Annotated in this window: 56 protein-coding genes (1 of these 56 running past the window's edge); 27 read left to right on the forward strand and 29 right to left on the reverse strand. The window is 64.3% G+C overall.

All coding sequences use genetic code 11. The features are described from left to right. Nucleotides 1-153 precede the first annotated feature (153 nt). The 4 genes from J5M58_RS08935 to J5M58_RS08950 are packed head-to-tail and all read right to left on the reverse strand — an operon-like array spanning nucleotide 154 to nucleotide 2125. The gene (locus J5M58_RS08935; protein WP_112250156.1) at nucleotides 154-495 is read right to left on the reverse strand and encodes a HopJ type III effector protein; all 342 of its coding nucleotides are present in this window, start codon (nucleotides 493-495) and stop codon (nucleotides 154-156) included. Next, complete coding sequence (locus J5M58_RS08940) at nucleotides 488-784, reverse strand: DUF1244 domain-containing protein (RefSeq protein WP_003260708.1); 297 nt, start codon at nucleotides 782-784, stop codon at nucleotides 488-490. The genes J5M58_RS08935 and J5M58_RS08940 overlap by 8 nt, the downstream gene beginning before the upstream one ends. Nucleotides 785-793: 9 nt before the next feature. Continuing rightward, complete coding sequence (gene folM, locus J5M58_RS08945; protein WP_112250158.1) at nucleotides 794-1531, reverse strand: dihydromonapterin reductase; 738 nt, start codon at nucleotides 1529-1531, stop codon at nucleotides 794-796. Between the two features lie 33 nt (nucleotides 1532-1564). Beyond that, nucleotides 1565-2125, reverse strand: a complete 561-nt coding sequence (locus J5M58_RS08950; protein WP_112250160.1) for an antibiotic biosynthesis monooxygenase — start codon at nucleotides 2123-2125, stop codon at nucleotides 1565-1567. A gap of 219 nt (nucleotides 2126-2344) precedes the next feature. Here J5M58_RS08950 and J5M58_RS08955 point away from each other — a divergent pair, with 219 nt between their 5' ends. Beyond that, nucleotides 2345-3280 (forward strand): MerR family transcriptional regulator, encoded by a 936-nt coding sequence (locus tag J5M58_RS08955; RefSeq protein WP_112250162.1) that lies wholly within the window; start codon nucleotides 2345-2347, stop codon nucleotides 3278-3280. On the opposite strand, the gene J5M58_RS08960 is transcribed toward J5M58_RS08955, so the two are convergent. Beyond that, on the reverse strand, nucleotides 3265-3882 hold the full coding sequence (locus J5M58_RS08960) for a hypothetical protein (RefSeq protein WP_112250164.1): 618 nt from the start codon (nucleotides 3880-3882) through the stop codon (nucleotides 3265-3267). The genes J5M58_RS08955 and J5M58_RS08960 overlap by 16 nt on opposite strands. Nucleotides 3883-3938: 56 nt before the next feature. Beyond that, nucleotides 3939-4367, reverse strand: coding sequence for a PAS domain S-box protein (locus tag J5M58_RS08965; protein ID WP_112250166.1), 429 nt, complete (start codon nucleotides 4365-4367; stop codon nucleotides 3939-3941). A 129-nt stretch (nucleotides 4368-4496) separates the two neighbouring features. Here J5M58_RS08965 and J5M58_RS08970 point away from each other — a divergent pair, with 129 nt between their 5' ends. Further along, nucleotides 4497-4952 carry a flavodoxin gene (locus J5M58_RS08970; protein ID WP_112250168.1) on the forward strand — a complete coding sequence of 152 codons (456 nt, stop codon included), beginning with the start codon at nucleotides 4497-4499 and terminating at the stop codon, nucleotides 4950-4952. A 128-nt stretch (nucleotides 4953-5080) separates the two neighbouring features. Here the strand turns inward: J5M58_RS08970 and J5M58_RS08975 are convergent, their stop codons facing one another. After that, nucleotides 5081-5977 carry a LysR family transcriptional regulator gene (locus tag J5M58_RS08975; RefSeq protein ID WP_112250170.1) on the reverse strand — a complete coding sequence of 299 codons (897 nt, stop codon included), beginning with the start codon at nucleotides 5975-5977 and terminating at the stop codon, nucleotides 5081-5083. 96 nt (nucleotides 5978-6073) lie between these two features. Between J5M58_RS08975 and J5M58_RS08980 the strand changes: the two genes are divergently transcribed. From J5M58_RS08980 to J5M58_RS08995, 4 genes are all read left to right on the forward strand, one after another. After that, nucleotides 6074-6460 (forward strand): CidA/LrgA family protein, encoded by a 387-nt coding sequence (locus tag J5M58_RS08980; RefSeq protein ID WP_112250172.1) that lies wholly within the window; start codon nucleotides 6074-6076, stop codon nucleotides 6458-6460. Then, the gene (locus J5M58_RS08985) at nucleotides 6450-7136 is read left to right on the forward strand and encodes an LrgB family protein (protein WP_024087732.1); all 687 of its coding nucleotides are present in this window, start codon (nucleotides 6450-6452) and stop codon (nucleotides 7134-7136) included. The genes J5M58_RS08980 and J5M58_RS08985 overlap by 11 nt, the downstream gene beginning before the upstream one ends. A 176-nt stretch (nucleotides 7137-7312) precedes the next feature. Then, nucleotides 7313-8218 (forward strand): alpha/beta fold hydrolase, encoded by a 906-nt coding sequence (locus J5M58_RS08990; RefSeq protein ID WP_112250174.1) that lies wholly within the window; start codon nucleotides 7313-7315, stop codon nucleotides 8216-8218. 120 nt (nucleotides 8219-8338) lie between these two features. Next, nucleotides 8339-9253 (forward strand): SDR family oxidoreductase, encoded by a 915-nt coding sequence (locus J5M58_RS08995; protein ID WP_112250175.1) that lies wholly within the window; start codon nucleotides 8339-8341, stop codon nucleotides 9251-9253. Between the two features lie 353 nt (nucleotides 9254-9606). Here the strand turns inward: J5M58_RS08995 and J5M58_RS09000 are convergent, their stop codons facing one another. Then, complete coding sequence (locus J5M58_RS09000) at nucleotides 9607-10389, reverse strand: IclR family transcriptional regulator (protein WP_112250177.1); 783 nt, start codon at nucleotides 10387-10389, stop codon at nucleotides 9607-9609. A 174-nt stretch (nucleotides 10390-10563) separates the two neighbouring features. On the opposite strand from J5M58_RS09000, the gene hmgA reads away from it, so the two are divergent. From hmgA to maiA, 3 genes are read left to right on the forward strand one after another with little or no spacing between them, the layout of a single operon-like run. Then, entirely contained in the window at nucleotides 10564-11865 is a 1302-nt protein-coding gene (gene hmgA, locus J5M58_RS09005; protein WP_112250179.1) for a homogentisate 1,2-dioxygenase, read from the forward strand. A 3-nt stretch (nucleotides 11866-11868) separates the two neighbouring features. Continuing rightward, entirely contained in the window at nucleotides 11869-13161 is a 1293-nt protein-coding gene (gene fahA, locus J5M58_RS09010) for a fumarylacetoacetase (protein ID WP_112250180.1), read from the forward strand. 12 nt (nucleotides 13162-13173) lie between these two features. Next, entirely contained in the window at nucleotides 13174-13806 is a 633-nt protein-coding gene (gene maiA, locus J5M58_RS09015) for a maleylacetoacetate isomerase (RefSeq protein WP_207877920.1), read from the forward strand. Here maiA and J5M58_RS09020 read toward each other — a convergent pair. Continuing rightward, nucleotides 13800-14606 carry a SirB1 family protein gene (locus J5M58_RS09020; RefSeq protein ID WP_207877922.1) on the reverse strand — a complete coding sequence of 269 codons (807 nt, stop codon included), beginning with the start codon at nucleotides 14604-14606 and terminating at the stop codon, nucleotides 13800-13802. The two genes, maiA and J5M58_RS09020, sit on opposite strands and share 7 nt — an antisense overlap. 125 nt (nucleotides 14607-14731) lie before the next feature. On the opposite strand from J5M58_RS09020, the gene J5M58_RS09025 reads away from it, so the two are divergent. Then, on the forward strand, nucleotides 14732-15751 hold the full coding sequence (locus J5M58_RS09025; protein WP_112250187.1) for a Glu/Leu/Phe/Val dehydrogenase dimerization domain-containing protein: 1020 nt from the start codon (nucleotides 14732-14734) through the stop codon (nucleotides 15749-15751). Nucleotides 15752-15875: 124 nt separating this feature from the next. On the opposite strand, the gene J5M58_RS09030 is transcribed toward J5M58_RS09025, so the two are convergent. The 3 genes from J5M58_RS09030 to J5M58_RS09040 all read right to left on the reverse strand — a co-directional run bounded on the left by J5M58_RS09030 (nucleotide 15876) and on the right by J5M58_RS09040 (nucleotide 16913). After that, entirely contained in the window at nucleotides 15876-16139 is a 264-nt protein-coding gene (locus J5M58_RS09030) for a YebG family protein (RefSeq protein WP_112250189.1), read from the reverse strand. 110 nt (nucleotides 16140-16249) lie between these two features. Beyond that, on the reverse strand, nucleotides 16250-16513 hold the full coding sequence (locus J5M58_RS09035) for a DUF3077 domain-containing protein (RefSeq protein ID WP_112250191.1): 264 nt from the start codon (nucleotides 16511-16513) through the stop codon (nucleotides 16250-16252). A 157-nt stretch (nucleotides 16514-16670) separates the two neighbouring features. Beyond that, nucleotides 16671-16913 carry a hypothetical protein gene (locus J5M58_RS09040; RefSeq protein WP_112250193.1) on the reverse strand — a complete coding sequence of 81 codons (243 nt, stop codon included), beginning with the start codon at nucleotides 16911-16913 and terminating at the stop codon, nucleotides 16671-16673. Nucleotides 16914-17361: 448 nt separating this feature from the next. On the opposite strand from J5M58_RS09040, the gene J5M58_RS09045 reads away from it, so the two are divergent. Further along, nucleotides 17362-17832: a phosphate-starvation-inducible protein PsiE gene (locus tag J5M58_RS09045; protein ID WP_112250195.1), complete on the forward strand. Its 471-nt coding sequence runs from the start codon at nucleotides 17362-17364 to the stop codon at nucleotides 17830-17832. A gap of 3 nt (nucleotides 17833-17835) precedes the next feature. Here the strand turns inward: J5M58_RS09045 and J5M58_RS09050 are convergent, their stop codons facing one another. Further along, nucleotides 17836-18126 (reverse strand): DUF3509 domain-containing protein, encoded by a 291-nt coding sequence (locus J5M58_RS09050; RefSeq protein ID WP_112250197.1) that lies wholly within the window; start codon nucleotides 18124-18126, stop codon nucleotides 17836-17838. Between the two features lie 123 nt (nucleotides 18127-18249). After that, nucleotides 18250-18597, reverse strand: a complete 348-nt coding sequence (locus tag J5M58_RS09055; protein ID WP_003260689.1) for an HPF/RaiA family ribosome-associated protein — start codon at nucleotides 18595-18597, stop codon at nucleotides 18250-18252. A 232-nt stretch (nucleotides 18598-18829) separates the two neighbouring features. Here J5M58_RS09055 and J5M58_RS09060 point away from each other — a divergent pair, with 232 nt between their 5' ends. From J5M58_RS09060 to J5M58_RS09085, 6 genes are all read left to right on the forward strand, one after another. Continuing rightward, complete coding sequence (locus J5M58_RS09060) at nucleotides 18830-19135, forward strand: DUF3649 domain-containing protein (protein WP_112250199.1); 306 nt, start codon at nucleotides 18830-18832, stop codon at nucleotides 19133-19135. Next, on the forward strand, nucleotides 19132-20709 hold the full coding sequence (locus J5M58_RS09065) for a PepSY domain-containing protein (protein WP_207877924.1): 1578 nt from the start codon (nucleotides 19132-19134) through the stop codon (nucleotides 20707-20709). The genes J5M58_RS09060 and J5M58_RS09065 overlap by 4 nt, the downstream gene beginning before the upstream one ends. Further along, complete coding sequence (locus J5M58_RS09070; RefSeq protein ID WP_112250203.1) at nucleotides 20709-21035, forward strand: DUF3325 domain-containing protein; 327 nt, start codon at nucleotides 20709-20711, stop codon at nucleotides 21033-21035. The genes J5M58_RS09065 and J5M58_RS09070 overlap by 1 nt, the downstream gene beginning before the upstream one ends. A 4-nt stretch (nucleotides 21036-21039) precedes the next feature. Next, on the forward strand, nucleotides 21040-21615 hold the full coding sequence (locus J5M58_RS09075; protein ID WP_112250205.1) for an RNA polymerase sigma factor: 576 nt from the start codon (nucleotides 21040-21042) through the stop codon (nucleotides 21613-21615). Continuing rightward, the gene (locus tag J5M58_RS09080; RefSeq protein WP_112250207.1) at nucleotides 21612-22595 is read left to right on the forward strand and encodes a FecR domain-containing protein; all 984 of its coding nucleotides are present in this window, start codon (nucleotides 21612-21614) and stop codon (nucleotides 22593-22595) included. Before J5M58_RS09075 ends, J5M58_RS09080 begins: the two co-directional genes overlap by 4 nt. A 218-nt stretch (nucleotides 22596-22813) precedes the next feature. Continuing rightward, nucleotides 22814-25204, forward strand: a complete 2391-nt coding sequence (locus J5M58_RS09085) for a TonB-dependent receptor (RefSeq protein WP_207877926.1) — start codon at nucleotides 22814-22816, stop codon at nucleotides 25202-25204. Between the two features lie 90 nt (nucleotides 25205-25294). On the opposite strand, the gene J5M58_RS09090 is transcribed toward J5M58_RS09085, so the two are convergent. Further along, complete coding sequence (locus J5M58_RS09090) at nucleotides 25295-26170, reverse strand: helix-turn-helix domain-containing protein (RefSeq protein WP_112250211.1); 876 nt, start codon at nucleotides 26168-26170, stop codon at nucleotides 25295-25297. Nucleotides 26171-26434: 264 nt separating this feature from the next. Here J5M58_RS09090 and J5M58_RS09095 point away from each other — a divergent pair, with 264 nt between their 5' ends. Further along, on the forward strand, nucleotides 26435-27337 hold the full coding sequence (locus J5M58_RS09095; protein ID WP_112250213.1) for a DMT family transporter: 903 nt from the start codon (nucleotides 26435-26437) through the stop codon (nucleotides 27335-27337). A 136-nt stretch (nucleotides 27338-27473) separates the two neighbouring features. On the opposite strand, the gene J5M58_RS09100 is transcribed toward J5M58_RS09095, so the two are convergent. Together J5M58_RS09100 and J5M58_RS09105 are read right to left on the reverse strand one after the other, a co-directional pair. Beyond that, nucleotides 27474-28448, reverse strand: coding sequence for a D-glycerate dehydrogenase (locus tag J5M58_RS09100; RefSeq protein WP_207877928.1), 975 nt, complete (start codon nucleotides 28446-28448; stop codon nucleotides 27474-27476). Between the two features lie 179 nt (nucleotides 28449-28627). Beyond that, on the reverse strand, nucleotides 28628-29575 hold the full coding sequence (locus tag J5M58_RS09105; protein ID WP_112250215.1) for a LysR family transcriptional regulator: 948 nt from the start codon (nucleotides 29573-29575) through the stop codon (nucleotides 28628-28630). Nucleotides 29576-29766: 191 nt separating this feature from the next. Here J5M58_RS09105 and J5M58_RS09110 point away from each other — a divergent pair, with 191 nt between their 5' ends. The 4 genes from J5M58_RS09110 to J5M58_RS09125 are packed head-to-tail and all read left to right on the forward strand — an operon-like array spanning nucleotide 29767 to nucleotide 34546. Beyond that, nucleotides 29767-31296 carry an efflux transporter outer membrane subunit gene (locus J5M58_RS09110; RefSeq protein WP_207877930.1) on the forward strand — a complete coding sequence of 510 codons (1530 nt, stop codon included), beginning with the start codon at nucleotides 29767-29769 and terminating at the stop codon, nucleotides 31294-31296. After that, nucleotides 31293-33470: an FUSC family protein gene (locus J5M58_RS09115; protein WP_207877932.1), complete on the forward strand. Its 2178-nt coding sequence runs from the start codon at nucleotides 31293-31295 to the stop codon at nucleotides 33468-33470. Before J5M58_RS09110 ends, J5M58_RS09115 begins: the two co-directional genes overlap by 4 nt. Nucleotides 33471-33474: 4 nt before the next feature. Beyond that, entirely contained in the window at nucleotides 33475-33675 is a 201-nt protein-coding gene (locus tag J5M58_RS09120) for a DUF1656 domain-containing protein (protein WP_008097766.1), read from the forward strand. 10 nt (nucleotides 33676-33685) lie between these two features. After that, a complete protein-coding gene (locus J5M58_RS09125) occupies nucleotides 33686-34546 on the forward strand; it encodes an HlyD family secretion protein (RefSeq protein ID WP_112250220.1) in 861 nt (286 codons plus the stop codon). 85 nt (nucleotides 34547-34631) lie between these two features. Here the strand turns inward: J5M58_RS09125 and J5M58_RS09130 are convergent, their stop codons facing one another. Next, nucleotides 34632-35081 carry a universal stress protein gene (locus J5M58_RS09130; protein ID WP_207877933.1) on the reverse strand — a complete coding sequence of 150 codons (450 nt, stop codon included), beginning with the start codon at nucleotides 35079-35081 and terminating at the stop codon, nucleotides 34632-34634. Nucleotides 35082-35352: 271 nt separating this feature from the next. On the opposite strand from J5M58_RS09130, the gene J5M58_RS09135 reads away from it, so the two are divergent. The 5 genes from J5M58_RS09135 to J5M58_RS09155 all read left to right on the forward strand — a co-directional run bounded on the left by J5M58_RS09135 (nucleotide 35353) and on the right by J5M58_RS09155 (nucleotide 41508). After that, nucleotides 35353-36261: a LysR family transcriptional regulator gene (locus J5M58_RS09135; protein ID WP_112250221.1), complete on the forward strand. Its 909-nt coding sequence runs from the start codon at nucleotides 35353-35355 to the stop codon at nucleotides 36259-36261. Nucleotides 36262-36496: 235 nt separating this feature from the next. Next, nucleotides 36497-38038 carry an MFS transporter gene (locus J5M58_RS09140; protein WP_112250222.1) on the forward strand — a complete coding sequence of 514 codons (1542 nt, stop codon included), beginning with the start codon at nucleotides 36497-36499 and terminating at the stop codon, nucleotides 38036-38038. A 28-nt stretch (nucleotides 38039-38066) separates the two neighbouring features. Continuing rightward, entirely contained in the window at nucleotides 38067-39128 is a 1062-nt protein-coding gene (locus tag J5M58_RS09145; protein WP_112250223.1) for an HlyD family secretion protein, read from the forward strand. Then, entirely contained in the window at nucleotides 39125-40573 is a 1449-nt protein-coding gene (locus tag J5M58_RS09150; RefSeq protein WP_112250224.1) for an efflux transporter outer membrane subunit, read from the forward strand. The genes J5M58_RS09145 and J5M58_RS09150 overlap by 4 nt, the downstream gene beginning before the upstream one ends. Nucleotides 40574-40713: 140 nt before the next feature. Beyond that, a complete protein-coding gene (locus J5M58_RS09155) occupies nucleotides 40714-41508 on the forward strand; it encodes an SDR family NAD(P)-dependent oxidoreductase (RefSeq protein WP_207877934.1) in 795 nt (264 codons plus the stop codon). A gap of 130 nt (nucleotides 41509-41638) precedes the next feature. Here J5M58_RS09155 and J5M58_RS09160 read toward each other — a convergent pair whose 3' ends face one another. From J5M58_RS09160 to algK, 11 genes are all read right to left on the reverse strand, one after another. After that, nucleotides 41639-42451: an SDR family oxidoreductase gene (locus J5M58_RS09160; protein ID WP_207877936.1), complete on the reverse strand. Its 813-nt coding sequence runs from the start codon at nucleotides 42449-42451 to the stop codon at nucleotides 41639-41641. 150 nt (nucleotides 42452-42601) lie between these two features. Beyond that, complete coding sequence (locus J5M58_RS09165) at nucleotides 42602-43066, reverse strand: multidrug transporter (RefSeq protein WP_112250229.1); 465 nt, start codon at nucleotides 43064-43066, stop codon at nucleotides 42602-42604. A gap of 235 nt (nucleotides 43067-43301) precedes the next feature. After that, complete coding sequence (locus J5M58_RS09170) at nucleotides 43302-44756, reverse strand: mannose-1-phosphate guanylyltransferase/mannose-6-phosphate isomerase (protein ID WP_112250231.1); 1455 nt, start codon at nucleotides 44754-44756, stop codon at nucleotides 43302-43304. 35 nt (nucleotides 44757-44791) lie between these two features. Continuing rightward, nucleotides 44792-45439: an alginate O-acetyltransferase AlgF gene (locus J5M58_RS09175; protein ID WP_087500486.1), complete on the reverse strand. Its 648-nt coding sequence runs from the start codon at nucleotides 45437-45439 to the stop codon at nucleotides 44792-44794. A 19-nt stretch (nucleotides 45440-45458) separates the two neighbouring features. Further along, on the reverse strand, nucleotides 45459-46616 hold the full coding sequence (locus J5M58_RS09180; RefSeq protein WP_207877938.1) for an alginate O-acetyltransferase: 1158 nt from the start codon (nucleotides 46614-46616) through the stop codon (nucleotides 45459-45461). 10 nt (nucleotides 46617-46626) lie between these two features. Then, nucleotides 46627-48084 carry an MBOAT family protein gene (locus J5M58_RS09185; protein WP_112250235.1) on the reverse strand — a complete coding sequence of 486 codons (1458 nt, stop codon included), beginning with the start codon at nucleotides 48082-48084 and terminating at the stop codon, nucleotides 46627-46629. A gap of 182 nt (nucleotides 48085-48266) precedes the next feature. Further along, entirely contained in the window at nucleotides 48267-49370 is a 1104-nt protein-coding gene (locus J5M58_RS09190; RefSeq protein WP_112250237.1) for a mannuronate-specific alginate lyase, read from the reverse strand. 7 nt (nucleotides 49371-49377) lie between these two features. Continuing rightward, the gene (locus J5M58_RS09195) at nucleotides 49378-50820 is read right to left on the reverse strand and encodes an alginate O-acetyltransferase (protein WP_112250239.1); all 1443 of its coding nucleotides are present in this window, start codon (nucleotides 50818-50820) and stop codon (nucleotides 49378-49380) included. Nucleotides 50821-50833: 13 nt separating this feature from the next. Continuing rightward, complete coding sequence (gene algG / locus J5M58_RS09200) at nucleotides 50834-52393, reverse strand: mannuronan 5-epimerase AlgG (RefSeq protein WP_207877941.1); 1560 nt, start codon at nucleotides 52391-52393, stop codon at nucleotides 50834-50836. Between the two features lie 22 nt (nucleotides 52394-52415). After that, on the reverse strand, nucleotides 52416-53894 hold the full coding sequence (locus J5M58_RS09205) for an alginate export family protein (protein ID WP_207877943.1): 1479 nt from the start codon (nucleotides 53892-53894) through the stop codon (nucleotides 52416-52418). Then, nucleotides 53891-54410 carry the 3' end of an alginate biosynthesis TPR repeat lipoprotein AlgK gene (gene algK, locus J5M58_RS09210; RefSeq protein WP_207877945.1) on the reverse strand. The gene runs 908 nt beyond the window's last position, so only the last 520 of its 1428 coding nucleotides appear in the window; the start codon falls outside the window, past its right edge; the stop codon is at nucleotides 53891-53893. Before algK ends, J5M58_RS09205 begins: the two co-directional genes overlap by 4 nt.

The following is a 54410-nucleotide window of genomic DNA, read 5'->3' on the forward strand; positions in this document are numbered from 1 at the left end:
TATCTACAATACGGGCTCGATGCCCTTGGAGCGGCTCCGCTTCATGACCCTCCCTCGATGATCAGTCGAGAACTTTCGCCTCTTGTGAGGCGAAAGTCGAGATACAAGGAGCGGCCTTGTGTCGCGATGGGCTGCAAAGCAGCCCCAGCTATCTCACGCCTTGCGCGCAAGCGGCAGCTCGGCGAACTTGACGCCCGCCAGCCCATGCTCGATCAGCGCACGGATATTGCCATGGTCGCTGCCTTCGGGCGTGGCCACCACGTCACGGTAGTGCTCGCCGAAGGCCAGCAGCGCTTCCTGGTCGCTCAGCCCTTCCAGCAGCGCCAGGCCCAGGGTCTTGCACGAACCTTCGTTCTGCCCGGCCGCATTCGCCACGCCGCCATTGTCGAAGGCCTGTGGCTGGTAGCTGTAGTTCTCGGCAATGAACGCCAGGGTATCGGCAAACACGTGTTGGCCGCTGGCCAGGCTGGCGCGCAGGGTGTTCAGGTCAGTCACGGGGTTTTCCTTTTTCGAACGCCGCTTGTTGGTCGGCGCTGGCTTCTTTCTGGTATTGGGCTTTCCACTCGGCGTAGGGCATGCCGTACACCGCTTCGCGGGCGTCATCCAGGCTCAGGTCGAGCTGGCGCTCGTCGGCCGCAGCCTTGTACCACTTGGACAGGCAGTTGCGGCAGAAGCCGGACAGGTTCATCAAGTCGATGTTCTGCACGTCGGTACGCTTCTGCAGGTGTTCGACCAGGCGCCGGAACGCGGCGGCCTCGAGTTCGAGCTGTTGCTGTGGGGTCATGGGCTTCTCTCAGGTCATGCGGTTCTTCAGGTGGCGGCCACCGTTGATGACCACCTGGCTGCCGGTGCTGTACTGGCTGGCGAGCAGGTACTTGACCGTCTCGATCAGCGGGCCGGCGCCGGGTTCGAACTCCAGCAGGGCCTTCTTCAGGGTCTGCTGGCGGTAGGTTTCGTCACCCCCTTCCTTGAGGATCAGCAGCCCCGGCAGGATACCGTTCACATGCACCTTGGGCGCATATTTTTCGGCGAATGACAGCACCATGTTCTGCAACGCGGCCTTGGTCGCGGCGTAGCCGATGTGGCTTTTGCTCCCGCGCGAAGAGGTTTCGTCGCAAATGTGAATGATGTCGGCCTTTTCCACCTTGGCCAGCAGGTCGCCCAGGGCCAGGTTGAGATGGTAGGGCGCTTCGACGTGCAGGCGGAACATGGTCTCGAGGTTGTCGAGGCCATCGTCGAGCCAAAGCGAGGCGTTGTGGATGATCGCGCGCAGGCCGTCGTAATGGTTGTGCAGGTGGTCGATCAAAGCCTGGCGGTCGGCTAGCTGGCACAGGTCGGCCTGGAACTGCACGATGTTCGGGTGGGCCGTCTGTGGCTGAATGCTGCGGCTGGCACTGACCACCTTATGGCCGGCCTGCGCCAGTTCAAGAGCCAGGGCCAGCCCGACGCGCTGGCTGGCTCCGGTAACGAGAATGGGGCTGTTCATGTTCGGGGCGGTCAACTTGTCTGTCCTTTGGTTGCCGCCCAGCATACCCGAACTGTCTTCCGCGTGTACGGCCTGGCCTCAGCGGCTGCGCAGGGCGCCAGCGGGGGCCGCAGATGCATGCAGCCAGCCGGCCAGCAGGCGGGTGGACAGGGGGATGAAGAGGTAGACCATCAACGGCGTCAGGCCCAGGGTGCTGAGCAGTACCCGTGGTACCAGGTCCAGGGTTGCCAGCCAATGGCCGAACACCAGGTTGAATACCAGCGAGACCGGGAAGAAGGCCAGCCAGATGGCCACGGCCTGCTTCCAGCGCGGCGGTTTTTGCACCATATTGGTGCCAAACCAGTCATCGATGCCGCTCACGCGCGCCTCTTTGGGGCGTTCGAACAGGCCGTTGCCGCGTTGCAACCAGGCCCGGCGCGAGGCGGAATGCTCCCAGGCATGCAGGGTCGGCTCGTCGCTGAAACGGAATATGATCTGGAATTCGTCGCTGTCGCGGGGTGGCGCGAGGATGCCCGAGCCAAGGTAGCCGGGGAAGTCGGTTGCCAGCTGTTCGCCTTCATGCAGCCAGGCCAGCAGGTCCTGGTAGCGGCCATGGGCGGCGCGGCGCGACACCATCAAGGTAACGGGTGGGGTAGACATCGTGTATCTCCTGGCAACAGGGCTGGCGGGTAGCCGGCCCCTTTGGCTGTGTGGCCCGGGGTGGTGGGCGACGCAGGCGGGCATGCAAGAATCGGGCGCGGATTATCGCCCATGCGCGATTTTCGGCAACTGTCAGCCGGCAAACGGTTGCCGACCAGCGTCTGGTATTGCCGTAGTAGACTAGGTGTTCAACTTGGGCACACAGGGTACTCCGTGCAGATGAACGAACAGGGACTGAATCCGGTAATCGATGCGGGCCTCGCGCAGCAGGACCTGTTTCCGATCCGTGAGGTTTCCCGCCTGACCGGCGTCAACGCCGTGACCTTGCGCGCCTGGGAGCGCCGCCACGGCCTGATCCAGCCAACCCGCACCGACAGCGGCCACCGCCTGTATTCCCAGGCCGATATCGATGACATCCGCCGCATTCTTGGCTGGCTGGAGCGCGGCGTGGCGGTAAGCAAGGTCGCCAGCATCCTCGCGCGCGACCATGCCCTTGCCGGCCAGGCAGGTGGCGCGGCGGGTGCCTGGGGGCGCTGGCAGCAGCAGATTCGCCAGGCGCTGCAACGTTTTGACCTGGCCAGCCTGGACCGCCTGTTCGACGAGGTGTTTGCCGCCTGCACCCTGGACCAGGTATTTGCTGAAGTGTTCATGCCGGTGTGGCATGACCTGGCGGCCGGGCATGGCGGCTATGGGCAGGCCAGCGAGTGGCTGTTCCTCGATCAGTTCTTGCGTGGCCGGGTGTCTACCCGCTTGCAGCTAGCCCGTGCACCGCGCAGCCGCATGGTGCTGCTGGCGCCGTTGCCGGGGCAGTGTCACGAACTGGAACTGCTGGTGACCAGCCTGACCCTGGGCAGCGATGAAGTTGGCGTAACGCCATTGGCGAGCGGGCAGCCGCTGGAGGAACTGGCACTGGTCTGCGAGCGCCTGACGCCGAATGTCCTGGTGCTGTTTTCCCATCAGCCGCCGACAATGGAGCTCACACGGCGCTTGACGCGCTTGGTGGCAGGGCTGGAATGCCCGTTGTTACTGGCTGGTGAAGCGGCGGAACTGGCACAGGACAGCCTTGCTGGCAGCCCGATTGCCTGCCTGGGCGCGCAGGGTAGCGTGATGCGCCAGCGTTTGCGGCAGTTTCTGGCCGGTCAGCTCGATACCTGAGTGTGAAGCTCGGGGTGGGCCCGGCGATGGGCCTGGAGGATGTAGTCACGCAGGCGTTCGATCTCTTCGGCCGGGCTTTGGCTGAGATCATAGGCGGCAAGGTCCGGGCCGATGCGCCGGCCCAGCACGCCATGCAGTTCGATGGGAGGGATGTTGCCAGGGGCGAAGCGCAGTTCGAAGCGGGCTGGTGCCGCTGGCAGGCCACGGACTTCAAGCAACGTACCCTTGAACGAAATATCGCGAACCCACAGGCCGCTTTCCTGACCATGGGCATCGAGCAGTGCGCTCGGCTGCTCCATCGACAGGCGCCAGGGGCGCAGCATGGGGCCGTCCTCGTAGATTTCCGGCGAGCCCAGTTGCAGGTGCAGGGCGTGGAATTCATCTTCCACCAGTTGCAGCGGGAAGCTGATCTGCTGGTTGTTGAACTGCGCCTGCAGGGTTACCTGTTCGTTGGCCACCAAGCGGGTGAGCAAGCTCTGGATGCGGCGGTCGCCATTGACCAGCAGGCTCGACATGGGGTCGGCCAGGTTCAATTGCGGCGAATGCTGCATGTTCTGTATGAAATCCAGCTCGTCCTGGGTCAGGAGCGCTTCTGCTTGCATGATCGAACTCGATGGCGATTTCTTCAACGGGATTGACCGTGCGTGGCGTACTTGGTTCAGGTGCGTTCGTCGGGTTTCGGACGAACGCGCAGTTGCGCAAGTTCGCGCTCCAGTTCGACCTGGCGAGTGACGTCTTTCTGAATGCCGATGAAGTAGGTGCGCTGTTCGACGTCGTGCCTTACCGGGGTGATCGACAGTTCGTTCCAGAAAGCGCTGCCATCCTTGCGGTAGTTGCGCAGTACTTCGCGGCACGGTCGACCTTCGGCCAGGGCCTTGCGGATGCGGGCGCGGCCAAGCTGGTCGCGGTCGTCTGCCTGCAGGAAGCGGCAGTCCTGATAGAGAATTTCGTCACGGCTGTAGCCGGTCAGGCGTTCGAAGGCCGCGTTCACGTAGATGAGGATGGTGTCGTCGCCTTCCTGTTCGGCGACCACGATGCCGTCATTGGACGCATCGACCATGGATTGCAGCAGTTGCGCGTTGATCATGTTCGGGCCGTTGAGTAAACAAGGGTGCGAAGCAGGGCTGGGGGATGGTGACTTTGGTAGAGGCGGCCTTTTGCCAGCGCCGGATGCTAGTATCCTACGTTTTCACTCAGTTTCGGAATCCTCTACCCGATGAAAGTCGCCATTATTTCCGGATCGGTCTACGGCACCGCCGAAGAAGTCGCCCGTCATGCTGAATCGCTGCTCAAGGCTGCGGGCCTGGAGGCCTGGCACGCGGCACGCGCCACCTTGCAGGACCTTGAAGGTTTTGCCCCCGATGCCTTGCTGGCCGTGACCTCGACCACTGGCATGGGCGAACTGCCGGACAGCCTCATGCCGTTGTACAGCAGTATTCGCGATACCCTGCCTGCGGCCTGGCGTGGCCTGCCTGGTGCGGTGATTGCGTTGGGTGACAGCAGTTATGGCGATACCTATTGCGGTGGTGGCGAGCAGATGCGCGAACTGTTTGCCGAACTGGGCGTGCGGGAAGTGCAGCCTATGCTGCGCCTGGATGCCAGCGAGACGGTGACCCCTGAGGCGGATGCAGAGCCTTGGTTGGCTGAGTTGGCAGCAGCATTGAAAGCCTGACAGGTCTTTTTTTGCCTGTACCGGCCTCTTCGCGGGTAAACCCGCTCCCACAGGGGAACCTCAGCTTCTGAAGCCTGTGTAGTACCTGTGGGAGCGGGTTTACCCGCGAAAAGGCCAGCAAGGGCAGCTCATTCCTTGCTGTCGAGCACCGGCCACTCGTTCACCAACGCCAACCACGCCTGCGCCGCCCGTGACAGATACGCCCCACGCCGCCAGATGAACGCGATATCCCACCGCAAATCCCCTGGCGAGCGCAGCGGCAAACGCACCACCCCGGGGCGCTCCAGCGCTTTCGCCACCACACGGGGCAGCAGCACCACGCCCTGGCCCGCCGCCACAAGCGCCGCGAGGAAGTCCGCCTGGCCACTGCGTCCGCCTTCCCTCGGGGTAAAACCCTCCTGCTGGCACGCCTTCAGTAGCCGATCGTTCAGCACGAAACTGCGCTGGTAAAGCAGGAACGGCGTATCGGCCAACTGCCGCAAGTCCACTCCGCCCTGGCCCGCAAGCTTGTGGCCGGCAGGCAAAACGGCATCCAGCGGTTCGTTGCAGAACGGCTGGTAGTCAAACGCCTCGTCACTGGGCGTCAGGCTGCCACCCAGTTCCAGCTCGCCACTCCTGACCGCCTGTTCGATGCTGCGGCTGCCGCCTTCGAGCAACTGGATCGCAATGTTCGGGTGACGCCGCCGATACTCGGCGAACAACCCGGCGAACAGCGCGTCGCTGCCCAGCATCGGCAAGCCCAGGCGCAGTTCACCGCGGCCCATCTGGCTGAGGTCGTCCAGTTCGCTGAGCAATGCCTGACGCTGGCGCAGCAAGGCTTCGCCGCGCTCCAGCACAATGCGCCCGGCAGCGGTCAGGTGCAGCTGCGAAGCCTGGCGTTCCAGCAGCGGCTGGCCCACATCTTGCTCCAGCTGGGCCACCTGTTTGCTCACCGCCGACTGGCTGATGTGCAGGGTCTGCGCCGCCTGGGTAAAACCGCCGCGGTGGACCACTTCGATAAAGCTGCGCAGCTGTTTGAATTCCATGATCGCAATTCCATTCTGGAATGGCATTCAGTCTAACAATTCGCTTTTGGCCTAGGTAGCCAAATCTTAAAATGAGGGCCTGTCGAGGAACCCCCCATGAAACCCGCGTTGTTGAAAAAAGCCCTGCGCCTGCTCGTCGAGCTGGCGATCCTCTGCGCACTGTTCCTGCTCGGTGGCCAGCTTGCCACTTGGCTGGGCTGGCCGATTCCTGGCGGCGTGATGGGCCTGGCATTGCTGCTGTTGCTGTTTGCCTCGGGTGTGCTCAAGCCGGCCATGCTGCAACTGGGTGCCGGCTGGCTGATGGCTGAGATGCTGTTGTTCTTCATCCCGGCGCTGATGAGCCTGCTCGATTACGGCGCCCTGATCCGTGACGAGGGCTGGCGTATTTTGCTGGTGATTGCCGTGAGCACCTTGATGGTAATGGTGGTGACCGCGTTGACCGTGGAACTGGTGTGCCGCTGGAGGTTGCGCCGTGAGCCTTGAACCCATGCCGCTGTTCTGGCTGGCCCTGACCTTGCTCGCGTACCTGGGCAGCCGCTGGTTGTACCGGCGCAGCGGGCGCTACCTGCTGTCGCCGCTGATCCTGGTGCCGGTTCTGTTGCTGGCGGTGGCCGTGCCGCTGCACACTGCCTATGCCGAATACGCCCGCAACACCCATTGGCTGATGAGCGTGCTTGGCCCGGTGACCGTGGCATTCGCGGTGCCGATCTGGCAGCAACGGGCCATGCTGGCGCGCCATTGGCCAGCTTTGATGGTGGGCATGGTCGCAGGCAGCAGCGCTTCGATTGCCAGTTCCTGGGGGTTGGCTCATATGTTGGCGCTCGACAGCGCGACCAGCCTGTCGCTGGTGCCGCGTTCGATCACCACGCCTTTTGCCATGCCATTGGCCCATGACCTGGGTGGCGTACCGGAGCTCACGGCGGTATTCGTGATGTTCACCGGCGTGCTGGGCGCCATGTTCGGCGGCGTGCTGCTGCGCTGGTTGCCGTTGCGCACGCCGCTGGCGCGGGGTGCGCTGTTCGGCGTCGGCGCCCATGGTGCCGGTGTCAGCCGGGCGCAGGAGGTAGGCCGCGAGGAAGGCTCGGTGGCTGGCCTGGTCATGGTCCTGACCGGGTTGTTGAACCTGTTCGCGGCACCGCTGCTGGCCATGCTGCTCTGACCGTTCGTGCCACTGACTCGCCAAGTCATCAAGCTGGCTGGAAACGCAAGTTCCAGTGCGTGGGCTGCTGGCTAGACTCAGCCTCGACATAGAGAGCACATGTAAGTGCCGAGGTGACATGCAATGACCGCAGCCTTGCTCTATTCCGCCGACACCACTTCACCGGGACCGTTCTGATGCCTATGGCCGAAATTCCATTGTGCGTCTGGCGTACCCGGGGACAGAGTTTCACTTTCCGGGGCCAGAGCATCCGCTACTGGACCGCAGGGCAAGGAGAGCCCCTGCTTCTGTTGCACGGCTTCCCCACTGCCAGCTGGGATTGGCACTACCTGTGGGGGCCTTTGGCCCAGCGCTTCAGGGTGATCGCCTGCGACATGCTCGGCTTTGGCGATTCGGCCAAACCGGTCGATCACGTGTACAGCTTGATGGAGCAAGCCGACCTGCAGCAGGCCTTGCTCGCCGAGCTGAAGGTCGACCAGCCGGTGCACCTGCTGGCTCATGACTACGGCGGCAGTGTGGCCCAGGAAATGCTGGCGCGGCATCATGAACAGCGCGCCAATATCGCCAGCTGCGTATTCCTCAATAGCGGGCTGTTCCCCGAAAGCTGTCGCATGTTGCTGATCCAGAAGCTGCTGCTCAGTCGCCTGGGCTGGCTGGTAGGGCGTTCGTTCGGGCGCGACGATCTGGTGCGCAACGTGACGCAGGTCTACGGCCCGTGCACCCACCCCAGTGAAAGCGCGCTGGATGACTTCTGGAGCCTGATCGCTGCCAACGGTGGCACGCGTATCCTGCACAAGCTGGTGGGTTACATGCCGGAGCGCAGGTTGCACCGCGACCGCTGGGTTGGTGCGATGCAGCACGAAGGCGTGCCGCTGCGCTTCATCAATGGCGTGGTCGACCCGCTGTCCGGCGCGCACATGGTGGAGCGCTACCGGCAACTGGTGCCCGAGCCGGACATAGTGCAGTTGCAGGGCGTCGGCCATTACCCGCATACCGAAGCGCCGGTGCAGGTGCTGCGCCATTACCTGACCTTTCGTGAACAACCTGTGAGCTATTTCCAGCAGAAAGTGGCGTGGTCCTGACAGGGCCCCACAACCATCGCGCTGCGTTATTGCCAGGCATTCAGCCTGCGTGAGCTTGATTGTTCGCCCGCCGCTGGCGGCGGACACTCGGCTGACCTGAACCTGCCTGGAGCCATGAGCATGAGCGAGCCTGTCCGTCTGCAAGATCGCGTGGTGATCGTCACCGGAGCCGGGGGCGGCCTGGGCCGTGCCCATGCGCTGCTGTTCGCCGCGCGTGGCGCCCGGGTGGTGGTCAATGACCTCGGCGGCTCCACCCACGGAGAAGGTGCCAGCGCCTCCGCCGCCGACCGGGTTGTAGAGGAGATCCGCGCCGCTGGTGGCAGTGCCATTGCCAACCATGACTCGGTCAGCCACGGCGCGCGTATTGTCGAGCAGGCCCTGGACAGCTTCGGCCGGGTCGATGTGCTGGTGAACAACGCCGGCATCCTGCGTGACAAGACCTTCCACAAGATGGAAGACAGCGACTGGGAGCAGGTGTATCAGGTGCATGTCGAGGGGGCTTACAAGGTCACCCGCGCCGCCTGGCCGCACCTGCGCGAGCAGAACTGGGGGCGGGTGATCTTCACCGCTTCCACGTCCGGCATCTACGGCAACTTCGGTCAGGCCAACTATGGCATGGCCAAGCTGGGCCTGTATGGGTTGACTCGTACCCTGGCAATCGAAGGGCGCAAGCACGGCATCCTGGTCAACGCCATCGCCCCCACGGGTGGCACCCGCATGACCGAAGGGCTGATCCCGCCCCAGGTGTTCGAGCGGCTCAAGCCTGAGCTGGTCAGCCCACTGGTGGTGTACCTGGGCAGCGAGCAGTGCCAGGGCAGCGGTGAGCTGTTCGAAGTGGGCGGCGGCTGGGTGGGCAAGGTGCGGTGGGAGCGCAGCCTGGGGGTAGGCTTCGATCCTCGCGAAGGCTTTACCCCGGAACAGGTGGCGGAGAACTGGGCACGGATTGGCGACTTCGACGGGGCAGTGCACCCACAGGACAGCTTGCAGGCGTTGCAGCAGATGATGGCGAACTTGCAAAAGTATCCGCTGGGCTGAAATTTTTATGCCTGTGCCGGCCTCTTCGCGGGTAAACCCGCTCCCACAGGTACACCACAAGCCTCTGGGGGAGTGATATCTCTGTGGGAGCGGGTTTACCCGCGAAGAGGCCAGCACAGGCGACGGAAATTTTTCAGGGCAAATAAAAAAGGCCGCTGCAAGCCGCAGCGGCCAATCGAGACGTCAGATCAAGGAGCTTCAAAATCTACGTCGGTGAACCTCGCAGGCCTGAAAGGCGGGGGGGAGAGCCCTTCATGCCGGCCAGTGAGTTAAGAATAAGCGCCTAATCCTGTAGGAAAAATAGCCGCTTATGACATTCACCTTTACGTTTCGGGCAATAGTGCCGCAGGCGCTCAGTCGGCGGGCGAGTACCCCATGCGCCAGCTGGTTTCCCGCGTTGCCGCCAGCAGCCGCTGCGCCGCCGGGCCATGCTCGTCGGCATGGAAGATCGACGTCGGCCCGACCACCGTCATCACCGCGGCGATCTGCCCCATGGCATTGAACACCGGGGCCGACAGCGCATCCACGCCCGGCATCAACAGCCCGTGCACATGGTGCAGGCCACGTTCGCGAATGCCCGCCAACACCGCCTGGTAGTCAGCGGCGTTGTGCTGCAGGGCGGCCAGTTCCCGGTCACGCAACTCCACGGTCTCGCGCTCGGGCAGGTAGGCGGCGAATACCAGCCCGGTGGACGATGTGAGCAGCGGCAGTACCGAGCCGATCTGCGTTACCACGGTGACCGCGCGTACTGCCGGCTCGATACTGACCACTGTCGCGCCCTGGTTGCCCCATACGGCAACGAAACAGCTCTCGTTAAGTTCATCGCGCAGCTGCGACAACGGCAACGCGGCAATCTTCAGCACATCGATGCTGCCCAGCGCCGCCAGCCCCACCCGCAGTGCCTCGCGCCCCAGGCCGTAATGGTTGGTGGCCGCATCCTGTTCGGCAAAACCGCTGGCGATCAATGCTTGCAAATAACGGTGCACCTTGCTCGCTGGCATCTGCACATGTTCCGCCAGGCGCGACAGGGAGGTGGACGGGGAGAGTTCGGCAAGGGCCTTGAGGATGTCGGTGCCGACCTCCGCCGAGCGGACTTTCTGCTTGCCGTTGTCGGCGGGGGAGCTGGCTTTGGCCATGGACATCTTCTTCCGGATTCGTCGAGTCGCGCCTTTATAGCTTGACGCATTGCCCGTAGCAAATTACGTTATTCGTAATCTGATTACGATAAAAACAATGCAGACGCGCTGCCACCCCGCCCCGGGCCAGCAGCCAGCTGCCAGCAACGGCTCGGTCAGAGCCCGGAGGCATCGATGAATCGCGATACGTCACCCGACCTTCACTACCTCAGCGGCTTCGGCAACGAGTTTGCCAGCGAAGCGCTGCCAGGGGCCCTGCCGGTCGGGCAGAACTCGCCGCAGAAGGCACCCTATGGGCTGTATGCCGAGCTGCTCTCGGGCACGGCGTTCACCATGACCCGCAGCGAGCTGCGCCGCACCTGGCTGTACCGTATTCGCCCGTCTGCCCTGCACCCGCGTTTCGAGCGCCTGGCGCGCCAGCCACTTACCGGCCCGCTGGGGGCCATCACCCCCAACCGCCTGCGCTGGAACCCCCAGCCGATCCCCGTCGAACCGACCGATTTCATCGAAGGCTGGCTGCCGATGGTGGCCAACGCCGCTGCGGAAAAACCGGCCGGCGTGAGCATCTACATCTACCGCGCCAACCGTTCCATGGAGCGGGTGTTCTTCAACGCCGACGGTGAACTGCTGCTGGTGCCGCAACAGGGCCGCCTGCGCCTTGCCACCGAGCTGGGGGTGATGGAAGTCGAGCCGCTGGAAATCGCGGTAATCCCGCGTGGCATGAAGTTCCGCGTCGAACTGCTCGACGGCGAGGCCCGCGGCTACATCGCCGAAAACCACGGCGCGCCGCTGCGCATCCCGGACCTGGGCCCGATCGGCAGCAACGGCCTGGCCAACCCGCGCGACTTCCTCACCCCGGTGGCGCACTACGAAGAGGCCAATGGCCCGGTGCAGCTGGTGCAGAAGTTCCTGGGCGAACACTGGGCCTGCGAACTGCAGCACTCGCCACTGGATGTGGTCGCCTGGCACGGCAGCAACGTGCCGTACAAGTACGACCTGCGCCGCTTCAACACCATCGGCACCGTCAGTTTCGACCATCCGGACCCGTCTATCTTCACCGTGCTGACCTCGCCGACCAGCGTGCATGGCCTGGCCAACATGGACTTCGTGATCTTCCCGCCACGCTGGATGGTGGCCGAGAACACCTTCCGTCCACCATGGTTCCACCGCAACCTGATGAACGAGTTCATGGGCCTGATCAACGGTGCCTACGACGCCAAGGCCGAGGGTTTCCTGCCGGGCGGTGCCTCGCTGCACGGGGTGATGAGCGCCCATGGCCCCGACGCCGAAACCTGCGAAAAGGCCATTGCCGCCGACCTGGCGCCGCACAAGATCGATAACACCATGGCCTTCATGTTCGAGACCAGCCAGGTGCTGCGCCCGAGCCTGCAAGCCCTTGAATGCCCGCAGTTGCAGGCCGACTACGATAGTTGCTGGGCCACCTTGCCGAGCACCTTCAACCCGAACCGGAGATAACCCATGAATCACACTGCCATTGCCCGTAGCTGGGTCGAGCACGCCAACGGGCACAGCGACTTCCCGCTGCAGAACCTGCCGCTGGGCATCTTCAGCCGGCCGGGTGAAGCCAGACGCTGTGGTGTGGCCATCGGCGACGCGATCCTCGACCTGGAAGCGGTGCTGGCCGCCGGCCTGTTCGACGGTGCCGCCAAGGCCGCTGTCGAGGCCACCCGTGGTGGGGTCTTGAACGCATTCTTCGCCCTCGGCCGCAGTGCCCGCGTTGCCCTGCGCGAGCGCCTGCTGGTACTGCTGGGCGAACACAGCGAGCACCAGGCGGCGCTGCAGGCCGCCCTGTACCCGGCCAGTGCCTGCCAGCTGCATGTACCGGCGCAGATCGGTGACTACACCGACTTCTACGTGGGCATCGAGCACGCCAAGAACGTGGGCAAGCTGTTCCGCCCCGACAACCCACTGCTGCCCAACTACAAGTACGTGCCGATCGGTTATCACGGCCGCGCCTCGACCATTCGCCCGTCCGGCACCGACGTGCGCCGGCCCAAGGGCCAGACCCTGCCGGCCGGGCACACCGAGCCAAGCTTCGGTCCCTGCGCGCGCCTGGACTATGAGCTGGAGCTGGGTATCTGGATCGGCCAGGGCAACGACATGGGCCAGGCGATCCCGGTAGGCGATGCCGCCGAGCACGTGGCCGGCCTGTGCCTGCTCAACGACTGGTCGGCGCGCGATATCCAGGCCTGGGAATACCAGCCGCTGGGGCCGTTCCTGTCCAAGAGCTTCATTACCAGCATCTCGCCCTGGGTGGTTACCGCCGAAGCGCTGGAACCGTTCCGCTGTGCCCAGCCGGCACGCCCGGAAGGTGACCCACAGCCACTGTCGTACCTGCTGGACAAGCGCGACCAGGCCGCCGGTGCTTTCGATATCGAGCTTGAGGTGCTGCTGCTGACCGAGCGCATGCGCGAGCAAGGCCTTGCCCCGCACCGCCTGGCCCTGAGCAATACCCGCAACATGTACTGGACCGTCGCGCAGCTGGTTGCGCATCACAGCGTCAACGGCTGCCAGCTGCAACCGGGCGACCTGTTCGGTTCGGGCACGCTGTCGGGCGCCACGCCAGGTTCGTTCGGCAGCCTGCTGGAGATCACCGAAGGCGGCAAGCAGCCGGTGGAACTGGCCAGTGGCGAGGTGCGCAAGTTCCTCGAAGACGGCGACGAGATCATCCTGCGTGCCCGCTGCGCGCGTGATGGCGTGGCCAGCATCGGTTTCGGCGAATGCCGCGGCACGGTCATCGCCGCCAACTGAGGAGGCAAGGGCATGGAGCTGTACACCTATTACCGTTCCACCTCGTCCTACCGGGTGCGCATTGCCCTGGCACTGAAGGGGCTGGCCTACCAGTCCTTGCCGGTCAACCTGTTGCAGGGTGAGCAGCGCGGTGCGGGCTATGTCGCAGTCAACCCGCAGGGCCGCGTGCCGGCCTTGCGCACCGATGGCGGTGAGCTGCTGGTGCAGTCGCCGGCGATCATCGAGTACCTGGAAGAGGTTTATCCACAGCCCGCGCTGCTGCCTGCCACGGCCGAGGCGCGCGCCAAGGTGCGGGGCGTGGCGGCGATCATTGGCTGCGACATCCACCCGCTGCACAACGTCAGCGTGCTCAACCGGCTGCGCCAGGCCGGTCAGGACGAAAGTCAGGTCAACCAGTGGATCGGACACTGGATCAGCCAGGGGCTGGCGGCAGTGGAGCAACTGATTGGCGATCACGGCTTCTGCTTCGGTAATGACCCGGGCCTGGCGGATATCTACCTGATCCCGCAGCTGTACGCGGCTGAACGCTTCAATATCGACCTCGACAGCTACCCGCGCATCCTGCGGGTTGCCGCCCTGGCGGCGGGCCACCCGGCGTTCGTCCAGGCCCATCCCGCCCGGCAGCCGGACAGCCCGGCTCAGTGAATGGAACGGTTCGTCGCCGGAAGCTTGCCGATACGTTCGGACAGTTTCAGGCGCTGAACCGGGTCCTCTGTCAGCAATAACGCATGCTCCAGGTCGAAGCGCTCGGCCTGTGGGCAATCCAGATGCTGGTAGAGCGAAGCACGGGTCACATAGTCACTGACCTGCACCGGGCCAAGTTGCATGACCCGCTCGGCATCGATCAGCGCCGCCAGGTGGTTGTCGTTGCTGATATGCAACTGGCGCAGGTTGCGTGACAGGCGTTGCAGCATCTGCAGCGGGCTGGCACTGCGCATGTGCTCGGCAGTCAGCGCTACGTGCGGGCCAAACTGGCGAGCCAGCAGCTCACGGCAATCGTTGGGGTACAGGCGCCGGCCGCCACAGGGGTCGAGCAGATGATCGGCACCCGGCACGCGCACCAGGAAATGGCCCGGGAAACCTACGCCCTCAAGGGGAATGGACAGGCGCCGGGCCAGTTCCAGGGCGAGGATGGCCAGGGTCAGCGGTTGGCCACGGCGGCGCTGCAGCACTTTGTCCATCATCGCGGCATGCGGGCGTAGCGGGTGGTGTTCATCCTGCTGGAAGCCCAGGGCATTGAGTTGGCGCAGCAGTGGCTGGGCCAGTTCGCACAGCGGCAGCATCGGCAGTTTGGCGCTGATCTCGCGCTGCAGGCCATGCAGCATGGCAAGGCTGTCCGCGGGCTCGACGCTTCGGTCGTGCTCGGCGGCAATCCATAATGCGGCTTCCAGCAGGGCGACGGGCTCGCGTTCCAGGCAGGCCAGGCAGGCTTGACGTGGCTTCATGGGGGCATCTCCACACACGCTTGAGTATTAGCCGCAGCCGGCGGTTTCGTCCAGTGGTCCGGCGGCGGCGCCAGCCCAAGGGCCGCGCCTATACTGGAAGGAGCACCTCGTAGGGGAGCCTGTCGATGTTCGCGCTGATGCAAAGCACCCGAACCCAGTCGCTGCACCTGTTCACCGACCCGCCCACCGGCCTGAAGGCCGTGGTGGCGATCCACAGCGAGCAGTTGGGCCCGGCCATGGGCGGTTGCCGCTACCTGCCTTATGCCGATGATGAAAGCGCCATGATCGATGCCATTCGCCTGGCCCAGGGCATGAGCTACAAGGCGGCGCTGGCCGGCCTGCCACTGGGGGGCGGCAAGGCGGTAATCATGCGCAACCCGCATGTGGAAAACCGGGCCGCGCTGTTCGAAGCCTTTGGCCGCTTCATCGATACCTTGCAAGGGCGCTTCATCATCGCCGTGGACAGCGGCACCTCGACCCTGGACATGGACTGCATTGCTCAGACCACGCCGCATGTGACCAGCACCACGGCCTCGGGAGACCCCTCTGCGCATGCGGCGATGGGAGTTTTTGCCGGCATTCGTGCCACCACTTCGTTCCGCCTTGGCAGTGATGACCTGCAAGGGTTGCGAGTGGCGGTGCAAGGGCTGGGCAATGTCGGTTATGCGCTGGCGGAGCAACTGCATGCGGCGGGTGCAGACCTGCTGGTGAGCGATCTGGACCCTGGGCGGGTGCGGCTGGCGGTGGAGCAGTTCAATGCCCATCCGGTGACCAACGATGCGTTGATCAGCACCCCTTGCGACATCTTTTCTCCTTGCGGCGTGGGGCCGGTGTTGAACGGGCAGAGCGTGATGCAGTTGCGTTGCGCGGCAGTGGCGGGGGCGGCCAACAATCAGCTGACCACTTTGCAGGTAGCCGACCAGCTGGAATCGCGCGGGATACTGTATGCCCCCGATTACGTGATCAATGCCGGCGGGCTGATCTACGTGGCACTTACCCATCGTGGCGAAGACCTGGGTACCATCACTGCGCACCTGGCGCGGATACCTTCACGGCTGACCGAAGTGTTTGGCCATGCCCAGGCAGAGAAGCGCTCGCCGGCGCGGGTTGCGCAGATGCTGGCGGAGCGGTTGCTCTACGGCTGAGGGTTGATACTGGCTTTGCTGGCCTCTTCGCGGGCAAGCCCGCTCCCACAGGTATCGCACAGGTCTTGAACATTGTGGAGTACCTGTGGGAGCGGGTTTACCCGCGAAGCAGGCGCCGCCGACATCACTCGGCAGCGCCACCCTCGAGCAACTCGGCCAACGCATCCGGCTGGCTCTTGAACGCCCGGGCGAACACATCGCGGTTTTTGGCCATGTAGATACCGGCTTCCTCGACCTGTTTCTCGCTCAGCGAAGGCACTGCCTTGTGCAGTACTTCGGCCAGACGCTCGGCCAGTTCGAGCATCTTGTCGTGACGGTCTGCTTCGGCCTTATCCATGAACAAGCGCTCCGGGTCGCGGCTGCTGCGGTACACCACTTCGACGGCCATTCATCACCTCTATGCCTTTTGCTGGTTGCGTTTCGATTTACTGTATCTATATACAGTAATGGCAATGTTGATTGCTTCGCAAGCAGAAATTGTAGCGTGGTGCAGAGGGCTTACTGCTTCATGCCCAACTCAGCATCATCCATCAGCGCCTTGGCCATCGCGCTCAAGTAATGCGCAGCCCAGATCATCATCGGTTTCTCGTCCATCAGGCCGGTGATGGTCAGTTCGCGTACATAGCCCATCAGCTCTGAGGACTGCTCGCGGGCGTCCCGGCAAGGGATGCCTGGCTCGATACGGAAGAGTGGGTGGGTACCGTTTTCACCTTGGAAGAAGATGGTTTTGCCGACGGTGAATTGGGTGTCTTCTGTAGTCATTTTTGAATCCCCTCAAAATTCTCGACTGCCTGAACGGGCCCTTTCGCGGGTGAACCCGCTCCCACAGGTACTGCATCTACCTCAAAGGCCTGTGGAGATCCTGTGGGAGCGGGTTTACCCGCGAAGAGGCCAGCCCAGACAACGCAACACTCAAACCTCAGTGCAAAGTCCGAGGCTCAGCGGGCATCTGCACCTGAACCAGTGCCGACTCAAGCAAAGCCCGCAACGTCTCCAGCTCATGCATTGAGGTCATCATCAAAATCGATGCCGGCGACTTGGGCTGAAGCAACAAGGCCTGATGCACCACGGTGGCTGCGCACAACGCATAGTCCGTAGCCTGGATCAGGGTGTCTTCAAGGAAATGGGGTGTGTGGGGTGGATCGGGGACTACTTTCAGCATGATTAAGGCCTGTTCAAAGTTGGGGCCACCGCCTCCTGCTGTCAAACAGGAAGGCGGCAGCTGTGCATGGGTTGACAGACCGGTGAACAGAACCAAAAGCCGGCGCACACGAGGTGCCCCATGACAGCTGCCATAAAGGCAAAGCCATGTGGTTAGTTCAGGGCGGCCTGTCAAAGCCGGTCGCTGATTGGCAGCGACGATCCGAGACTAGTGCTCATCCCCGAACACCACAATGGCAGGGAGTATCTTTGGGAAATGCCCTACAAGGAAGGGGTTAAATCTGATTTTCTCCAGCGCATGGCCGTGTTTCTGGCAACTTGCCACGCCTCAACGTGCCTTGCGGCAATCGGTCGCCTTCCAAGCCAGGGGCCTGGCCCTTTAACTGCATGGCACAAGCGTCACACCGGTGACGCATCATCCTTCAAGACGTATCGGGGAATGGAACATCGTGAACACCAAATGGGCAGAAAAGCTGCGCAAGGGCCTGCATGGCTCCGCCGACTCGCTGGGCAACCTGTGCGTCGAGGCATTCCATTACCTGGCATTGTTCGGGATTGGCGCGATCACTGCCTATGCGGCGGTGATGACCTTCATCGACATGCTCGGCAAGGGCGGGGTCAGTGTCGATGACATCCTGCTGCTGTTCATCTACCTGGAGCTGGGGGCGATGGTCGGGATCTACTTCAAGACCAATCACATGCCGATCCGCTTCCTGCTGTACGTGGCCATCACCGCGCTGACCCGCCTGCTGATCGGCGATGTCTCGCACCACAAGGCGCCGGACGCAGGGCTGCTGTACGTGTGCGGCGGCATCCTGTTGCTGGCGTTCTCGATCCTGGTGGTGCGCTACGCCTCCTACCGCTACCCCTCGACCAAGGCGCTGGACGCCAACGGCAAGGAAGTGGAAGAGGGCAAGTAAGCCTCAGTTGGCGACGAAGTGGCGCGGCTCCTGGCGGGCATCGCGGGTCAGCGCGGCCAGCACCTGCATGGGGTTCTGGCTATGCTCGATGGCCAAGCCCAGGCGAATGCTGTCGATCACCCGCTGCAGGCGCACCGGATCATTGCGCTGAGCTTGGGTGATGAGCCGCTTGGCGACCACGCCGGCGTCGTCTGACAGGGTCAGCATGATGCTGCCGTCGAGGTTGGTGATGCTCAGGTTGACCCGGTATTCGGGGGCGAATGCAGCACTGATTCGTTCGAATGGGTTGTTCATGGTCTTGCTTCTGCGGTGAATGACTGCAGAGGTTGACCGGCGCGAACGCCAGTTGGTTCAGCGCCATTGATCGACCCAAACGAAAACGCCCGGCACGAGGCCGGGCGTTGTCTGCGGTGCCGATCAGGCGTCCGGGTCACTCAGCTCCAAGGCGCCGCGCTTGCTGCGCAGCTTGCCGTAGAAGTGTTCCAGCGCGTGGTTGAGCTTGGTGGCGGCGCCATCGACCGCCTGGTCCAGCGAAGTGGCGGTGTGGGTCACGGAAATCGGTTGGTGGCCTTTGGGGCGAGCCTCCATCTGGCAGCGTTTGTCATGCGGTCCGGGCTTGGCGCCGTTCTCGTCGCGCAGGTGAACCTCGATGCGGGTGAGGTCGTCTTCGTAACGTTCCAGCGAGTTCTGCAGTGTGCTGCGGACCCACTGGTCGAGCCGGGCGTTGCCTTCGAAATGGTTGCTGCTGTTGACCTGGATTTGCATGATTCAATCCTTATTCAGCTTGCTCGCATGGAGACGCGCCTAGGCCTTTGAGACCCTTGGTATTTCTGCGTCTCTTGACTCTAAGGTCAGGCAACGGCGAAACGAATTCAAGCCCTTTTTGAAAATAAATTTCTTGTTGCATTCAGGGCGGCAGGCGGCTCATCGCTCGGCCTTTGCTTATGAGAATTGAAATCATTATTATTGCAGGCCCGAAAACGCCCGGACCTTCGCCATGACGCGCAAAACTGCCGGTCTCTCGCCCAGCTATCGCCTGGCCGTGGCTTCACGCAGCCTGGCCGCGCTGCTGGGCGGCTACCTGCTGGCGTCTGCGGCCAGCGTTTGCATTGCCCTGGTTGCGCCGCTGCCACGGGTCGATGCCACGCTCACCGGCCTGCTGCTGTCATTCGTCTTCTACCTGCTGGCGTTCATCTGGTGCTTTGCCTGCCGCAGCGCTTTGCGCGCCTGGCTGGGCGTGTTGGCGCCAAGCGTGCTGCTGGGGGGGATCAGCGGGTTGGCCTACTGGATGAAAAACCCATGAAAGAAGGCTTCCGCCAGGCCATGGCCTGGCTGCACACCTGGACCGGCCTGATCTTCGGCTGGCTGTTGTTTGCCATCTTCCTCACCGGCACGCTGTCGTATTTCAAGGAAGAAATCACCCACTGGTCGCAGCCTGAGGTGCGCAGCCATGCCCTGGAGCCGACCCATAGCCTGGAGGTGGCCCAGCGTTACCTGCAGGACAATGCCGGGCATTCGGGCACCTGGCTGATCCGCATGCCCAACGCGCGCGAGGCCGCCCTGAGCGTGGGCTACCGCGACCCCAATGGCGGGCCACGCGGCTTCGTCACCAAGACCCTCGATACCCAGACCGGCCGACCGGTAGAGGCTCGCGACAGCCGCGGTGGCGAGTTTTTCTACCGCTTCCACTTCCAGCTGCAGATGCCATACCCCTTCGGCCGCTGGCTGTCTACGTTCTGCGCCTTGATCATGCTGCTGGGGCTGGTTACCGGCATCATCACTCACAAGAAAATCTTCAAGGAGTTCTTCACCTTCCGCCCCGGCAAGGGCCAGCGCTCCTGGCTGGATGGGCACAACGCCATTGGCGTGCTGGTGCTGCCGTTCCACCTGATGATCAGCTACAGCAGCCTGGTGCTGTTCATGTACATGGTGATGCCGGCTGGCATCATGGCCGGCTACGGCAATGACACCGGCAAGTACTTCAACGACCTGTTCGGCCGTAACGATGCGCCCAAGGCGGCCCACGTGGCCGCGCCGCTGGTACCGTTGCCGAGCCTGTACGCCAAGGTGCAGGACCTGCAACCGGGCGCGCGTATCGGCCGTATCCAGGTAGAGAGCGCCGGCGACAGCAATGCCCGCGTCACCTTCACCCAGTCCGCGGCCGATCATGTGGCCTATCGGCGCAGCGCCAACTGGACCTTCGATGGCGCCAGCGGTGTGCTGCTGAGCCAGGGCAAGCCGGAGAGCGGTGTCATGATGACCGCCTTCAGCTTTGCCGGCCTGCACATGGGCAACTTCGCCGGGCCTTGGCTGCGCTGGCTGTACTTCTTCTTTGGCTTGGCCGGTACCGCGGTGATCGGCACCGGGCTGGTGATGTGGCTGGGCAAACGCCAGCTCAAGCATGCCGGGAGCGAACGCCTGCCGGGCGAACTGCGCCTGGTCGAAGTGCTCAATATCGCCAGCATGAGCGGTCTGCTGCTGGCCGTGGCGGGCTTCTTCTGGGCCAACCGCCTGATCCCGATGGGGGTCGAAGGCCGAGCCGACTGGGAGGTCAACGCCTTCTTCATCGCCTGGGGCCTGTCGCTGGTACACGCTGTGCTGCGTAGCGGGCGCCGGGCCTGGGGCGAGCAACTGGCACTGGGCGCGCTGGCCTTTGCCTTGCTGCCGCTGCTCAACGGCCTGACCACCGGCCAGGGCCTGAATCATTCGCTGCCGGCGGGTGACTGGGCCATGGCCGGCTTCGACCTGACAGCGCTGGGCACCGGCCTGTTCCTGGGCTGGCTGGCCGGCAAGATGTTGCGCAGCCCGAAGCCTGTGGCCAAGCGGGCCCCTCGTGCAGCAAAGAAGCCAAGCACTGAAACGGCGGAGGCGAGCTGATGCTGGGTAATGCGCTGATCGCTTACGCCGGCTTCGTTGCCCTGTGCCTAGCGATGGAGAAACACTTCGTCGACCTGCTCGGGCGCAAGCCGCGCCACGGGCAGTTGCGCCTGTTGCGCAGCGCCGGCTGGCTGCTGCTGGTGCTGTCGCTGGTGCTGAGCGTGCACCTGCGTGGCTGGGCCCATGGCCTGGTGGAGTGGACCGCAGTGATGATGGCCGGGGTGACCCTGTGGGTGTTCGGCCTGCCATACCAGCCCCGCCTGTTGCTGGGCCTGGCCGCCGCCAGCGTGGTGCTGGGGCCGTTACTGGCCGTGTTCGCCGCGTGAGCCGATGAGCGAGCCGGGCGACATGACCGAGGTGGATGCCGAAAGCGGCGGTGGGCGTGCGCGCTTCGTCCAGGTGTTCCAGGCCCAGCGGGCGCGCATGGAGGCGCTGGTGAGCCGCCGGGTCGGCTGCCGGGCCACGGCATCGGACCTGGTCCAGGAACTGTTCCTGCGCTTCTGGCGTCGGCCCGAGGTCAAGGTCGAGGCGCTGGATACCTACCTGCTGCGTTGCGCCGGCAACCTGGCCATCGACCACCTGCGCAGCGAGGGTAGCCGCGAACGCGTGGCCGAAGCTGTGCTGCCGCTGGGCGAGGTGGCCATGGCCCAGGCCCCGGAGCAGGCCGTTGAGGTCGATCACGACTTGCAACGCATCGATGCTGCCTTGCGCGCCTTGCCCGAGCGCACGCGACAGATTTTCCTGCTCAACCGTATCCATGGCTGCAAGTACGGCGAGATCGCCAAGGCCATGCAACTGTCCCAGAGTGCTGTGGAAAAGCATATGATGCGCGCCCTCGAAGCGTGCAAGGCGAGTGTTGCCGAGCCCGCGTCCACCCCACGCCGGCCAGGGAGTGCCCGTCGATGAGCCGTTTACCGCCGATCACCGAGGCGCAATCCCGGGCTGCACTGCAATGGCTTAGCCGCATCAACGAGCAGCCTGCGCAAGCCGAGGGCGCGGCGTTCAAGCGATGGCTGCTGGCCGACCCTGGGCACCGTGAGGCCTACGCCCAGGCCCAGGCGCTGTGGCAGAACAGCGCCGCCCCGGCGGCGCGCCTGGCCGCTGAAGACCAGGCAAACCTGCAACGTTACCTGGATGCGATGGCCAGGCCGCCGGCCGGGCGCCCCTGGCTGCAACGGGTCGCGGCGCTGGCGGTGGCCGCGTGCCTGGTAATGGCCGTTGGCGTAGCCGGTGGTTGGCGCCCGGGCCTGTGGCTGCAGGACCTGCAGGCCGACTACAGCAGTGCTGATCAAGTTCGCCAAGTGACCTTGGCCGACCAGTCACAAGTGACGCTGGATGCAGGGAGCGCGATTGCAGTCGATTTTGTGCAGGGCGAGCGCCGTGTGCGGTTGTTGCATGGCGCGGCATTCTTCCAGGTCACGCATACCGGCGCGCCGTTCCTGGTGGAAGCCGCCGGTGGCGAGGTGCGTGTGCTCGGCACCCAGTTCGAGGTGCGCGAGCGGGGCGAGGGCGCCCAGGTCACGGTGCGCAGCGGGCGGGTGGCGGTGAGCCCGGCACCAGGCGCCGCAGCGCGTGAACTGACGGCCAACCAGCAGGCGGCCTATGCTGCCGGCCGAGTCGGCGACACCCTGGTGGTGGACAGCGACAACCGCCTGGCATGGCGCCAGGGCTGGCTGAATTACTACCAGGTGCCGCTGGCGCAGGTGGTCGAGGACCTGGGGCGTTATTACCCGGGGCGCATCCTGTTGCTCGATGATGAGTTGGGGCAGCGCAAGGTCAGTGGCAGTTTCCCCGTGGCCGAGCCGTTGCTGGCGCTGGATTCGCTGGGCAAGGTGATGGGCTTTTCGCGGCAGACAGTGCTGGGGCGGTTGACTGTCATCCGGTAGTCGCCTGTGCCGGCCTCTTCGCGGGTGAACCCGCTCCCACAGGAAGGGCGCAAGTTTCAAATCCTGTGCAGTACCTGTGGGAGCGGGTTCACCCGCGAAGAGGCCCGCACAGGCAAAAATATTTTCAGATAGCGGGTGAGGTAACAGGACGTGGCATCCGTGTAATGAGTGGAAGTGCGATTCATTCGCAGTCATATCCCTCTCACAGGTCAGCGTCCATGAAGTTCACCCCGCGTTGCGTCCCTCTCTGGCTCGGCCTTTGCGCGCTCCCGGCATTCACTGTTGCCCCCCTGGCCTGCGCCGCCGAGCAACAGCAGGCGTATACCTTCGCCCAGCCGGCGCAACCCTTGGCCCAGGCACTCGATGCCTTCAGCCGCACCACAGGCCAGAGCGTGGTCTACACCTTGGAACTACCTGGCCTGCAGGCGCCAGCGCTGAACGGCAGGTTCAGCGCCGAACACGCTCTGCAACAGCTGCTGGCCACTACCGGGCTGGCCTGGCGCCGCGTCGATGCACGCACCTTCACCGTCGAAGCGGTGGACACCTCCGGTGCCCTCAACCTGCAGGCCATCACCGTGACCTCGCAACTGGACGACTACAGCTACCAGCCACCGGCTACCGCCTCGATCATGCGCGGGCAGGGCCCTAGCCAGGACATCCCCCAGGCGATCAACGTGGTACCGGCCCAGGTCATCCGGGACCAGGCCCCCCGCAACCTCGATGACGCCCTGGCCAATGTCAGCGGCATCACCCAGGGCAACAATTTCGGTGGCACCTCCGACACGGTGATGAAGCGCGGCTTCGGCGACAACCGCGACGGCTCGATCATGCGCGATGGCATGCCCATCGTGCAGGGCCGCAGCCTCAACGCCAGCACCGAGCGGGTCGAAGTGCTCAAGGGCCCGGCCTCGCTGCTGTACGGCATCCAGGACCCGGGCGGGGTGATCAACGTGGTCAGCAAGCGCCCGCAACTCGAGCAGTACAACGCCCTGAACGTGCGCGGGTCCACCTACGGCAGCGGCAAGAACGGCAGCGGTGGCGGCTTCGACAGTACCGGCGCGCTGGGCGACAGCAACTTTGCCTATCGCCTGATCGTCGACCACGAAGATGAGGACTACTGGCGCAACTACGGCGTGCACCGTGAGTCGCTGGTGGCGCCGTCGCTGGCCTGGCTGGGCGAAGACACCCAGGTGGTCCTGGCCTACGAGCACCGCGAGTTTCTCTACCCCTTCGACCGTGGCACGGCGTTCGGCAGCAACGGCCACCCGCTGGACATCCCTGCCACGCGTCGCCTGGACGAGCCTTTCAACGACATGGAAGGGCGTTCCGACCTGTACCGTCTGGAAGTCGACCACCAGCTGGCCGATGACTGGAAGCTGCACTTCGGCTACAGCTTCAACCGCGAAACCTATGATGCCAGCCAGGTGCGGGTGACCGGCGTGAATGAAAAAAGCGGCACGCTGTCGCGCAGCATCGACGGCACCCACAACGCCATGAGCCGTGACCAGTTCGCCACGCTGAGCCTGGCCGGCAATGTGGAACTGGCCGGGATGCAGAACGACCTGCTGTTCGGTGTCGATCATGAAGACCGCAAGATCTTTCGCGGCGACCTGATCCGGCAGACGGCACAATCCACCTTCAGCTATGTGAACCCGGTCTACGGCCAGGAAGTGGAGGGCACAACGGTAAAGGCCAGTGACAGCGACCAGACCGATAAGCTGCGCACTGATGCACTGTTCGTGCAGGACGCGCTGCACCTGGACGAACACTGGATCCTGGTGGCCGGTGCGCGCTTCCAGCAGTACGACCAGTACGCTGGCCGTGGCCGACCGTTCAAGGCCAACACCGACATCAGTGGTCAGGCCTGGGTGCCGCATGCCGGTATCGTCTACAAGGTCGATGACCAGCTGTCCTTCTATGGTAGCTACAGCGAGTCGTTCAAGCCCAACTCGACGATCGCGCCGCTGACCGGCAATGTGGTGCTTGACTCGTCGGTGGCGCCAGAGGAAGGGAAGTCGTGGGAGCTGGGGGCCAAGCTCGACATGCAAGGCCGCGTTACCGGCACTCTGGCGCTGTTCGACATTACCAAGCGCAACGTGCTGGTTTCCGACTTTGATGCCAGCACCCGCGAGACTGTGTACAGCAATGCCGGGGAGGTCAGCTCGCGGGGTGTCGAACTGGACCTGACTGGCCAGCTCAGCGACCGCTGGAGCCTGATTGGCAGCTATGCCTTCACCGATGCCAAGGTGACCAAGGACCCTGATCTACAGGGCAACCGCCTGCAGAACGTAGCCCGGCACAGTGGTTCGCTGTCGGCGGTGTATGACTACGGCAGCCTGTTCGGCGGCGACCGGTTGCGTCTTGGCGCTGGGGCACGCTACGTAGGCGAGCGGGCTGGTAACTCGACCAACACCTTCGACCTGCCGTCCTATACCGTGGCCGATGCCTTTGCCAGCTACGAGACCCGGCTCGATGAGCACAAGGTGCTGTTGCAGCTGAACGTGAAGAACCTGTTCGACAAGGTTTACTACAGCTCGGCGGTGAACCAGTACTTTGTCGCTATCGGGGATGCGCGGCAGGTGAGTTTGTCCAGTACCTTCGAGTTCTAGGCCAGCCTGTACCGGCCTCTTCGCGGCTAAAGCCGCTCCCACAGGTACTGCACTGCCCTTGAGGTTGGCGCGGCCCCTGTGGGAGCGGCTTTAGCCGCGAATGGCCGAACGGTACTCGCCAGGCGTTGCACCGACTGCCTGGCGAAACCGGTTGCTGAAATGGCTGGCACTGGCAAACCCGCACGACAGGGCAATCTCCCCCAGCGGCATCACCCCCAACCGCAACAGCTGACAAGCCCGATGTAGCCGCCGGGCCAGCAGATATTGATGCGGCGGCAGCCCGAAACTGGCGCGGAACATGCGCGCAAAGTGGTATTCGGACAGGTTGCAGCGCACGGCCAGTTCACCCAGGGTGATGGGCTGGTCAAGGTGCGCTTCGATGTAGTCGACCATTTGCCGGCGCAGGCTCGGAGCCAGCCCGCCTTTCAGGCGCAGGCCCTGGCGCAGCCCGACCTGGTTGAGTAGCGCATGGTCGACGATATCGTGCGCCAGGCTGCTGGCCAGCAAGCGTTCACCAGGTTCGTCCCAGTCCAAGGTTATCAGCTGGCGAAAGCGCTTGGCCTGCTGCGGGTCATCAAGAAAGGTCGCTTCCTGCAGTTGCAGCTCACGCGGTTCTCGGTCGAGCAGGCGCACGCAGCCCAGGGCAAATTGGGCCTCGCTGACATACAGGTGTGCCAGGCGGATCGCGCCATTGACCACCCAGTTCGATTCATGCCCGGCCGGCATCACGCACAGCTTGTCGGGTGCCCCTTTGTCGCCGGGACGCTGGCGACGAAAAGTGCCGGTGCCGTCGGCGATGTAGCACGACAGGGTGTGATGGCTCGGTGCCTGGTAATCGCGGGCATCGTCGCGGTTGCTCCACAGCGCCGCTGCCAGCCCGTCGCCCAGGTGCGCGCTCAGCTCCAGCCGGGCGTGGGGCGAGGCGTGCATGGCGTTGAACACTTGCAGCTGGGTAAGTGGGGTCATGGGCGGTTCCTCTTGCCAGCCATCCTACTGCGCCTTGGGCGGGCTTACAGCCACCAGCGGGACAAATGCGCAAGTTTGTGCAAGCGCGTGGGTGTTCGACAGGAGAACACTGAAATGCCTCGGCGAGGGCTGCGCCCTCGATTCGCGGGTGAACCCGCTCCCACAGGGACCGCGCCAGCTTCGAGAGCAGCACGGTCCCTGTGGGAGCGGCTTTAGCCGCGAAGCGCCGGGCACCGAACTTGAAAGGCCCAAGGAACCGCCACCATGAACCTGTCACTCTACCTGCTCACTGTCCTGATCTGGGGCACCACCTGGATCGCCCTGAAACTCCAGTTGGGCGTGGTCGCCATTCCGGTCTCGATTGTCTACCGCTTCGCCCTGGCCGGGCTGATCCTGTTCGCCTTCCTGCTGCTCACCCGGCGCCTGCAGCCGATGAACCGGCGTGGCCACCAGATCTGCCTGGCCCAGGGCCTGTGCCTGTTCTGCGTCAACTTCATCTGCTTCCTCAGCGCCAGCCAGTGGATTGCCAGCGGCCTGATCGCCGTGGTGTTCTCCACCGCAACCCTGTGGAACGCGCTCAACGCGCGGATCTTCTTCGGCCAGAAGATCGCCAGCAATGTGCTTGGCGGTGGCGCCCTGGGGTTACTTGGCCTGGGCCTGCTGTTCTGGCCGGAGCTGGCGCACCATGCGGCCAGCCGCGAAACCCTGTACGGCCTCGGCCTGGCCCTGCTCGGCACGCTGTGCTTCTCTGCCGGCAACATGCTGTCGAGCATGCAGCAGAAGGCCGGGCTCAAACCCATGACCACCAATGCCTGGGGCATGGTCTACGGGGCGGTGATGCTGGCGGTGTTCTGCGTGGTCAGCGGCGTGCCGTTCAGCATGGAATGGAACGTGCGGTACATCGGCTCGTTACTGTACCTGGTGGTGCCGGGCTCGGTGATCGCCTTTACCGCCTACCTTACCCTGGTCGGGCGCATGGGGCCGGAGCGGGCGGCGTACTGCACGGTGCTGTTCCCGTTGGTGGCGCTGAATGTGTCGGCGGTGGCTGAGGGGTATCAGTGGACGGCACCGGCCTTGTTGGGGCTGGTGGCGGTGATGGCGGGGAATGTGCTGGTGTTTCGCAAGCCCAAGGCCAGGGCGGCTGAGGGTGTTGTGGTGGCCAAATAGATATGAAGGGTTGCCTGTGCCGGCCCTTTCGCGGGTAAACCCGCTCCCACAGGTACCCCACAGACCTCAGCGCCTGTGCAATACCTGTGGGAGCGGGTTTACCCGCGAAAGGGCCGGTGCAGGCAGTAAAAGGCTATCAGCCCTTCCACACTTGAGGATTCACCAGGTCCCGCGGCCGCTCACCCAGCAGCGCCGCGCGCAGGTTGTCGATTGCCCGGTTGGCCATGGCCTCGCGGGTTTCGGCAGTGGCCGAGCCAACGTGCGGCAAGGTCAGTGCATTGGGCAGCTTGAACAGCGGCGAGTCGCTCAGCGGCTCTTTCTCGTACACATCCAGGCCCGCACCGCGAATGGTGCCGCTCTGCAGTGCCTCGATCAGCGCCGCCTCGTCCACCACCGGCCCGCGGGCGATGTTGATCAGGAACGCGCTCGGCTTCATCAGTTGCAACTCACGCGCACCGATCAGCTTGCGGGTGGCATCGGACAACGGCACCACGATGCAGACGAAATCGGCTTCTGCCAGCAGTTGCTCCAGGCTGCGGAACTGCGCGCCCAGCTCTTGCTCCAGTGCGGTCTTGCGGCTGTTGCCGGAATAGATCACCTGCATGTTGAAGCCGAACCGGCCGCGGCGGGCAATGGCGGCACCGATGTTGCCCATGCCAACGATGCCCAAGGTCTTGTCGTGCACATCGCTGCCGAAGTGCGCCGGGCCTACGGTAGCTTGCCAGTTGCCGGCCTTGGTCCAGGCATCCAGCTCGGCGGTGCGGCGGGCGCAGCCCATGATCAGCGAGAAGCCCAGGTCGGCGGTGCTTTCGGTCAGCACGTCGGGGGTGTTGGTCAGGGCGATGCCGCGTTCGTTGAGGTAGTCCAGGTCGTAGTTGTCGTAGCCGACCGAAACGCTGGACACCACCTCCAGCCTGGCCGCGCCTTCAAGCTGCGCCCGGCCGAGCTTGCGGCCAACGCCGATCAGGCCGTGGGCCTCGGGCAGGGCTTCGTTGAACTGGGCGCTGATGTCGCCCAGCTTGGGGTTGGGCAGGATCAGGTTGAAGTCTTGCTGCAGGCGCTCGGCCATGGCCGGGGTGATACGGCTGAAGGCCAGGACGGTCTTTTTCATCGGGCAACTTCTCTGCAAGGCGGTGGGGCGGTGATGGTTTCTTCGCGGGTGAACCCGCTCCCACAGGTATTGCACAGGCCTGGAAGGCTGTGGTGTACCTGTGGGAGCGGGTTTACCCGCGAAGAGGCCGGCAATGGTTAGCAACCTACCATTGTCCGCCCCCGCAATGCAGCAGCTTTTTAGTTGGCGATCATCACCTGATGGGTTTTCAGGTCCGCCTCATGGGCCGCCAGAATCTCTGGCAGCGAGTTGCGCAGGTACTCCACCCAGGTCTTGATCTTGGCATCCAGGTACTGCCGCGACGGGTAGATGGCGTACAGGTTCAGCTCCTGCAGCCGGTACTCGGGCAGTACCCGCACCAGGCTGCCATCGCGCAGGCCTTCGATGGCCGAATAGATCGGCAGCACGCCTACGCCCATGCCGCTACGGATCGCAGTCTTCATGGCATCGGCAGTATTGACCATGAACGGCGAGCTGGTGATGTTGACCATTTCCTGGCCTTCCGGCCCGTCGAACAGCCATTTCTCCAACGGGATCACCGGGCTGACCATGCGCAGGCAGGCGTGCTTGAGAAGGTCGGCAGGCTTGTGCGCCACGCCGTGGCGGGCGATGTAGGCAGGCGAGGCGCAGACGATGCTGTAGGTGATGCCCAGGCGCTGGGACACGAACCCCGAATCGGGCAGTTCGGTGGCCAGCACGATGGACACGTCATAGCCCTCGTCGAGCAGGTCGGGCACGCGGTTGGCCATGGTCAGGTCGAAGGTCACGTCCGGGTGTGATTCGCGGTAGCGTGCGATGGCGTCGACCACGAAGTGCTGGCCGACCCCGGTCATCGAGTGCACCTTCAGTTGCCCGGCCGGGCGGGCATGGGCGTCGCTGGCCTCGGCCTCGGCTTCTTCGACATAGGTAAGAATCTGTTCGCAACGCATCAGGTAGCGCTTGCCGGCTTCGGTCAGCGCAATGCGGCGGGTGGTACGGTTGAGCAGCCTTGTTTGCAGATGGGCTTCCAGATTGGAGACCGCCCGCGACACGTTCGCGGTGGTCGTATCCAGCTGCCCGGCGGCAGCGGTGAAGCTGCCGAGTTGGGCTACGCAACTGAAAGCACGCATGTTTTGCAGGGTGTCCATGGGTCACTCTCGATGTAGAGGACAAAATTGTGTCACGAAGTAACGTAAAAGAGATGAAAAGTTGCCTTCGACCAAAGGCGGATTATCGCTGTTTTGGTAACAAAGATTCGCAGGAATCCACGCTTATCGCCAGTGCTGCCGCCCCCTAGAATTGCCCGGCCTCTTCACCTCTTCCTCGGGAAATCGCAGCTGTGCCGCGTCGCATCATCAGAACGCTCAATGCGTTCAGTGCCTGTGCCCTTGCCCTCGCCCTGAGCGGCTGTATCGGAACCTGGGGCATCGCCCCGCAAAGCAAGACGCTGCAAGCCAACACCCTGACCACCGACGCGGCCATACGCGAAGCCGCGACCGACGCCCATTGGCCCGATCAGCAATGGTGGCGCGCCTATGGCGACCCGCAGCTGGACCGCTGGGTTGCCCTGGCCGTGGCTGGCAGCCCGAGCCTGGCCATGGCTGCAGCGCGGGTACGCGAAGCCAAGGCCATGGCCGGCGTGGTCGAGTCGGCGGAAAAGCTCCAGGCCAACGGCCAGGCCACGCTCAAGCGCCACAACTGGCCTGAGGACCAGTTCTACGGCCCGGGCGCGCTGTCCGGCGCCAATACCTGGGACAACAACGCCGCAATTGGCTTCAGCTATGCGCTCGACCTGTGGGGCCGCGAACGCAACGCCAGCGAGCAGGCCGTGGACCAGGCGCACATGAGCGTGGCCGAAGCCCGCCAGGCGCAGCTGGAGCTGCAGAACAACGTGGTGCGCGCCTACATCCAGCTGAGCCTGCATTTTGCCCAGCGCGACATCGTCAAGGCCGAGCTGGAACAGCAGGAGCAGATCCTTGCCCTGGCCAAGCGCCGCCTGGATGCCGGTATCGGCACCCACTTCGAGGTCAGCCAGGCCGAAGCACCGCTGCCGGAAACCCACCGCCAGCTCGACAGCCTCGACGAAGAAATTGCCCTGGCCCGCAACCAGCTGGCCGCCCTGGCCGGCAAGGGCCCGGGGGAGGGTGCGCAGTTGCAGCGCCCGAGCCTGGCCCTGGCCGCGCCGCTGAAACTGCCGTCGAACCTGCCGGCCGAACTGGTCGGCCAGCGCCCCGATGTGGTTGCCAGCCGTTGGCAGGTAGCTGCCCAGGCGCGTGGCATCGATGTAGCCCACGCCGGCTTCTTTCCCAACGTAGACCTGGTCGGCAGCCTTGGCTTCATGGCAACCGGTGGTGGCCCGCTGGAATTCCTCACCGGGCGCAAGTTCAACTACAACGTCGGCCCGGCCATCAGCCTGCCGATCTTCGACGGTGGCCGCCTGCGCTCGCAGCTCGGCGTGGCCTCGGCGGGCTATGACGTGGCCGTGGCGCGCTACAACCAGACCGTTGTCGGTGCGCTAAAGAACATCTCCGACCAGCTGATCCGCCGTGAGTCGATGAAGGAGCAGTCGCACTTCGCCGCCGAATCGGTCGCGGCCGCGCAGAAAACCTACGACATCGCCATGGTCGCGTTCCAGCGTGGCCTTACCGACTACCTCAACGTACTCAACGCCCAGACCTTGTTGTTCCGCCAGCAGCAGGTGCAACAGCAGGTGCAGGCCAACCGCCTGATTGCCCATGCCGAGCTGGTCACCGCCCTGGGCGGCGGCTTGCAGGCGGGTCAGGACGTGCCGAAAGAGGAGCGCCAGGCCGCACCGAAAACCCCGGCCACCCTGGCCATTTTCGACAAGAAGCCGGATAACGCCGAATGAGCACTTCCAGTTTGCCCGTGCGCTGGCTGCAGAGCCTGGAATGGCGCCGGGGCTTCTTTGCCTGGGCGCGCACCGACGGGGTGACCTGGGTGTACATCTTCAAGGTGCTGGCCGCTGCGTTCATCACTCTGTGGCTGGCCATGCGCCTGGAGCTGCCGCAACCACGCACGGCGATGATCACCGTGTTCATCGTCATGCAGCCGCAAAGCGGGCATGTGTTCGCCAAGAGCTTCTACCGGGTGCTCGGCACCCTGGCCGGTTCGGCGATGATGGTGGCGCTGATTGCCATCTTCCCGCAAAACACCGAGCTGTTCCTGCCCAGCCTGGCCCTGTGGGTAGGCCTGTGCTCGGCCGGAGCCATGCGCTACCGCACCTTCCGCGCCTATGGTTTCGTGCTGGCCGGCTACACCGCGGCAATGATCGGCCTGCCGGTGCTGGAGCACCCTGACCAGGCGTTCATGGCGGCGGTATGGCGAGTACTGGAAATCGCCCTGGGCATTCTGGTGTCGACCTTCGTCAGCGCTGCGATCCTGCCGCAGTCGGCCAGTGCCGCCATGCGCAACGCTTTGTACCAGCGCTTTGGCGTGTTCGCCGGGGTGGTTGTCGAGGCCCTGCGCGGCGAAAGCCAGCGGGACCGTTTCGAGAGCAGCAACGTGCGCTTCGTCGCTGAAGCAGTGGGCCTGGAGAGCCTGCGCAACGTCACCGCTTTCGAAGACCCGCACATGCGCCGGCGCTCTGGTCGCCTGGTGCGCATGAACGGCGAGTTCATGGCCATCACCACGCGCTTCAATGCCCTGCACCGTTTGCTGGAGCGCTTGCGCGCCCGCAGCCCGCTGCAGATCGTCGGCGCGATCGAGCCGGGCCTGAACACCCTGGTGGAGCTGTTGCAGCCCTATGTGGGCCGGGCGCTGACCGACGCCGATGCGCTGCGCCTGACCCTGGAGCTGGCCGCCTACAAAGAAGGCCTGCAGGCACAGGTGCGCGGCCTGCGCGCCGAGTACCTGGCAACCGAGCCGAGCGAGTCCGACCTGCTCGACTTCCACACCGCCTTCGAGCTGCTCTACCGCTTCGTCGACGAGATGTACAGCTACGCCGAAACCCACGCCTCGCTGGCCGCGCACCGGCACGAACGCGAACAGTGGGATGAGCCCTACGTGGCGCAGACCAGCTGGCTGGTATCGTTGGCCGCCGGTGTGCGCGCCTCGGCGGTGCTGTTGCTGCTGGGCAGCTACTGGCTGTTCAGCGACTGGCCCAGCGGCGCCATGATGACCCTGATCGCCACCGTCACCGTGGGCCTGTCGGCGGCCTCGCCGAACCCCAAGCGCATGTCGTTCCAGATGGCCTGCGGCACGGCGATCGGTGCCTTCGTCGGCTTCTTCGAAACCTTCTTCGTGTTCCCCTGGATCGACGGTTTCCCGCTGCTGTGCATGGTGCTGGCGCCGGTGTTCGTGCTGGGCGCGTTCCTTTCGTCACGGCCGGCCTACGCCGGCTACGGCATCGGCCTGCTGGTGTTCTTCGCCATCGGTTCGGTGCCGAACAACCTCACCGTGTATGACCCGTACACCTTCATCAACGACTACATCGGCATGGTCATCGGCATGTTCGTCTGTGCCGCTGCCGGTGCGATCATCCTGCCGCCCAACAGCCGCTGGCTGTGGAGCCGCCTGGAGCAGGAGCTGCGCGAGCAGGTGCTGTTCGCCATCAGCGGCCGCCTGCGCGGCATCGGCACGGCCTTCGAAAGCCGCACCCGCGACCTGCTGCACCAGGCTTATGGCCTGGCAGCCGGCAAGCCGCAAGTACAGAGCCAGTTGATGGGCTGGATGTTCACCGTGCTGGAAATCGGCCATGCCATCATCGAGCTGCGCAAGGAGCAGGCCCGTGCGCCGGTGCACCCGGCCTACGCCGAATCGCAGCCCTGGCGCCAGGCAATCCGCGTGATGGGCCGTGCCCTGGCCCGGCTGTTCCTGCAGCCCAGCGCCAGCAACCACGAACGCGCGCTGGTGGCCGTGGACCACGCCATCGCCCGCGTGCAGGCCACCGACGAGCCCTTCGCCCGCCACTTCGACACGTCGGTGCTGCGCCGCGCACAAAGCTACCTGCACTTCATCCGTTCTTCCCTGCTCGACCCACAGTCGCCGTTGGCACCGGCGAAAGGACTGCACGATGCTCCGTGAAACCATGCCCCGTGAAATCGCCTTCCATGGCGTGTACATGCCCACCATGACCTTGATGTTCCTGTTCGCCCTGGGCCTGGCCTGGGGCCTGGACCGGTTCATTGCCAGCCATGATGGCTACCGCTTCTTCTGGCACCCGGCGCTGCTGCGTCTGAGCCTGTTCGTCTGCCTGTTCGGCGCCCTGGCGCTGTCGCTCTACTGGTGAGAATCCTTCGATGAAAAAGTTCTTCAGCCTGGTCGCCACCCTGTTGGTGCTTGCCGCTGCCGTGGTGATCGGTCGCCAGTTGTGGCTGCACTACATGACCACGCCATGGACCCGCGACGGCCGTGTGCGTGCAGACATCATCAACGTCGCTGCTGACGTGCCTGGCTATGTGATGGACGTGCCGGTCAAGGACAACCAGCGGGTGAAGAAGGGCGACCTGCTGATCCAGATCGACCCTGAGCACTACCAGCTGGCGGTGGACCAGGCCAAGGCGCAGGTTGCATCGCGCAAGGCCACCTGGGAGATGCGCAAGGTCAACGCCAAGCGCCGTGCCGACATGGACAACCTGGTGATCTCCAAGGAAAACCGCGACGACGCCAGCAACATCGCCAACTCCGCCCAGGCGGATTACCAGCAGGCCCTTGCCGAACTGGCGGCGGCCGAGCTGAACCTCAAGCGCACGCATATCGTGGCCACGGTGGACGGCTACGTGACCAACCTGAATATCCACAAGGGTGACTATGCGCGTACCGGTGAAGCGGTGATGGCGGTGGTCGACGAGAATTCGTTCTGGGTATACGGGTTCTTCGAGGAGACCAAGTTGCCGCATGTGAAGGTGGGCGACCAGGCCGAGCTGCAGATGATGAGCGGCGAGCGAATCAGGGGCCATGTGGAAAGCATCGCCCGCGGCATCTACGACCGCGACAACCCGCAGAGCCGCGAATTGATCGCGGATGTGAACCCGACCTTCAACTGGGTGCGGCTGGCGCAGCGGGTGCCGGTGCGCATTCATATCGATGAAGTGCCGGACGGGTTCTTGCTGGCGGCGGGTACGACTTGTACGGTGGTGGTGAAGCCGAGCGAGGGATGAGCCGGGGTGAGGAAGTGCGGCTCCTGGCCTCTTCGCGGGCTGCCCGCGAAGAGGCCAGGAGCAATGAACACTTCTCGCAGAGCAGTTAGCTCGCAGCCCCTACCAACACTGGCACCTTCACCCGATCAATCACCTTGGCGCTGATCGACGGGTCCAGCAACCGCCCCAGCCGCGACAGGTGGCGGTGGCCCATGATGATCAGTTCGCAATTCAGTTCCTGCGCCTTGGCCACGATCGCCTCGACCGGCTGCCCGGCTACCATGCAGCCCTGGCTGGCGAAGCCGGCTTGCTGCAGCTCGCGCACCGCCTTGGCCACGGCCTGGTCGGCCTGGTGCTGCTCTTCGCAGGCGGCGGGGTATTCTTCCAGTTCCTCGGCGGTGTAGGGCGCGGGCTGGTCGTGGACGGCGAAGGTAGAGTCGATGGTCAGCAGCACGTGCAGTTCGTGCTCGTCGGGGCGGCAGTAGCGGCGGGCGAGGGTGAGCAGGGCGGTGGATGCAGGGGAGGCATCGATGGCGATCAGGACGGGGCTGGGCATGTGGAATCCTTGTTCCAGGCTGGCTGAGGGGTTGTCTGTTCTGGCCTCTTCGCGGGTAAACCCGCTCCCACAGGTGCGCCACAATATTCAGAATCTGTGCAGTCTCTGTGGGAGCGGGTTCACCCGCGAAGAGGCCGAACCTGCCGTTCCTCATTCTTGGCTCAACCCACCCTCAGGATAAATGCCCCACCACGCACGAGCGCATTGCGTCTGGTGCATTCCACCAACCTGCTACCATCGCCATTCCCCACAGCTGTAACGGAAAACAGCCATGCAACTCCCGGACATGAACCTGCTCGTCGCCCTCGACGCCCTGCTCGATGAAGGCAGCGTGGTCGGCGCGGCGCAGCGCATGAACCTCAGCCCGGCGGCGATGAGCCGGACCCTGGGGCGTATCCGCGATGCATTGGGTGACCCGATCCTGGTGCGCGCCGGTCGCGGCCTGGTGCCGACACCGCGGGCGCTGGCGCTGCGTGAGCAGGTGGCCGCGTTGGTGGAACAGGCGGGCGAGGTGTTCCGCAGTGCCGACGAAGTCGACCTGCCCAAGCTTGACCGGGCCTTCAACATCCGCACCAACGACCTGTTCATCGCCCTGTACGGCGCGCAGCTGCTGCGGCGCATGCACGAGCAGGCACCGCGCACGGTGCTGCGCTTCGTGCCGGAAAGCCCCGGCGGTGATGATGACAGCGTGCTGCGCGACGGGCGTACCGACCTGATCATCAGTTCGACCGTGGACCTGGGGCCGGAGATCAAGGTGCAGAGCCTGTTCCAGACCTACTACGTGGGGCTGGCGCGGCGCGACCACCCGATTTTCGAGCAGCCGATCACGCCGCACAGTTTTGCCAGTTATCCACAGATCAGCGTGTCCCGTCGTGGACGGGCCAATGGGCCGATCGATGTGGAACTGGCCAACTTCAAGGTGCAGCGGCGGGTGGCGCTGATCACCCCGAGTTTCCACTCGGCGCTGTTCTCGTTACCGGATTCCGACCTGATCCTGCCGATGCCGGCCAACATCCTCAACAGCGTGCACAAGCTCGGGCTGCCGCTGCGCTCGTTCGAGATCCCGGTGCCGCTGGAGCGGGTGACCGTACTGCAGGCATGGCACCCACGGTTTCACAATGACCCGGCGCATCGGTGGTTGCGGCAGACCCTGAAGGCTTGCTGCAGTGTCGACCCTTGAGTGATGGTCTGCCTGGGCCGGCCTTTTCGCGGGTGAACCCGCTCCCACAGGGATATCACAGGTCTTGAGAGAGGCTCTGTACCTGAGGGAGCGGGTTTACCCGCGAAGAGGGCGATGCGGTATTACTCTGGATTGCGCCTGACGCAACATAAACCTACCGATAAGTCAGTTTTCGTCAGCATTCGACCTTCTTAGACTTGCTCCAGTCGCAAATTGTTGCTGGAGATGTCTGCCCATGAGTTCCCTGTCCGCCCCGTCTGCTGTGGTTGCCGCCGCGCCCGCGCCGGCCGCGCCTGCGCAGACTGCGTTCGGCCTGCAGGTAGTGGTCGGGCTGTTCGGTGTGCTGCTGGCCGTGTTGTGCGCGGGCCTCAACGAGTCGGTAACCAAGATCTCCCTGGCCGATATCCGTGGGGCCATGGGCATTGGCGCCGACGAAGGCGCCTGGCTGCTGGCGGTCTACAGCGCCGCCTCGGTCTCGGCCATGGCTTTCGCGCCATGGCTGGCCACCACGTTCTCGCTGCGGCGCTTCACCATGAGCGCCATCGGCCTGTTCGCCGTGCTCGGCCTGCTGCAACCGTTCGCCCCCAACCTGCACAGCCTGATGCTGCTGCGTGTACTCCAGGGCTTCGCCTCTGGCGCCTTGCCACCGATGTTGATGAGCGTGGCCCTGCGCTTCCTGCCACCGGGCATCAAGGTATATGGCCTGGCCTGCTATGCCCTCACCGCCACCTTCGGCCCCAACCTCGGCACGCCGCTGGCAGGGCTGTGGACCGAATACGTCGGCTGGCAGTGGGCATTCTGGCAGATCATCCTGCCCTCGCTGCTGGCCATGTTCTGTGTCGGCTGGGGCCTGCCGCAGGACCCGCTGCGCCTGGAGCGCTTCAAGCAGTTCGACTGGCGCGGCGTGCTGCTCGGCCTGCCCGCCATCAGCTGCATCGTGTTGGGCCTGTCGCTGGGTGACCGCTGGGGCTGGTTCGATTCGCCACTGATCTGCTGGCTGCTTGGCGGTGGCCTGCTGTTGCTGGTGCTGTTTATGTACAACGAATGGTCCGAGCCGCTGCCGTTCTTCCAGTTGCGCATGCTGTCGCGGCGCAACCTGAGTTTCGCCCTGGTGACGCTGGCCGGCGTGCTGATCGTGCTCTCGGGCGTGGGCAGCATTCCGTCGGCCTACCTGGCGCAGATCCAGGGCTACCGGCCGGCGCAGACCAGCCCGCTGATGATGCTGGTAGCCATGCCCCAGCTGATCGCCCTGCCGCTGACGGCGGCGCTGTGCAACATCCGCGCGGTGGACTGCCGTTGGGTGCTGGGCATCGGCCTGGCGATGCTGGCGGTGTCCTGTGTCGGCAGCAGCCTGCTGACCAGCGAGTGGATCCGTGGCGACTTCTACCCGTTCTACCTGCTGCAGGTGTTCGGCCAGCCAATGGCAGTGCTGCCGCTGCTGATGCTGTCCACCAACGGCATGACCCCGCAGGAAGGCCCGTTCGCCTCCAGCTGGTTCAACACCGTCAAGGGCCTGGCCGCGGTGATCGCCGGTGGCCTGCTGGACGCCCTTGGCACCCTGCGCCGGCACTTTCATTCCAACCACCTGGTGGACAGCCTGGGCAACGCCCCGCTGGTCGACGGTAACGCAGCCGGCCTGGCCAGGCGCATCCACGACCAGGCGCTGGTGCTGACCTCAGCCGACCTCTACCTGGTCATGGCCTGCATTGCCGTGGCCCTGATCTGCCTGATTCCTTTCGTGCCTACCCGGGTCTATCCGCCGCGCGCGGTGGCCTGAACCCTGGATGAATTCGAGAACCACTGAAATGACCAACAACCGCAAAACCCTGTTCATCGGCTCGGTGCTTGCCGTGGCTGTCCTGGCCGGCATCGTCGGCCCCTGGATGTTCGGCAGCGACCACCGCCAGAGCACCAACGACGCCTATGTAGTCGCCGACTACACCGTGGTCGCGCCCAAGGTCGCCGGCTTCATCAAGGAGGTGCTGGTGGAGGACAACCAGCAGGTCAAGGCCGGCCAGTTGCTGGCGACCATCGATGCCCGTGACTACCAGGCCGCGCTGGATGCCGCGCAGGCGCAGTTGCTGGTGGCCCAGGCGCAAAGCGCCGATGCCCGCGCCACCCTCGAGCGCCAGGCGTCGCTGATTGCCCAGGCTGAGGCTGCAGTGAAAGCAGCCCAGGCCGAAGCAGCGTTCGCTGATCATGAGGTCAACCGCTACAGCCGCCTGGCCGAGCAGGGTGCCGGCACCGTGCAGAACGCCCAGCAGGCGCGCAGCGGGGTCGACCAGGCCCGCGCACGCCTGGCCAATGCCCAGGCGGCACTGGTAGCGGCGCGCAAGCAGGTGGATATCCTTACCGCCCAGGTGGCCAGTGCCGACGGGCAGTTGAAGCGGGCAGAGGCGGGGCTGGAAAAGGCCCAGCTCGATCTGTCCTATACCCGCATCACCGCGCCCGTGGACGGCATGGTCGGCGAGCGCGCCTTGCGTGTCGGTGCCTACGTCAACCCGGGCGCCCGCCTGCTGTCGGTGGTGCCGTTGCAACAAGCCTATGTGGTCGGCAACTTCCAGGAAACCCAGCTGACCCACGTACAGCCTGGCCAGGCCGTGAGCATCAGCGTCGACACCTTTGCCGGTGAGAAGCTGCAAGGCCATGTGGAAAGCATCGCCCCGGCCACCGGCGTGACCTTCGCCGCGGTCAAGCCGGATAACGCCACCGGCAATTTCACCAAGGTGGTGCAGCGCATTCCGGTGAAGATCGTTTTCGATGACGGCCAGCCGCTGCTTGCCCGCCTGCGCGTGGGCATGTCGGTGGAAGCGACCATCGACACCCGTGGCGACAAGCTGGACGGCAAAGAGGTAAGCGCACGATGAAACCGGCATTACGCTTGAGCCCGTTGCTGCTGGCCGTGTTGATGGCTGGCTGCACCCTGGGCCCAGACTTCCAGCGCCCTGACAGCCAGGCACCGCAACAGTGGGCGCCGCTGCAAGGCGAGGCGGCGGCCAGCCAGCCGCAGGCCGAACCGCTGGAACTGCGCTGGTGGGAGAGCTTCCACGACGCCCGCCTGAGTGCCTTGATCCAGCGTGTAGCCGAGCGCAACCTCGACCTGCAGATGGCCAGTGCCCGCCTGCTGCAAAGCCGCGCCCTGCGCAGCACCGTGGCTGCCGACGAAGTACCAGCGGTGGACGTGAACGCCGGCTACAGCCGCGCGCGCAACAGCGCCGAAGGCCTGAGTGACCCGTCCGGCAAGGCGGGCAAGCAAGCTTTCAACCTCTGGCAGGGCGACTTGGTGGCCGGTTGGGAGCTGGACCTGTGGGGCCGTGTGCGGCGCCAGGTCGAAGCTGCCGATGCCACGGTCGAAGTGGCCGAGAACGACCGCCGCGGCGTGCTGCTGGCATTGCTTTCGGAAACCGCCGGCAACTACATCCAGCTGCGCGCCGTGCAGCACACCATCGATGTGACCCGCGACAACCTCAAGGTCGCCCAGCACAGCCTGAAGTTGTCCGAGAACCGCCAGGCCGAAGGGGTCGCCACGCGCCTGGACGTGGCCCAGGCCAGTGCCCAGGTCGCCTCGATCGAGTCGCGCCTGCCAAGCCTGGAAGCGCGGCGCGATGACTTGATCAACGCCCTCAGCCTGCTCGCCGCCGAACCGCCGCGCAGCCTGCAGGCCGAGTTGCTGCAGGGCGGCGAACTGCCTGCGCCGCAGCAGAAGTTCGCCATTGGCCTGCCGTCCGAACTGGCCGAACGCCGCCCGGACATTCGCCAGGCCGAGGCCCGCCTGCATGCCGCCACCGCCAGCATTGGCGTGGCCAAGGCCGACTTCTACCCCAGCATCCGGCTGTCGGGCAGTGTCGGGTTCCAGGCCATGCAGCTGTCCGATTTCGGCGCCTGGGATTCGCGCCGCTTCGCCTTCGGGCCGCAGCTGTCGCTGCCGATCTTCGAGGGTGGCCGGCTCAAGGGCACCCTGGAACTGCGCGAGGCGCAGCAGCAGGAAGCGGCGCTGAACTACCGCAAGGTGGTGCTGGGGGCCTGGCATGAAATCGACGATGTGCTACGCCTGTACAACGCCAGCCAGTTGCGCCGCGACCATTTGGCCGAGGCGGTGCGGCAGAACCGCATCGCCCTGGAAACTGCCCAGCGCCAGTATGTGGAAGGGGCGGTGGACTTTCTCAATGTGCTGACGGTGCAGGGTGCCCTGCTGGCCAGCGAGGAGCAGTGGATCGACAGTTCGGCGGCGGTGTCGCAGGCGTTGGTGGGGCTGTACAAGGCTCTGGGTGGTGGCTGGCAGGCGTTTGATGAGCAGCCAGCGAAAGCATAAAGACGGGGGCCGCGTTGCGGCCCATCGCCGGCAAGCCAGCTCCCACAGGTACAGCGCTGGCATTCCTGTGGGAGCTGGCTTGCCGGCGATGGGCTGCAAAGCAGACCCCTGCGATTTCCCAGACAGACGAGGAGGCACAGATGCACATTTCCCTGAACGGCAAGCGCGCCATCGTCAGCGGCTCCACCGCGGGCATCGGCCTGGCCATCGCCATCGGCCTGGCCGAGGCGGGGGCCGAAGTGGTCCTCAACGGTCGTACCCAGGCCCGGGTCGACGAAGCCCTCAAAGTTGTGCGCGAGCGTCTGCCACAGGCGCGCATCATCGGCATCGCTGCCGACCTGGGTACCCAGGCCGGGGCGCAGACGCTGTTCGACCAGGTGCCGCATACCGACATCCTGGTCAACAACTTGGGCATCTTCGAGCCCAAGCCGTTCTTCGAGATCGAGGATGAGGACTGGCAGCGTTTCTTCGACGTCAATGTGCTCAGTGCGGTTCGCCTGTCGCGCCACTATGCCCAAGGCATGGCCGAGCGCAATTGGGGACGGGTGGTATTCCTGTCCAGTGAGTCGGCGCTGCAGATCCCGACCGAGATGATTCATTACGGCATGACCAAGACGGCGTTGCTGGCGGTGTCGCGCGGGCTGGCCGAGACCCTGGCAGGCACAGGGGTGACGGTGAATGCGGTGTTGCCGGGGCCTACACGTTCGGAAGGTGTGGGCGACTTCTTTGCCAAGCTGGCCGAGGAGCAGGGGGTGTCGACTGCAGAGCTGGAAGCCAACTTCCTGGCGGAGCACCGGCCGACCTCGCTGATCAAGCGGCTGGCGACGGTGGAGGAGGTGGCGAACATGGTGGTGTATCTGGCGTCGATGCAGGCCAGTGCCACTACCGGGGCTGCCTTGCGGGTTGACGGCGGCGTGCTGCGTTCCATTGCCTGATCTGGTTTGCCTGTACCGGCCTCTTCGCGGGTAAACCCGCTCCCACAGGGATCGCACAGGTGTCAAACTCTGTGGGGTACCTGTGGGGGCGGGTTTACCCGCGAAGAGGCCAGCACAGGCAACCAATCAATCAGAGCGGGCGCATTAATCCAAACCGCTTGCGCAACGCCCAATCCAGCACCCGCCGCGGCAGTAGCCGGGCCATCAACGGCAACGCCGTGCTGCCATTCCCCAACCGCACCACCGCCGGCACCGGCGACCTCCCGACCGCCGCCAACACGCCTTGGGCAAACACCGCCGCCGAGGTCGGCTTGTCCTGCGATGCCCGCGCCCGTGCCTGCACATGCTCGCGCAACGGCCACCATGCCGAATCCGCCGCCAGCACCTGCTCGGCCTGGCGCTGGGCATTGCTGGCGAACTGCGAGGCAATCGCTCCTGGCTGCACTTCCATTACCTGCACACCAAATGGCGCCAGCTCCAGGCGCAAGGCATCGCTCAGGGCATGCACGGCTGCTTTCGAGGCGCAGTAGGCGCCGGCGAACGGGGTGACCAGCACGCCTGATACGCTGCCGATGTTCACCACCAGGCCCCGTGAGCGGCGAAGCAGTGGAAACAATGCGCGGGTAACGCCGACCACGGCGAATACGTTGGTTTCGAACTGCTGGCGCAGGGCATCCACACCGCCATCGAGCAGCGGGCCCATGGCGCCGTAGCCGGCGTTGTTGATCAGGATATCGAGGTTTTCCAGTTCCTCGGCCAGGCGGTCCAGCGCTTCGCTATCGTTCACATCCAGTTGCCGGGCAGTGAAGCCGGCGGCGTTCAGTTGCTCGACATCCTCAGGTTTGCGGGCGGTGGCCCAGACATGGTGGCCGGCATCTCGGAAGGCGTCGGCCAGGGCGCGGCCGATGCCGCTGGAACAACCGGTGATAAGGACGGTGGGCATGGTTGGGGCCTGTTGTCAGGGGATTGGTTTTTTCCTGTGTTGGCCTATTCGCGGGTGAACCCGCTCCCACAGAGTCCCCACAGAATCTGAGGGCTTTGGAGTATCGGTGGGAGCGGGCGAGCCCGCGAAGAGGCCGGCACAGGCGATACATTAGTTGGCAAACGTACCTTGCAGGTGCTCTGCGCGAAACTCCAGAGTCTGCGGCCGGTACCCGGAGCGTAGTGGCGGCAGTGGCAGGCAGTCTTTCCACTCCGCCCCTGGCTGCAACTCACCCGGTCCGCGGTAGCGCGGGGCGTTGTAGGTGTTCTCCGCCAGGTTCACGGTATCGCCCGGCGCATACGCCGCCACCCGCCAGCGCAATTCGGTGAGCGGCACTTCGTTGCCGTTCCTTACGCTTGCTTGCAGGGCTCGGTCGGCAGGGCAGTGTTCGGGGGCATACGTCAGGCGCAGGTCCAGGCGGGCCAGTTGCGAGGTTTCGCGGGTGTCCTGCCAGACCACGAACAGGGCCACCAGGCCCAGGCCACAAACGGCAGCCAGCGAGATCGGCAGGGCCTTGGCCGGGTAGCGCAACAGCAGCACCAGCCAGGTGAGGATGAGGAAGGCACCGATGATCATGGGGCGGGCAGACCTTGATTGCGCGGGGTCTGACCATCGTAGCCCGAAATGGGAGTGGGCTCAAAAGCGGGGAGGGCTTTGTCGTAATGCCTGTCAGATAGCGCTGACAGGGCTGCTACGCAGCCCATCGCCGGCAAGCCAGCTCCCACAGGGATCGCACATTCCTGAGTTCTGCGCGGTACTTGTGGGAGCTGGCTTGCCGGCGATGGGCCGCGAAGCGGCCCCCGGGTCTTGCTTACTGCGCGATGGTCTTCACCGAAACACCACGCTCGATCGGCGTGGAGGTACGGCCGTACACATCCTCGAACCGCTCGATATCATCCTCGCCCAGATAGCTGCCGGACTGTACTTCGATGATCTCCAGCGGGATCTTGCCCGGGTTGCGCAGGCGGTGCACCGACGCGATCGGGATGTAGGTCGACTGGTTCTCGGTCAGCAGGAACACGTTCTCGTCACAGGTAACCTCGGCGGTGCCGGACACCACAATCCAGTGCTCGGCGCGGTGGTGGTGCATCTGCAGCGACAGGCTGGCACCTGGCTTGACGGTGATGTGCTTGACCTGGAAGCGGCCGCCCATGTCCACCGAGTCGTACGAGCCCCACGGGCGATACACTTCCAGGTGGTTCTGGGTTTCGCTGCGGCCCTGCTCGTCGAGGGTCTTGACCATCTGCTTGACGCCTTGGACCTTGTCCTTGTGGGCAATCATCATGGCGTCCTTGGTCTCGACCACCACGATGTTCTCCAGGCCAATCACCGACACCAGCTTGCCGTTGCCGTGGATCATGCAGTTGTGGCTGTCCTGCACCACCACGTCGCCCTTGGTGACGTTGCCGTTGTCGTCCTTCTCGTGCACTTCCCACAGCGACGACCAGCAGCCCACGTCGCTCCAGCCGGCCGACATCGGCACCACGCAGGCGCGCTGGGTCTTTTCCATCACCGCGTAGTCGATGGAGTTGTCCGGGCAGCAGGCGAAGGTGGCTTCGTCGATGCTCAGCACATCACCGTCTTCCTGGCTGCGCTCCAGCGCCAGTACGCAGGTGTCGTAGATGTCGCCGTCGTGCTTCTTCAACTCTTCGAGGAAGCGGCTGGCACGGAACAGGAACATGCCGCTGTTCCAGAAGTAGCCACCGGCCTGGACGAACTCGGCGGCGCGTTTTTCGTCGGGCTTCTCGACGAACTGTGCCACGCGCGCCACGCCTTCAGGCAGCAGGGCGTCCTGGCTGGAACGGATGTAGCCGTAGCCGGTTTCCGGCTTGGTCGCCGGCACGCCGAACAGCACCATCTCGCCGCGCTCGGCGGCCACGGTGGCCAGGGCCAGGGCGCGTTGCAGGGCCTTCTGGTCATCGATCACGTGGTCGGCGGGCAGCACCAGCATCAGCTCGTCGCGGCCTTCGTTGACCAGCTTCATGGCAGCCATGGCCACGGCCGGCGCGGTGTTGCGGCCGAACGGTTCCATCAGGATGCCTTGGGTTTCCAGCTTCAGCGCGGCCAGTTGCTCCTGGACGATGAACTTGTGGTCCTTGTTGCAGACCACGATCGGCGTCTCCATGCCTTCGAATACCAGGCGCTCGAGGGTTTGCTGGAACAGTGTGTGTTCACTGGTCAGGGCCAGGAACTGTTTGGGGAACTGCTTGCGCGACAGAGGCCACAGACGGGAACCGCTACCACCAGAAAGAATTACCGGGATCATCATGTTTCTCCAATAGTCGTTGAGAGGCAGGGGAATCAGTTGCTAGCCACGGGGCGAGTTACCCACACCGGCGACAAGGCGTTGCCGGAACCCGTTACGTACAGCACTGCGGCTTCGCCGCGCTCCAGGGCGACGGGTTTCACGTCACCCACTTTCTTGTCTCCTTGGTACAGCGCCAGGTTGACCTTGACCGGGTTGATTTCGCGTTCGCCACGGCCGTTGGCGGCCACCGGCTTGACCACTTCGGTCTTGCCGTCGGCGGTCTTCAGGGTCAGTTGTTGGTCGCTCAGGTTCTGCACGCGAACCAGGGCTTTCTGCTTGTTCTTGAACGGCGGCTCTTCGATCAGCTGCGGGTTGCCGCTGGCGCTGTTGACCAAGGTGTAGTACTTGTCCGCAGCCAGCTTGACCGGCACGCTTTTGCCGCCGACCTGGGCGGTGTAGTCACCCCCTGGCAGGAAGCTGAAGTCGCTGCTGGCCTGGGCGCCAACCTGCTTGATCTGGGTGTTGCCGACCGACGCTGCGGTCGGTGCGCTGGAGGCGTTGTACAGGCGCACGAAGGTCGAGCCTTTCGGTGCGCTCGGGCCGTACAGCGCGGCGTCGGCGCCGGCGAAGGCCTGCATCGAGGCCAGGGACAGGCCGGCCGCGAGGGTGAGGGCTTTGGCAATGGAAGTCTTGGTAGTCATTTGCGTGTTCCTCTCTTTATCAATGGTTCGTCCGGGTGGACGACAAGGCCAGGTTTTCTTCGGATTTACGGGAGTTCTTCAGCTGCGCGATCCACTGCGGGTCGAAGCTGCTGAGGTCGTTCTTCATTGGCAGATAACGTTCGGGGAATTCCCACACCACCACCTGGGGTGCGGCATTCTTGAAGGCATCGCTTTGCAGGTACTTGAGCATCGGCAGTAGCGGGCCATGGCCGTCTTCGGCGTAGTTGGCCACGTCGCTGCGCAGGGCCTGCTGCAGCGCGCCGAGGAAGTTCCAGTGCGGGTTGGCGCTGTAGCTGGTGCCCACCAGTGCAACCGGGATCTGCGTGTCGGCGAACAGTGCGTCACCGGCTTCACCTTCGGCTTCTACCGGGCGAGTGGTGCGCTCCTGCAGGTTGTCCGGGGCCGGCAGCAGGTTGCTGAACAGCGGGTCCAGTGGCAGGAAGTTGGTCAGGTCGCCCTTGTATGGCGCGGTGCTGCCGGCTTCGGTGATGAACGCCTGCGGGTCGCCGTTGAGCAGGCTCTGGCGGCTGACTGCTTCAGCCAGTGCCTGCGCCGCCACTTCGGCGCCCATCGGCGTCCAGTGGGTGTCGGTGCGCAGGAACACCTGGCCGCGGGCCTTGGCCTGCTCCATGGGGGCCATCAGGTCCGGGGCGAACACGTTGGCCTGGCGTGCCTGGGCATGGAACTGGTTGTACAGGTCGTCATGCAGGCTGGTCGGCAGCTCCTTGCCCAGGTACTCGGCGTACACCCGCGCCTTGGCTGGCACGATCGCCAGCACCAGCTGGCTGCCGTGCTGCTGCAGGGTGTCACGCACGCCACGGATCAGCGCCAGGTTTTCCTGCATCAGCTGCTCGGCACCGGCGGTGGGCTTGAACTCTTCGTCACTGAACAGCCACTGGTCGCGGCCCAGCACCACGCCGGGGCGGCCTTCGTTGAACAGCTTGAAGTCCATTGCCGCCCACAGGTTGGTGCCCAGGCGCTTGATCGGGAACTGCTCGTCGTAATGGGTCTCGGCGGCCTTGGCCAGCTTGCCGTTGAGCAGGGTCATCTGCTCGGTACGCTGGAAGCTTTGCAGGCCACCGGTGGACCAGACGCCCATGCCCACCAGCAGGCCCAGGAACGACAGCGAATAGGTAATGCGTAATGTCCGGGTCATGTCATCAACCTCAGAACTGGAAGTAAAGGAACGGCGAATAGCTCTGCGCCGAAAGCTTGAGGATCGAGGCCACGAACAGCAGCAGCACCAGGGCGCGGGTCATCACCCGGGTCCAGTCCAGGCCGATCGAACCGTCGCTGTTGATCTCCACCGGGGTGGCCTTGGGCGTTGGCCGGGCGTTGCGGTAGAAATCGCGCAGGCCGAAGAACGCCAGGGTGATGTAGGCGACCACCAGGGTGGCTATCTGCAGGCCGGTGAGCTGGGCGCGGTTGAGTTCCGACAGCTGCCAGTCGCCGAAGCTGAACATGGCGCCGTACATGCGACCGGCCACTTCCAGGTTCTCGGCGCGGAAGATCACCCAGCCGACCACCACCAGCAGGAAGGTAAAGGCCCACTTCACCGGGTTGAAGCGCTGCGGGTTGGTGTCCAGGCCCAGCGCGCGCTCGATTGCCAGCCACATGCCGTGCCAGGCACCCCAGATGATGTAGGTGAAGTTGGCGCCGTGCCACAGGCCACCCAGCAGCATGGTAAGGAACAGGTTGCGATAGGTGTTGAAGGTGCCTTTGCGGTTACCGCCCAGGGTGATGTACAGGTAATCGCGCAGCCAGGTCGACAGGCTGATGTGCCAGCGCCGCCAGAACTCGGTGATCGACTGGCTGATGTACGGCTGCTTGAAGTTCTCCATGAAGCGGAAGCCCATCATCAGGCCCAGGCCGATGGCCATGTCGCTGTAGCCGCTGAAGTCGAAGTACAGCTGCGCGGTGTAGGCCAGGGCGCCGAGCCAGGCATCCCCGGTGGTCGGGTTCTGCAGGGCGAAGCAGTGGTCGGCCACTACCGCCAGGGTATCGGCGATGAACACTTTCTTGATGAAGCCCTGCATGAAGCGGGTGCAGCCTTCGGAGAACTTGTCCAAGGTGTGGGTGCGGTTGTTGAACTGGTCGACCAGGTCCTTGAAGCGCAGCACGGGGCCGGCGATCAGGTGCGGGAAGATCGCCACGAACGCCGCGAAGTCGATCAGGTTGCGGGTGGCCGGGGTGTCGCCGCGGTACACATCGATGATGTAGCTGATCGACTCGAAGATATAGAACGAGATACCGATCGGCAGCAGCACGTGGGTGAGGATGAACGGCTCCAGGCCGAACGAGGAAATGATCGCGTTCAGGCTGTCGACGCCGAAGTTGGCGTACTTGAAGTAGCCGAGGATCGCCAGGTCGACACCGACGCCGAGCAGCAGCCAGCGCTGCGCGGGCTTGGTGCGTACACCGGCGGCGCCGACTTTCAGGCCGATCCAGTAGTTCCACAGGGTGACCCCGGCGAACAGCGCCAGGAAGTCCACCCGCCACCAGGCGTAGAAGATGTAGCTGGCGACCAGCAGCAGCAGGTTGCGATAACGTTGCCCGCTCAAGTAGTACAGGCCGAGGAAGATCGGCAAGAACAGGAACAGGAACACGTTGGACGAGAAGACCATCCCGGTTCTCCTTTTTGTTCACAGCATCCGGGGCAAAGCGCCCCCCAAACCCCCCACATGTTCGTGGCGGGCTACCTAGATTCCTGTGGGAGCGGGTTTACCCGCGAAGAGGCCGGCACAGGCACCGCACATGGCAGGTCTGGCCTTTTCGCGGGTAAACCCGCTCCCACAGGGGTTTTGCGTTACTTTTTCGATTCTGCGCTCGGGTCATAGACCCGGGTCAGGTCGCCGCCCAGCCGGAAGCTGTTGAACGGTTGCATGCCGCGCTTGCGTTGCAGGGTGTCGCCATTGCACGCATACAGGCTGCAGTAGGGCTCCATCCACGAGTACTTGCTGTCGATCTTCAGGTCTTTCATGTCCTGTTTCTCGCCATTGCGGGCTTTGAACTCGCTGGGGTCCTTCGACCCGTTCAGCACCCGCTGCGCCAGGCGCTGCAGGGCGTTATTGTTCTCGCCGCGCACATCCACACCATTGACCTGGGCGAAGCTGGCGATCATCGCCAACGGCGGCAGGGCGTAGTTGTGGTAGGCCAGGGCGCGTTGCTTGCGCTTCAGTTCGTTGGGCAGGAAGCCCTGCTCGTCGACCTGGTTGGCGCCAACCCGGTATTCCTTCACGGCCCAGTCGAACAGGTCGCGGCGGTCGGTGGCCACGGCGCTGGCCATTACCGCCCAGGCCGCCCAGTAGCTGTGGTTGTTGATCTTTTCCAGTGGCAGGTCGCTCCAGTCGCGCACGGTTTGCTCGGCCAGGCGGGCGAACCATTTTTCGATCAGCTCGGCCTCGGCCTGGTGCGCGGCCAGCGGCTGCGAATTGGAGAATTTCAGGCGCAGCCACGAACCACTCATGCTGCCCAGCGCCCATTTGCGCATCGACTTGCCGGTGTGGTTGTAGTCGGTGGACATCAGCGCATCGGCGCGGGCCCAGCTGCCCAGCCAGGCCAAGGTGCAGTCGAGCTGCGCCGGGCGGCCGTCACGCATGTACTGGCCGATCATCTTGCTCACGCCTTTCTCAAGGGTGGTGATGTCTTCGGTGGACTTGCGAAAGGCCTTTTCCGAGTCGGTATTGAGCGTTGCCCGCGCCTTGTCCGAGCCTTCGTACTTGCTGCGGAACTGCAGGGCGCCGGTGTACGGCTTGGGGGCAGCCTCGCAGCGGAAGTTGCCGTCGCCGGTCTTGAGCTTTTCGATCCCCTCGTAGTAACCCTGGGGCGGTACCAGCGCGGCGTGCGCGGCACCGCCGCACAACGCCAGGGCAAGCAGGGCGGGGCGGGAAATTCGCTTGAACGGGATCATGGTCGCCTCACTGGCCGGCCTGCGCAGTCTGCGCGGGCACGGCGAAGTTGTTGCGTTTGCAGAGCTTGGCTTCGACTTTCTGGGTACCGCTTTCCGGCCCCTGTACCTCGAACGCCAGCAGGCTCTGGCTGGCCCAGTCCTCGTCTTCGCGCATCTGGAAGACGAAGCGCCCGTCGGTGTCGGAGGTTTCCGGTTTTTCCAGCTTGATGTCCTCATGGCGGCCGTTGAGGTACCAGAGGGTGGCCTGCAGCACCTTGACCGACGGGTCTTCGAACTTGACGTCCATCTGCATGTTGCGGTTGATCAGGTCTTTGATCACACCGCCCTTGCCGTTGACCATCAGCTCGTTCTTGCCGGGCTTGAGGGTGGCGCTGGCGCTCATCAGGGCCGGGCGGTCATCGCAGCCGTCGTCGAGCAGGCCAAGGATTTGCCGCCAGATGGTTTCCTGATCCAGGCGATACAGTGGAGAGAATTCCCAGATCAGGATCTTCGGCGGGTTCTTCTGGAATTCCTCGCTGCCCAGATACTGGATCATCGAGCCTTCCAGGCCACCGCCAGGGAAGGCCACGTTCAGGACATCGGCACCAATGTACTGTTGCAGGAAGCCCGCAAAGTTGTAGTTCTTGCCGCTGTGGCTGGTACCTACCAAAGTGATCTGCGCGTTGCCGGCGTCACCGAACAGGTCGTCACCGCCACCGTCGGAGCCTTTCGGCTCGGTGGCGAACTGGTCCATGTACTGAACTGCGTAGCTGGTGCCACAGATTTGGCCGGCGACGTTATGCAAGGTGCCGGTCTTGCCCATGCGCCCGGACTTTTTCGTTTCGAATTCCTTGCGCGGGATGCCTTCGAAGGCCGGCATCTTGTGCACGGTATCGGCCACGATCTTTGCCGCGCGCTCGGCGCCGTAAGGCGTCCAGTGCTGGTCGCCACGGAAGTAGAAGTCCTTGCCCTGATCAGCAGCGGCCAGCTGTTCGTTGGTCAGCGGCGACAGGTCGGGCACGTTGTAGCCCATGCTGGCAAAGCGCTTGAGCATGGCCTGGTAGTTGCCCAGGGCTTTCTGGTAGTCGAAGGCGGCTTTTTCCGCCGGGTTGAGCATGTTGCGGTTCACCAGGCCACGGGTCGGCTGGTACACCACCACCAGTTCCACGCCGCGTTTCTTGAACGCGTCGTGCACTTGCTGCAAGCGCTTGTAGCCGGCCGGGGTGGTATTGAACTCGGTGCGCAGGTCTTCGCGGGTACGGAACAGCCAGTCGCCCTGGGCTTGCACCAGCGTGGTGAAGTTCTGCTGGTAACGGGTGGTGTAGCGGCTGGCGTCATGCGCTTCAGGGCACAGCTGGCAGCAAGGCTCGGCGCTGAAGGTAGGGGCCTTGACGTCTTCGGCGCGCACGCCCTGGCTGATCGCCAGGAGGGCAGCGGACAGGCCCAGCAGTTTCATCAGATGTGGAGTCATGGTCTGGGCTTCCTTAATCGATCATTTCGGTCTGGCGTTCGACCGGGTCGATCAGCACAGCCTTTTGCTGGCGTACCAGCAGGTCGAGGATTTCGTCCTGGCGTTCGCCGAGGATGCCGTTGAGGCTGATGCCGCTGGCCTTGCGCGGGGCGAGCATGCTTACCTTGTACAGCTCGACCGACAGCGGCGAGTCGATGGACAAGGGGCCGGAGCCGTTGGCCGCCAGTTCGCCACCGACCAGGATCAGCGACACCTTGGTGTCGAACGGGTCGAGGGCGATGTCGCGGTCGGTGTCGGACAGGTCCTTGATGTGCCCGTACACGCCGACCAGGCCATTGGCCATGGCGACGTTTTCGTACAGGCGGATGTTCACGCTGTTACGCACGCGGATGCCGTGGCGGCGGTTGTTGATCAGCTTGTTGCCCCAGATCAGGTTGTCGCCACTTTCGTACAGGGTGATACCGTCGGTGTGGTTGCGGTAGATCTCGTTGTAGGCAATCAGGTTGTTGACGCTGTTACGGTCGATCACCACGCCCGAGAGCTTGTTGTCGAAGCTCTTGTTGTTGATGATCCAGCTGTCGTTGACTTCACGCGAGACGATGATGCCGTGCTTCTTCTTGGTGCCGTACACCGTGTTGCCAGCGATGATCAGCCGGTGCGAGCGGTCGTGCGGGTCGATGCCGTAGACGATGTTGTCGCGGTAGGTGCTGTCCTTGACCACGAAGTCCTGGGTTTCGTAGCAGTAGAAGCCGTACCACATGTCGCTGAATTCAGAACCGATGATCCAGCCGGTGGGTTCCGGGCGGCCCATGCGCTTGGCCATGTTCGGCGTGTACTGCGAAATGCTCACGCCGTACGACTTGGACTTGGCGTAGCCGAAGCTGGCCATTTTGGTGTTGACGATGTAGGTCTCGGTGCCGCCCCACGACAACAGGAACGGGCGAAATTCCTTGGGCGAGCGGAAGGTCGCCGGGCCGTTGTCCTTTTCTCTCCAGCCGGTCACCTGGGTGTCGGTGACGAACAGCTTGCCGTCGTTGACCAGGAACGAACCGCCTTCCTGGGACAGGCGCAGCTGCTTGACCTTGCCGTCGATCTCGAGGATGCCCTTCTGCCCGACCACGATCGGCAGACGCGCCAGGTAGACGCCCGGCTCGACTTCGCTGAGGTACTGCTTGGGTACCTTCTTGCTCAGTTCGACCAGGTCGACATGGCCGTCATCGACGAAGATCGCCTGCGGAATGCCATGCTGGCGCTGGACCCATTCGGCCGCCTTGTTGTCGCCGCCGACGAATTCCTTGAGGGTGTCCTCCTGGAACATGCGGCGCAGGCTGACCTTGCCCTTGTGGCGGCGGTCGATTTTCTTCTGCACCGCCTCGGCGGTGTAGCCGGTCAGGTCGGGCAGCTTCGGCGGGTCCATGTGCAGCGGCTCGACCGGTGCGCTGGAGACCGTGTAGGTCTTGGCCTGCTGCAGCTCCTTGGCGATCACCTTGGGCTCTGCTGCAGCCACCAGGCCGCTGGCCAGCAGCAAGGCGCTGGCCAACAGGCTGTGACGTAAGTGCGGGTGAAGGTTCATAACGGTAAGTCCTCTACCGGCCTCAGAAGCGCCAGATCACGTCGACGAAGGCGCGGTGCATGTACGAGTCCGCTTCCTTGCCGTAAGCATCGCCCGGCTTGAACACGCCGGCGCGCAGGCGCACCAGGGCAGATGGCTCGTCGATGGCCTGGCTCATCGAAGCCGGCAGCAGGCCTTGCTTGAAGTACTTGGTCACGACCACGTCCATTTCCTGGCCAAGGTCCTTCTCGCCATCGACCAGCGGGCGGTTCACACCGTTGTCGTTGACCACCGCGTTGATGCCGCTGGAACCGATGTTCTGGTTGCCATCGACACGCCAGAACTTGTGGTAGATGAAGCTGGCGTCGTAGTCGTCGCGCAGCTGCCAGGAGGCGAACAGGGTGGCCGCCTGCAGGTTGCCCAGCTCGCCGCGGAAGGCTTCACCGAAGCGGTGCACGCGCGAACGGGTACCGGTGTAGTTGGAGCGGTTGCTCTCGAGGCCGGTCTGCTCGTAGTTGCTCGAACCGTCGTCGCCACCGCCGCCGCTGCCACGGGCGTAGGCCGCACCGACCTGCCACTGCGGGTCGAGGCGCAGGCGGATGCCGAGGTCGGTGGCCCAGGCGTTGACGTCACCGCTCTGCTTGCCGGTGGCCACGGTTTCGTCACCGACGACCTGGCTGCTGAGAGTGTCGCGATCACCGGTCAGCCAGGTGACGCTGCCCCAGTAGTTGACGGTGTGGTCGTTGCGCCAGTTGTAGGCGTCGCTGTTCGCTTCCAGGCCCAGCCAGGTGAGGTCGCCGGTGCGGGTCTTGTCCAGCGCATCGACGGTTTCGCCCGGGTTCTTCAGGCTGCCGCCGTCGTGGGTGTGGTGGGCGCGTACGCCGACCCAGTGGCCAGGGGTCCATTGCGTGGAGACGTTGCCGTAGAGGTGCGTGCGGTCCTTGTCTTCCGGGGCCAGCTCGGTGAGGTCGGTGCGGTATTCGCTGAAGCGCTGGGCCACGCCCAGGTCGGCCTTGAGCAGGGTGGTGTCGAAGGTCCAGTTCAGCGCCTCGATGTTGGTGTCACGCCACATGCCATCGTCGCTGCGCAGGCGCTGGCGGCCGAAACGCAGCTGCTCGCCGGGGTAGGCGGTGAGGCCGCTGTAGCCGACCCAGAACTCACGCATGGCCAGGTAGCTCTTGTCCTGTTCACGGCCGTCGGCAGCGGTGTCGGTGCTGGTACCGTCGTCGTTCTGGCGCAGGGTGTCGGTTTCGATGGTGTCGGTCGCGGTGACAGCCTGGCCCATGGCATAGGCGCTCCAGTTGCCACGCTCGCCATATACCCAGGGGCGCAGGTCGAGACCCAGGCCGTTGACGTCGCCGCCGGAGCGGGTGCCCAGGTCACGGTCGTCTTCCGACTGGCCGGTGATTTTCACATCCAGGCCGAAGTTCTTTTCAGCGGTCATTTCCGCCAGGGTCGGGCAAGACCACAGCAGGGCGAAGCTCAGGCCGATGCCGGCTTTCACGAAGGGATTGAGCGTCATAGCGAGTCCTCACCGGTTACTTCTTTTTCGTCGTCTTGCAGGGCTTCGATGGCCAGGGTGCTGTTGGCGCCCTGGCTCATGCTGCCGCGGGCCTGCTTCTCTTGCGCGAGCAGGGTTTGCGCCTGGCTGCGCTGGTCAGGCGTGAGTTGCTGGTCGAGCTGCTGCAGCAGTTCAGCGGACTGCGGAGTCGGGTTGACCTGGGCCAGCTGGGCGAATACCCAGGCGTTGCCCGGTTGCGGGCGAATGCCGTGGCCTTCGCTGAACAGCTGGGCCAGGGCATAGTCGGCGCTGTTCTGCCCGCCACGGGCGGCGGCCAGCAGGTGGTCGACGGCCTTCTGCGGCTCGACGTTGCCCAGGTAGCCGCGGCGGTACAGCTGGCCAAGGTAGTAATGGGCGCTGACTTCGCCGGCGTCGGCGGCGGCCTGCAGGTGTTGTTCGGCTTTGGCCGCATCCGCAGGCAGGGTCTTGCCTTCGTAGTACAGGCGGCCCAGCAACAGTTCGGCGCGTGGCTGCTCG

Origin of the sequence: Pseudomonas sp. 32_A, assembly GCF_017490905.1 — a bacterium.
Lineage (GTDB): Bacteria > Pseudomonadota > Gammaproteobacteria > Pseudomonadales > Pseudomonadaceae > Aquipseudomonas > Aquipseudomonas inefficax.

Bases quoted from the DNA above. Each gene is read 5' to 3' on its own strand.
- J5M58_RS08940 (WP_003260708.1), bottom strand. From the start codon at position 784: ATGACCCCACAGCAACAGCTCGAACTCGAGGCCGCCGCGTTCCGGCGC.
- folM (WP_112250158.1), bottom strand. From the start codon at position 1,531: ATGCTGGGCGGCAACCAAAGGACAGACAAGTTGACCGCCCCGAACATG.
- J5M58_RS08950 (WP_112250160.1), bottom strand. From the start codon at position 2,125: ATGTCTACCCCACCCGTTACCTTGATGGTGTCGCGCCGCGCCGCCCAT.
- J5M58_RS08955 (WP_112250162.1), top strand. From the start codon at position 2,345: ATGAACGAACAGGGACTGAATCCGGTAATCGATGCGGGCCTCGCGCAG.
- J5M58_RS08960 (WP_112250164.1), bottom strand. From the start codon at position 3,882: ATGCAAGCAGAAGCGCTCCTGACCCAGGACGAGCTGGATTTCATACAG.
- J5M58_RS08965 (WP_112250166.1), bottom strand. From the start codon at position 4,367: ATGATCAACGCGCAACTGCTGCAATCCATGGTCGATGCGTCCAATGAC.
- J5M58_RS08970 (WP_112250168.1), top strand. From the start codon at position 4,497: ATGAAAGTCGCCATTATTTCCGGATCGGTCTACGGCACCGCCGAAGAA.
- J5M58_RS08975 (WP_112250170.1), bottom strand. From the start codon at position 5,977: ATGGAATTCAAACAGCTGCGCAGCTTTATCGAAGTGGTCCACCGCGGC.
- J5M58_RS08980 (WP_112250172.1), top strand. From the start codon at position 6,074: ATGAAACCCGCGTTGTTGAAAAAAGCCCTGCGCCTGCTCGTCGAGCTG.
- J5M58_RS08990 (WP_112250174.1), top strand. From the start codon at position 7,313: ATGCCTATGGCCGAAATTCCATTGTGCGTCTGGCGTACCCGGGGACAG.
- J5M58_RS08995 (WP_112250175.1), top strand. From the start codon at position 8,339: ATGAGCGAGCCTGTCCGTCTGCAAGATCGCGTGGTGATCGTCACCGGA.
- J5M58_RS09000 (WP_112250177.1), bottom strand. From the start codon at position 10,389: ATGGCCAAAGCCAGCTCCCCCGCCGACAACGGCAAGCAGAAAGTCCGC.
- hmgA (WP_112250179.1), top strand. From the start codon at position 10,564: ATGAATCGCGATACGTCACCCGACCTTCACTACCTCAGCGGCTTCGGC.
- fahA (WP_112250180.1), top strand. From the start codon at position 11,869: ATGAATCACACTGCCATTGCCCGTAGCTGGGTCGAGCACGCCAACGGG.
- maiA (WP_207877920.1), top strand. From the start codon at position 13,174: ATGGAGCTGTACACCTATTACCGTTCCACCTCGTCCTACCGGGTGCGC.
- J5M58_RS09020 (WP_207877922.1), bottom strand. From the start codon at position 14,606: ATGAAGCCACGTCAAGCCTGCCTGGCCTGCCTGGAACGCGAGCCCGTC.
- J5M58_RS09025 (WP_112250187.1), top strand. From the start codon at position 14,732: ATGTTCGCGCTGATGCAAAGCACCCGAACCCAGTCGCTGCACCTGTTC.
- J5M58_RS09030 (WP_112250189.1), bottom strand. From the start codon at position 16,139: ATGGCCGTCGAAGTGGTGTACCGCAGCAGCCGCGACCCGGAGCGCTTG.
- J5M58_RS09035 (WP_112250191.1), bottom strand. From the start codon at position 16,513: ATGACTACAGAAGACACCCAATTCACCGTCGGCAAAACCATCTTCTTC.
- J5M58_RS09040 (WP_112250193.1), bottom strand. From the start codon at position 16,913: ATGCTGAAAGTAGTCCCCGATCCACCCCACACACCCCATTTCCTTGAA.
- J5M58_RS09050 (WP_112250197.1), bottom strand. From the start codon at position 18,126: ATGAACAACCCATTCGAACGAATCAGTGCTGCATTCGCCCCCGAATAC.
- J5M58_RS09055 (WP_003260689.1), bottom strand. From the start codon at position 18,597: ATGCAAATCCAGGTCAACAGCAGCAACCATTTCGAAGGCAACGCCCGG.
- J5M58_RS09060 (WP_112250199.1), top strand. From the start codon at position 18,830: ATGACGCGCAAAACTGCCGGTCTCTCGCCCAGCTATCGCCTGGCCGTG.
- J5M58_RS09065 (WP_207877924.1), top strand. From the start codon at position 19,132: ATGAAAGAAGGCTTCCGCCAGGCCATGGCCTGGCTGCACACCTGGACC.
- J5M58_RS09070 (WP_112250203.1), top strand. From the start codon at position 20,709: ATGCTGGGTAATGCGCTGATCGCTTACGCCGGCTTCGTTGCCCTGTGC.
- J5M58_RS09075 (WP_112250205.1), top strand. From the start codon at position 21,040: ATGAGCGAGCCGGGCGACATGACCGAGGTGGATGCCGAAAGCGGCGGT.
- J5M58_RS09080 (WP_112250207.1), top strand. From the start codon at position 21,612: ATGAGCCGTTTACCGCCGATCACCGAGGCGCAATCCCGGGCTGCACTG.
- J5M58_RS09085 (WP_207877926.1), top strand. From the start codon at position 22,814: ATGAAGTTCACCCCGCGTTGCGTCCCTCTCTGGCTCGGCCTTTGCGCG.
- J5M58_RS09090 (WP_112250211.1), bottom strand. From the start codon at position 26,170: ATGACCCCACTTACCCAGCTGCAAGTGTTCAACGCCATGCACGCCTCG.
- J5M58_RS09095 (WP_112250213.1), top strand. From the start codon at position 26,435: ATGAACCTGTCACTCTACCTGCTCACTGTCCTGATCTGGGGCACCACC.
- J5M58_RS09100 (WP_207877928.1), bottom strand. From the start codon at position 28,448: ATGAAAAAGACCGTCCTGGCCTTCAGCCGTATCACCCCGGCCATGGCC.
- J5M58_RS09105 (WP_112250215.1), bottom strand. From the start codon at position 29,575: ATGGACACCCTGCAAAACATGCGTGCTTTCAGTTGCGTAGCCCAACTC.
- J5M58_RS09115 (WP_207877932.1), top strand. From the start codon at position 31,293: ATGAGCACTTCCAGTTTGCCCGTGCGCTGGCTGCAGAGCCTGGAATGG.
- J5M58_RS09120 (WP_008097766.1), top strand. From the start codon at position 33,475: ATGCCCCGTGAAATCGCCTTCCATGGCGTGTACATGCCCACCATGACC.
- J5M58_RS09125 (WP_112250220.1), top strand. From the start codon at position 33,686: ATGAAAAAGTTCTTCAGCCTGGTCGCCACCCTGTTGGTGCTTGCCGCT.
- J5M58_RS09130 (WP_207877933.1), bottom strand. From the start codon at position 35,081: ATGCCCAGCCCCGTCCTGATCGCCATCGATGCCTCCCCTGCATCCACC.
- J5M58_RS09135 (WP_112250221.1), top strand. From the start codon at position 35,353: ATGCAACTCCCGGACATGAACCTGCTCGTCGCCCTCGACGCCCTGCTC.
- J5M58_RS09140 (WP_112250222.1), top strand. From the start codon at position 36,497: ATGAGTTCCCTGTCCGCCCCGTCTGCTGTGGTTGCCGCCGCGCCCGCG.
- J5M58_RS09145 (WP_112250223.1), top strand. From the start codon at position 38,067: ATGACCAACAACCGCAAAACCCTGTTCATCGGCTCGGTGCTTGCCGTG.
- J5M58_RS09150 (WP_112250224.1), top strand. From the start codon at position 39,125: ATGAAACCGGCATTACGCTTGAGCCCGTTGCTGCTGGCCGTGTTGATG.
- J5M58_RS09155 (WP_207877934.1), top strand. From the start codon at position 40,714: ATGCACATTTCCCTGAACGGCAAGCGCGCCATCGTCAGCGGCTCCACC.
- J5M58_RS09160 (WP_207877936.1), bottom strand. From the start codon at position 42,451: ATGCCCACCGTCCTTATCACCGGTTGTTCCAGCGGCATCGGCCGCGCC.
- J5M58_RS09165 (WP_112250229.1), bottom strand. From the start codon at position 43,066: ATGATCATCGGTGCCTTCCTCATCCTCACCTGGCTGGTGCTGCTGTTG.
- J5M58_RS09170 (WP_112250231.1), bottom strand. From the start codon at position 44,756: ATGATCCCGGTAATTCTTTCTGGTGGTAGCGGTTCCCGTCTGTGGCCT.
- J5M58_RS09175 (WP_087500486.1), bottom strand. From the start codon at position 45,439: ATGACTACCAAGACTTCCATTGCCAAAGCCCTCACCCTCGCGGCCGGC.
- J5M58_RS09180 (WP_207877938.1), bottom strand. From the start codon at position 46,616: ATGACCCGGACATTACGCATTACCTATTCGCTGTCGTTCCTGGGCCTG.
- J5M58_RS09185 (WP_112250235.1), bottom strand. From the start codon at position 48,084: ATGGTCTTCTCGTCCAACGTGTTCCTGTTCCTGTTCTTGCCGATCTTC.
- J5M58_RS09190 (WP_112250237.1), bottom strand. From the start codon at position 49,370: ATGATCCCGTTCAAGCGAATTTCCCGCCCCGCCCTGCTTGCCCTGGCG.
- J5M58_RS09195 (WP_112250239.1), bottom strand. From the start codon at position 50,820: ATGACTCCACATCTGATGAAACTGCTGGGCCTGTCCGCTGCCCTCCTG.
- algG (WP_207877941.1), bottom strand. From the start codon at position 52,393: ATGAACCTTCACCCGCACTTACGTCACAGCCTGTTGGCCAGCGCCTTG.
- J5M58_RS09205 (WP_207877943.1), bottom strand. From the start codon at position 53,894: ATGACGCTCAATCCCTTCGTGAAAGCCGGCATCGGCCTGAGCTTCGCC.